At 39.3% G+C, this 57,671-nt stretch carries 54 protein-coding genes and 3 tRNA genes (1 of these 57 running past the window's edge); 32 read left to right on the top strand and 25 right to left on the bottom strand.

Annotation, left to right across the window (positions count from 1 at the left end):
• The 4 genes from cysQ to J8L70_RS14370 all read left to right on the top strand — a co-directional run.
• Positions 1–487, top strand: partial view of a 3'(2'),5'-bisphosphate nucleotidase CysQ gene (gene cysQ, locus J8L70_RS14385; RefSeq protein WP_211056286.1) — the 3' portion only. The gene continues 311 nt to the left of window position 1, outside the view; only the last 487 of its 798 coding nucleotides appear in the window; the start codon falls outside the window, past its left edge; the stop codon is at positions 485–487.
• 141 nt (positions 488–628) lie between these two features.
• Positions 629–705 (top strand) — tRNA-Met (locus J8L70_RS14380).
• Positions 706–786: 81 nt separating this feature from the next.
• A tRNA-Met gene (locus J8L70_RS14375) sits at positions 787–863 on the top strand.
• Between the two features lie 178 nt (positions 864–1,041).
• Positions 1,042–1,118, top strand: a tRNA-Met gene (locus J8L70_RS14370).
• Between the two features lie 670 nt (positions 1,119–1,788).
• On the opposite strand, the gene J8L70_RS14365 is transcribed toward J8L70_RS14370, so the two are convergent.
• The gene (locus J8L70_RS14365; protein ID WP_211056285.1) at positions 1,789–3,672 is read right to left on the bottom strand and encodes a methyl-accepting chemotaxis protein; all 1,884 of its coding nucleotides are present in this window, start codon (positions 3,670–3,672) and stop codon (positions 1,789–1,791) included.
• A 195-nt stretch (positions 3,673–3,867) separates the two neighbouring features.
• Here J8L70_RS14365 and J8L70_RS14360 point away from each other — a divergent pair, with 195 nt between their 5' ends.
• From J8L70_RS14360 to J8L70_RS14350, 3 genes are all read left to right on the top strand, one after another.
• Positions 3,868–5,424 (top strand): cryptochrome/photolyase family protein, encoded by a 1,557-nt coding sequence (locus J8L70_RS14360; RefSeq protein ID WP_211056284.1) that lies wholly within the window; start codon positions 3,868–3,870, stop codon positions 5,422–5,424.
• A gap of 116 nt (positions 5,425–5,540) precedes the next feature.
• On the top strand, positions 5,541–6,155 hold the full coding sequence (locus tag J8L70_RS14355; protein ID WP_211056283.1) for a trimeric intracellular cation channel family protein: 615 nt from the start codon (positions 5,541–5,543) through the stop codon (positions 6,153–6,155).
• Positions 6,156–6,191: 36 nt separating this feature from the next.
• Positions 6,192–7,703 carry a YifB family Mg chelatase-like AAA ATPase gene (locus tag J8L70_RS14350; protein ID WP_211056282.1) on the top strand — a complete coding sequence of 504 codons (1,512 nt, stop codon included), beginning with the start codon at positions 6,192–6,194 and terminating at the stop codon, positions 7,701–7,703.
• A gap of 5 nt (positions 7,704–7,708) precedes the next feature.
• Here the strand turns inward: J8L70_RS14350 and J8L70_RS14345 are convergent, their stop codons facing one another.
• Complete coding sequence (locus J8L70_RS14345; RefSeq protein ID WP_211056281.1) at positions 7,709–8,413, bottom strand: response regulator transcription factor; 705 nt, start codon at positions 8,411–8,413, stop codon at positions 7,709–7,711.
• Positions 8,414–8,571: 158 nt separating this feature from the next.
• A complete protein-coding gene (locus J8L70_RS14340; RefSeq protein WP_211056280.1) occupies positions 8,572–11,055 on the bottom strand; it encodes a S9 family peptidase in 2,484 nt (827 codons plus the stop codon).
• A 157-nt stretch (positions 11,056–11,212) separates the two neighbouring features.
• Here J8L70_RS14340 and J8L70_RS14335 point away from each other — a divergent pair, with 157 nt between their 5' ends.
• The 3 genes from J8L70_RS14335 to J8L70_RS14325 all read left to right on the top strand — a co-directional run bounded on the left by J8L70_RS14335 (position 11,213) and on the right by J8L70_RS14325 (position 13,599).
• Positions 11,213–12,229, top strand: a complete 1,017-nt coding sequence (locus J8L70_RS14335; RefSeq protein WP_211056279.1) for a site-2 protease family protein — start codon at positions 11,213–11,215, stop codon at positions 12,227–12,229.
• A 90-nt stretch (positions 12,230–12,319) separates the two neighbouring features.
• The gene (locus J8L70_RS14330; protein WP_211056278.1) at positions 12,320–13,387 is read left to right on the top strand and encodes a potassium channel family protein; all 1,068 of its coding nucleotides are present in this window, start codon (positions 12,320–12,322) and stop codon (positions 13,385–13,387) included.
• Complete coding sequence (locus tag J8L70_RS14325; RefSeq protein WP_211056277.1) at positions 13,387–13,599, top strand: PLDc N-terminal domain-containing protein; 213 nt, start codon at positions 13,387–13,389, stop codon at positions 13,597–13,599. Before J8L70_RS14330 ends, J8L70_RS14325 begins: the two co-directional genes overlap by 1 nt.
• A 32-nt stretch (positions 13,600–13,631) precedes the next feature.
• On the opposite strand, the gene J8L70_RS14320 is transcribed toward J8L70_RS14325, so the two are convergent.
• Positions 13,632–14,096 (bottom strand): EVE domain-containing protein, encoded by a 465-nt coding sequence (locus tag J8L70_RS14320; protein WP_211056276.1) that lies wholly within the window; start codon positions 14,094–14,096, stop codon positions 13,632–13,634.
• A gap of 78 nt (positions 14,097–14,174) precedes the next feature.
• Between J8L70_RS14320 and tesB the strand changes: the two genes are divergently transcribed.
• A complete protein-coding gene (gene tesB / locus J8L70_RS14315) occupies positions 14,175–15,032 on the top strand; it encodes an acyl-CoA thioesterase II (protein ID WP_211056275.1) in 858 nt (285 codons plus the stop codon).
• A 45-nt stretch (positions 15,033–15,077) separates the two neighbouring features.
• On the opposite strand, the gene plsB is transcribed toward tesB, so the two are convergent.
• Positions 15,078–17,522, bottom strand: a complete 2,445-nt coding sequence (plsB, locus tag J8L70_RS14310) for a glycerol-3-phosphate 1-O-acyltransferase PlsB (protein ID WP_211056274.1) — start codon at positions 17,520–17,522, stop codon at positions 15,078–15,080.
• Positions 17,523–17,901: 379 nt separating this feature from the next.
• Here plsB and rpsJ point away from each other — a divergent pair, with 379 nt between their 5' ends.
• From rpsJ to J8L70_RS14235, 15 genes are all read left to right on the top strand, one after another.
• Positions 17,902–18,213: a 30S ribosomal protein S10 gene (gene rpsJ / locus J8L70_RS14305; protein ID WP_002957900.1), complete on the top strand. Its 312-nt coding sequence runs from the start codon at positions 17,902–17,904 to the stop codon at positions 18,211–18,213.
• A 27-nt stretch (positions 18,214–18,240) separates the two neighbouring features.
• Positions 18,241–18,876: a 50S ribosomal protein L3 gene (gene rplC, locus J8L70_RS14300; protein WP_211056273.1), complete on the top strand. Its 636-nt coding sequence runs from the start codon at positions 18,241–18,243 to the stop codon at positions 18,874–18,876.
• Positions 18,877–18,893: 17 nt separating this feature from the next.
• Positions 18,894–19,499, top strand: a complete 606-nt coding sequence (gene rplD / locus J8L70_RS14295) for a 50S ribosomal protein L4 (protein ID WP_211056272.1) — start codon at positions 18,894–18,896, stop codon at positions 19,497–19,499.
• Positions 19,496–19,798 carry a 50S ribosomal protein L23 gene (gene rplW / locus J8L70_RS14290; protein WP_211056271.1) on the top strand — a complete coding sequence of 101 codons (303 nt, stop codon included), beginning with the start codon at positions 19,496–19,498 and terminating at the stop codon, positions 19,796–19,798. The genes rplD and rplW overlap by 4 nt, the downstream gene beginning before the upstream one ends.
• Before the next feature lie 17 nt (positions 19,799–19,815).
• Complete coding sequence (gene rplB, locus J8L70_RS14285) at positions 19,816–20,640, top strand: 50S ribosomal protein L2 (RefSeq protein ID WP_211056270.1); 825 nt, start codon at positions 19,816–19,818, stop codon at positions 20,638–20,640.
• A gap of 16 nt (positions 20,641–20,656) precedes the next feature.
• Positions 20,657–20,935: a 30S ribosomal protein S19 gene (rpsS, locus tag J8L70_RS14280; protein ID WP_010376377.1), complete on the top strand. Its 279-nt coding sequence runs from the start codon at positions 20,657–20,659 to the stop codon at positions 20,933–20,935.
• Between the two features lie 13 nt (positions 20,936–20,948).
• Positions 20,949–21,281, top strand: a complete 333-nt coding sequence (gene rplV / locus J8L70_RS14275; RefSeq protein ID WP_211056269.1) for a 50S ribosomal protein L22 — start codon at positions 20,949–20,951, stop codon at positions 21,279–21,281.
• An 11-nt stretch (positions 21,282–21,292) separates the two neighbouring features.
• Positions 21,293–21,994, top strand: a complete 702-nt coding sequence (gene rpsC / locus J8L70_RS14270; protein WP_004588691.1) for a 30S ribosomal protein S3 — start codon at positions 21,293–21,295, stop codon at positions 21,992–21,994.
• A gap of 12 nt (positions 21,995–22,006) precedes the next feature.
• Positions 22,007–22,420, top strand: coding sequence for a 50S ribosomal protein L16 (gene rplP / locus J8L70_RS14265; RefSeq protein ID WP_002957890.1), 414 nt, complete (start codon positions 22,007–22,009; stop codon positions 22,418–22,420).
• Entirely contained in the window at positions 22,420–22,611 is a 192-nt protein-coding gene (gene rpmC, locus J8L70_RS14260) for a 50S ribosomal protein L29 (RefSeq protein WP_211056300.1), read from the top strand. Before rplP ends, rpmC begins: the two co-directional genes overlap by 1 nt.
• On the top strand, positions 22,611–22,868 hold the full coding sequence (gene rpsQ / locus J8L70_RS14255) for a 30S ribosomal protein S17 (RefSeq protein WP_211056268.1): 258 nt from the start codon (positions 22,611–22,613) through the stop codon (positions 22,866–22,868). Before rpmC ends, rpsQ begins: the two co-directional genes overlap by 1 nt.
• Positions 22,869–23,382: 514 nt before the next feature.
• Positions 23,383–25,194: an assimilatory sulfite reductase (NADPH) flavoprotein subunit gene (locus tag J8L70_RS14250; protein WP_211056267.1), complete on the top strand. Its 1,812-nt coding sequence runs from the start codon at positions 23,383–23,385 to the stop codon at positions 25,192–25,194.
• Positions 25,195–25,257: 63 nt separating this feature from the next.
• A complete protein-coding gene (gene cysI, locus J8L70_RS14245; RefSeq protein ID WP_211056266.1) occupies positions 25,258–26,955 on the top strand; it encodes an assimilatory sulfite reductase (NADPH) hemoprotein subunit in 1,698 nt (565 codons plus the stop codon).
• 40 nt (positions 26,956–26,995) lie between these two features.
• Entirely contained in the window at positions 26,996–27,736 is a 741-nt protein-coding gene (locus J8L70_RS14240) for a phosphoadenylyl-sulfate reductase (protein ID WP_211056265.1), read from the top strand.
• Positions 27,737–27,835: 99 nt separating this feature from the next.
• Positions 27,836–28,366, top strand: a complete 531-nt coding sequence (locus J8L70_RS14235) for a DUF4124 domain-containing protein (protein WP_211056264.1) — start codon at positions 27,836–27,838, stop codon at positions 28,364–28,366.
• Here the strand turns inward: J8L70_RS14235 and acnA are convergent.
• The 3 genes from acnA to J8L70_RS14220 form a co-directional block, all read right to left on the bottom strand.
• On the bottom strand, positions 28,363–31,107 hold the full coding sequence (acnA, locus tag J8L70_RS14230; protein ID WP_348772162.1) for an aconitate hydratase AcnA: 2,745 nt from the start codon (positions 31,105–31,107) through the stop codon (positions 28,363–28,365). The genes J8L70_RS14235 and acnA overlap by 4 nt on opposite strands.
• A gap of 183 nt (positions 31,108–31,290) precedes the next feature.
• Positions 31,291–31,719 carry a hypothetical protein gene (locus tag J8L70_RS14225; protein ID WP_211056262.1) on the bottom strand — a complete coding sequence of 143 codons (429 nt, stop codon included), beginning with the start codon at positions 31,717–31,719 and terminating at the stop codon, positions 31,291–31,293.
• Positions 31,720–31,803: 84 nt separating this feature from the next.
• Positions 31,804–32,187, bottom strand: a complete 384-nt coding sequence (locus tag J8L70_RS14220; RefSeq protein WP_211056261.1) for an RNA-binding S4 domain-containing protein — start codon at positions 32,185–32,187, stop codon at positions 31,804–31,806.
• Positions 32,188–32,421: 234 nt separating this feature from the next.
• Here J8L70_RS14220 and J8L70_RS14215 point away from each other — a divergent pair, with 234 nt between their 5' ends.
• Positions 32,422–32,715 (top strand): hypothetical protein, encoded by a 294-nt coding sequence (locus J8L70_RS14215; protein ID WP_211056260.1) that lies wholly within the window; start codon positions 32,422–32,424, stop codon positions 32,713–32,715.
• A gap of 84 nt (positions 32,716–32,799) precedes the next feature.
• Positions 32,800–33,465 carry a hypothetical protein gene (locus J8L70_RS14210; RefSeq protein WP_211056259.1) on the top strand — a complete coding sequence of 222 codons (666 nt, stop codon included), beginning with the start codon at positions 32,800–32,802 and terminating at the stop codon, positions 33,463–33,465.
• Position 33,466: 1 nt separating this feature from the next.
• Here J8L70_RS14210 and J8L70_RS14205 read toward each other — a convergent pair whose 3' ends face one another.
• The 5 genes from J8L70_RS14205 to glnA all read right to left on the bottom strand — a co-directional run bounded on the left by J8L70_RS14205 (position 33,467) and on the right by glnA (position 38,529).
• Entirely contained in the window at positions 33,467–33,925 is a 459-nt protein-coding gene (locus tag J8L70_RS14205; RefSeq protein ID WP_211056258.1) for a cyclic nucleotide-binding domain-containing protein, read from the bottom strand.
• Positions 33,926–33,950: 25 nt separating this feature from the next.
• On the bottom strand, positions 33,951–35,336 hold the full coding sequence (ntrC, locus tag J8L70_RS14200; protein WP_211056257.1) for a nitrogen regulation protein NR(I): 1,386 nt from the start codon (positions 35,334–35,336) through the stop codon (positions 33,951–33,953).
• A 15-nt stretch (positions 35,337–35,351) separates the two neighbouring features.
• Complete coding sequence (glnL, locus tag J8L70_RS14195; protein WP_211056256.1) at positions 35,352–36,422, bottom strand: nitrogen regulation protein NR(II); 1,071 nt, start codon at positions 36,420–36,422, stop codon at positions 35,352–35,354.
• An 80-nt stretch (positions 36,423–36,502) separates the two neighbouring features.
• A complete protein-coding gene (locus J8L70_RS14190) occupies positions 36,503–37,018 on the bottom strand; it encodes a DUF4124 domain-containing protein (RefSeq protein ID WP_348772161.1) in 516 nt (171 codons plus the stop codon).
• Between the two features lie 104 nt (positions 37,019–37,122).
• Entirely contained in the window at positions 37,123–38,529 is a 1,407-nt protein-coding gene (glnA, locus tag J8L70_RS14185; RefSeq protein WP_211056255.1) for a glutamate--ammonia ligase, read from the bottom strand.
• A 525-nt stretch (positions 38,530–39,054) separates the two neighbouring features.
• Here glnA and typA point away from each other — a divergent pair.
• Positions 39,055–40,878, top strand: coding sequence for a translational GTPase TypA (gene typA / locus J8L70_RS14180; protein ID WP_211056254.1), 1,824 nt, complete (start codon positions 39,055–39,057; stop codon positions 40,876–40,878).
• 101 nt (positions 40,879–40,979) lie between these two features.
• On the opposite strand, the gene J8L70_RS14175 is transcribed toward typA, so the two are convergent.
• Positions 40,980–42,068 (bottom strand): MBL fold metallo-hydrolase, encoded by a 1,089-nt coding sequence (locus tag J8L70_RS14175; RefSeq protein WP_211056253.1) that lies wholly within the window; start codon positions 42,066–42,068, stop codon positions 40,980–40,982.
• Between the two features lie 113 nt (positions 42,069–42,181).
• Between J8L70_RS14175 and J8L70_RS14170 the strand changes: the two genes are divergently transcribed.
• Complete coding sequence (locus J8L70_RS14170) at positions 42,182–43,807, top strand: methyl-accepting chemotaxis protein (protein WP_211056252.1); 1,626 nt, start codon at positions 42,182–42,184, stop codon at positions 43,805–43,807.
• 33 nt (positions 43,808–43,840) lie between these two features.
• Here the strand turns inward: J8L70_RS14170 and recG are convergent, their stop codons facing one another.
• From recG to J8L70_RS14115, 11 genes are all read right to left on the bottom strand, one after another.
• Positions 43,841–45,922: an ATP-dependent DNA helicase RecG gene (gene recG / locus J8L70_RS14165; protein ID WP_211056251.1), complete on the bottom strand. Its 2,082-nt coding sequence runs from the start codon at positions 45,920–45,922 to the stop codon at positions 43,841–43,843.
• A gap of 58 nt (positions 45,923–45,980) precedes the next feature.
• Positions 45,981–46,667: a tRNA (guanosine(18)-2'-O)-methyltransferase TrmH gene (gene trmH, locus J8L70_RS14160; protein ID WP_211056250.1), complete on the bottom strand. Its 687-nt coding sequence runs from the start codon at positions 46,665–46,667 to the stop codon at positions 45,981–45,983.
• Between the two features lie 41 nt (positions 46,668–46,708).
• Positions 46,709–47,167, bottom strand: coding sequence for a transcriptional regulator AsnC (gene asnC / locus J8L70_RS14155; protein WP_211056249.1), 459 nt, complete (start codon positions 47,165–47,167; stop codon positions 46,709–46,711).
• Between the two features lie 246 nt (positions 47,168–47,413).
• Positions 47,414–49,018: a FapA family protein gene (locus J8L70_RS14150; protein WP_211056248.1), complete on the bottom strand. Its 1,605-nt coding sequence runs from the start codon at positions 49,016–49,018 to the stop codon at positions 47,414–47,416.
• Between the two features lie 149 nt (positions 49,019–49,167).
• Positions 49,168–49,560: a RidA family protein gene (locus tag J8L70_RS14145; RefSeq protein ID WP_211056247.1), complete on the bottom strand. Its 393-nt coding sequence runs from the start codon at positions 49,558–49,560 to the stop codon at positions 49,168–49,170.
• Between the two features lie 12 nt (positions 49,561–49,572).
• Positions 49,573–51,678 carry a bifunctional GTP diphosphokinase/guanosine-3',5'-bis pyrophosphate 3'-pyrophosphohydrolase gene (gene spoT, locus J8L70_RS14140; protein WP_211056246.1) on the bottom strand — a complete coding sequence of 702 codons (2,106 nt, stop codon included), beginning with the start codon at positions 51,676–51,678 and terminating at the stop codon, positions 49,573–49,575.
• A 130-nt stretch (positions 51,679–51,808) separates the two neighbouring features.
• Entirely contained in the window at positions 51,809–52,084 is a 276-nt protein-coding gene (gene rpoZ, locus J8L70_RS14135) for a DNA-directed RNA polymerase subunit omega (RefSeq protein WP_211056245.1), read from the bottom strand.
• Positions 52,085–52,193: 109 nt separating this feature from the next.
• Positions 52,194–52,817 carry a guanylate kinase gene (gene gmk / locus J8L70_RS14130; protein WP_211056244.1) on the bottom strand — a complete coding sequence of 208 codons (624 nt, stop codon included), beginning with the start codon at positions 52,815–52,817 and terminating at the stop codon, positions 52,194–52,196.
• A 107-nt stretch (positions 52,818–52,924) separates the two neighbouring features.
• Positions 52,925–54,244, bottom strand: a complete 1,320-nt coding sequence (locus tag J8L70_RS14125) for a PAS domain-containing methyl-accepting chemotaxis protein (protein WP_211056243.1) — start codon at positions 54,242–54,244, stop codon at positions 52,925–52,927.
• Positions 54,245–54,520: 276 nt separating this feature from the next.
• On the bottom strand, positions 54,521–54,721 hold the full coding sequence (locus tag J8L70_RS14120) for an Arm DNA-binding domain-containing protein (RefSeq protein WP_211056242.1): 201 nt from the start codon (positions 54,719–54,721) through the stop codon (positions 54,521–54,523).
• A gap of 204 nt (positions 54,722–54,925) precedes the next feature.
• Positions 54,926–55,786: a YicC/YloC family endoribonuclease gene (locus J8L70_RS14115; RefSeq protein ID WP_211056241.1), complete on the bottom strand. Its 861-nt coding sequence runs from the start codon at positions 55,784–55,786 to the stop codon at positions 54,926–54,928.
• A gap of 164 nt (positions 55,787–55,950) precedes the next feature.
• Between J8L70_RS14115 and rph the strand changes: the two genes are divergently transcribed.
• Positions 55,951–56,664 carry a ribonuclease PH gene (rph, locus tag J8L70_RS14110; protein ID WP_211056240.1) on the top strand — a complete coding sequence of 238 codons (714 nt, stop codon included), beginning with the start codon at positions 55,951–55,953 and terminating at the stop codon, positions 56,662–56,664.
• A gap of 22 nt (positions 56,665–56,686) precedes the next feature.
• On the top strand, positions 56,687–57,331 hold the full coding sequence (gene pyrE / locus J8L70_RS14105) for an orotate phosphoribosyltransferase (protein ID WP_211056239.1): 645 nt from the start codon (positions 56,687–56,689) through the stop codon (positions 57,329–57,331).
• The last annotated feature ends 340 nt before the right edge of the window (positions 57,332–57,671 follow it).

Below are 57,671 nucleotides of genomic sequence, written 5' to 3'. Positions count from 1 at the left end.
TATAGCGCTTGTTGAAAATAATCATCCAGTACTTGGGATTATTCACTGGCCTGCTAAAGGAATAACTTATTTTGCGAGCTATCAAAATGGTGCGTATAAACGCGCCAATGGCGAAGATGTAAAAATGAATGTGGCGGTCCCTGATAGTTTGACATTAGCAGTGAGTCGTCGACAAAAAATTGAATCGGTGAGTCAGTATTTAAATACTGAGTTTTCTACCATAGCCGTTGGCTCGTGCTCACTTAAAGCTTGTATTGTTGCCGAGGGTAAAGCTGATTGCTTTTTGCGTATAGGCCCTACGGGAGAGTGGGATACGGGTGCTTCGCAAATTATTATTGAAGAAGCCGGCGGGTGTATTACTGATGCTGAGTTTAACCCTTTAACTTATAATCAACGCGAAAGCACAGAAAATCCAGACTTTATTGTTATGGGTCATCCCGATTGGGAGTTCAAAAAAATGATAACGCCGCACCAAAGAACTATTTAATTCAAGGTGTTGTATTCTTTTTGTGCAGTTATAGCGTTTTAGTTAGTTTAATGCTTGCAAAATAGTTTTATTACTATATTATAGCGCTCTCTTCGAAACAGGCTCGAAAGTAATACGAAACTGTTGAAAAGAAATTACAGGCGCGGGATGGAGCAGCCTGGTAGCTCGTCGGGCTCATAACCCGAAGGTCGTCGGTTCAAATCCGGCTCCCGCAACCAATTTCCTTTAAGGTATTTGGTGGCTGTAAAACTCTAACTTAAGAGATTAAATTAAGTAGTCGATAGACTTAAAACCACAGGCGCGGGATGGAGCAGCCTGGTAGCTCGTCGGGCTCATAACCCGAAGGTCGTCGGTTCAAATCCGGCTCCCGCAACCAATTTCCTTTAAGGTATTTGGTGGCTGTAAAACTCTAACTTAAGAGATTAAATTAAGTAGTCGATAGACTTAAAATACAGGCGCGGGATGGAGCAGAATGATAAATCATTCGCCGGACTGCTAAAACCTGAAGTCGAAGGTCGTCGGTTAAAATCTGGCTCTTAGACTCTACATACAGGCGCGGGATGGAGCAGCCTGGTAGCTCGTCGGGCTCATAACCCGAAGGTCGTCGGTTCAAATCCGGCTCCCGCAACCAATTTTTCCTCAAAATTGGTACTGAAAATGGATTTCAAAAATATTTATCTTTTTTAAATAAAACAACACTCTTAATTGAGTGATTTTTTGTGTTTGTAATTCGCATCGTCGGTTCGCTTTTCATATTCACAGCTCCCCGCAGCTAATTTTTCCTCAAAATTGGTACTGAAAATGGATTTCAAACATATTTATCTTTTTTAAATAAAACAACACTCTTAATTGAGTGATTTTTTGTGTTTGTAATTCGCATCGTCGGTTCGCTTTTCATATTCACAGCTCCCGCAACCAAGTTTTCCTCAAAATTGGCAGTGAAAATGGATTTCAAAAATATTTATCTTTTTTAAATAAAACAACACTCTTAATTGAGTGATTTTCTGTGTTTGTAATTCGCATCTTCGGTTCGCTTTTCATATTCACAGCTCCCGCAACCAATTTTTCCTCAAAATTGGTGCTGAAAATGGATTTTAAAAATATTTATCTTTGTTTAAATAAAACAACACTCTTAATTGAGTGATTTTCTGTGTTTGTAATTCGCATCGTCGGTTCGCTTTTCATATTCACAGCTCCCGCAATCAGTTTTTCCTCAAAATTGGCAGTGAAATTAAAGCTTAAAAAGTCATGATGTGGCTATATCTAACAGTTAGCTAACTAACTGTTAGATATTATTCGTGTTACTGTAATTTAAAGCGACTGACTAGGGCTGCCATTTGAGCATTTTCACGTAATAATGTCTCAGTGCTAGCTTGTGTTAAAGCTCCATTTTCAGTTAGGTTTGTTACCATGCTTTGTATTGAGTTCATGTTGCGACTAATTTCTTCGGCTACATCACTTTGTTCAAATGAAGCGGTTGCAATATGAGAACTTAATTCATTGATTTCAATAATAGAGTTAGTCATTGTATCTAAGCTAGTATTAACTTGAATGGTTGAATTAGTTGTGTCTTTACAGCTGTTTTTAGTCGAGTCAATAGCGTCGACAGCAAGAGTTGAGTCACTGGTTAGCTTAGCTAATAAATCATTGATTTCTGCTGTGCTTTCTTGAGTTCGTGCAGCCAAAGAGCGAACTTCATCGGCTACTACCGCAAAACCACGGCCTTGCTCACCCGCTCTGGCAGCTTCAATAGCTGCATTTAATGCGAGTAAGTTTGTTTGATCGGCAATAGCACCAATAATACTCAACACTGACACAATTTCTTGTGTATTTTCATTCATGGTACTGATGCATTGTGATGCAGCGTCTACTTCGCTTACTAACACCTCTACGCCTTGTGTAGAGGTTTGTATAAGTTGTTTAGACAAAATAGCTTCGTTACTGGCCTGCTGCGTATTCTCAGCTGTTTTCTTCGCATTTTCTGCCACACTATTGGCAGATGCACTCATTTGTGTAATTGCTGTAACGGCTTGATCTGTCTCACTTGCATGGCAATCTAGTGCTTGGGTGCTCGAACGGGAAATCTCTTTTAAGTGCTCTATTTCATTTGAAACTTTACTAGATGATAATAGAATTTCTTTCATAATTTGTTGAAGCTGGTCAATAAAGGAATTTACTGCTGTGGCGATTTGCGCTAAATCGTCATCCCCCTCAACATCAAGGCGTTGTGTTAGATCTCCATTACCTTGCGCTAAATCCTCTACTCGTTTTTTTAGTGAAATAATCGGACTATAAACTTTTGCTAATGTATAGACTAATAAAACAATAGTAAGAATAATTAATACGACAGCTGTAATCATTGAAAACATTAATTGTTCAGCTAAAAAATCGTAAGCAATACTTTCGTTTATATCGATAACTAAGTGCCATTTTTTCCCACCAAGTAATACAATATCGCTATATTGTATATAGTGTGCATCGCCATCTAGTGTGTATCTGTACTCACCTTGCCTTGAGTGCAATAACTCCTTTTCAAAGCTAGCTAATGCTTTATCTTGAGACAAACTAGCGCCAAACTTTTGTGTGCCTGAGGTACTAATAAGTGTTGCGTTTGCATCATATAAGCTAATTGTAGCGCCTCTAAAGTTAATGCTATTAATAAACTCGTCGACAGCATCAAGGAAAATATCTCCTCCAATGACTCCGCCATTTTCAACATCTAAAAAGCTAAACATGTATTTATCTGAAATTCCCTCATCAAAATAAATATCAGTCATGATTAATTGACTTGCAGCCTGAGCATCTTGGTACCAAGTTTCCTCTGTGGCGTTATAGCCCTCAATTATACCGGCATTACCGATAGTGAGGCCCTTTTCATCTGCAAAATTAATAGCATCTAATGGGGTAGTAGCAACTAGCATTTTCGCTATTTCTATTTTTTTATCTGCGTTGTTACTGCGTAATAATACTTTGGCTTTTTCAACGACATTACTATTGGCGCTAAGCCAGGAGTTAATGTCGTTTTTAACAACATTAATAGTAGAAACTGCTTGTCCTTCTATTTCTGAACGGCTACCTGTACGAGTCTGGTTATAAGATACCCAGTTAGAAATTAATAAAGCACTTGCTACAAGTAGTGTAGATGCCAGCATTATTCGTTGCTTAAATCCGATAGAAATAGCCATTACTTATCCTTGAGTTTTATCACATTATGTTTTGACTTTAGCATATTTTTACAGATGTAAGTGTCCATATTTAACTCAAAGGTATTGATTTTTTCTCATCTACCTAAGCTATTTGTAGTGTTTGATATTAGAGAGGATCGTAAAAGAGTTTGTTAACGTATTACCATGTTTATATGGCATTTTAAATAGAGTGTAATGGCAACCTATAAAACACTTCGGCTTATATTGGGCGATCAACTAAACCCTTCTCATTCTTGGTTTAAAAATAAAGACTCTAATACGCTTTATTTAATTGCAGAATTGCACCAAGAAACGGCTTATGTGAAGCATCATATTCAAAAGCTATGTGCTTTTTTTTGTGCTATGCATAACTTTGCATCCGCATTACAAGTAGCTAATTTTAATGTATTACATTTAACTCTCGATGATACTCAGCACGATAAAACCCTCAGTGATGTTATTACACGCGTAGCTGCAGAATTTAAATGTGAGTTTATTCAGTATCAATACCCCGATGAATACAGGCTCAAGTTAGAATTGCAACGGTTTGAAAAAAACAGCAATTTGAATGTTAAAGGAGTTGATAGCGAACATTTCATATTGCCTTTTACACAGATAAGTAATCGTTTTAAAAAAGGCCAACATCATACAATGGAGCACTTTTATCGTTTTATGCGTAAACGGTATGATATTTTAATGCAAGCAGAAGGTAAGCCGTTGGGCGGTAAATGGAATTATGATGCACAAAACCGTAATAAGTTTACGCAAGTTGATATTGCCAACATCCCGAAACCAAAACTATTTGAAAATGATATAAGTGGGGTGGTAGAGCGCTTAAATCGTCATAGAGTTAGTTACTTTGGTAATATAAATGAAAGCTTACCGTGGCCAGTTACACGCAAACAAGCGATAGAATGTTTAGATTATTTTTGTGAACATTTACTGCTGCATTTTGGTCGCTTTCAAGATGCTATGACCTATAAAAGCGAACATAATACCAGCTTGTACCATAGCCGTTTATCTTTTGCGCTTAACAGTAAGCTTATTCACCCTTTGTATGTTATTAAGCGGGTGCTACAAGAATATGAGCAGCGCAAAGGTGATATCGAATTAGCCCAAGTAGAAGGTTTTATTAGGCAAATACTCGGGTGGCGAGAGTATGTACGTGGTGTTTATTGGTGCAATATGCCGCAATATGCCAGTAAAAACACTTTGCATGCTATAAATTTATTGCCTAACTACTTTTGGCATGGCAGAACAAAAATGCAATGTTTGAGTCATGCGCTAACACAAAGTTTAGAGACGGCTTATGCACATCATATTCAGCGGTTAATGATCATTGGTAATTTTTGTTTATTAACAGGTATTGATCCGAAGCAGGTCGATCAGTGGTATTTAGGCGTATATATTGATGCTATAGAGTGGGTAGAAATGCCTAATACTCGGGGGATGAGCCAATTTGCCGATGATGCCATAATTGCCACTAAACCCTATGCTGCTAGCGGTAATTATATTAATAAAATGAGTGATTACTGTAAAAATTGCTTTTATAACGTGAAGAAAAAGGTTGGCGATAAAGCATGTCCTTATAACAGTTTGTATTGGAATTTTATGGATAAAAATAGGGCATTATTAGAGAAAAACCCTCGAATTGGAATGGTGTATAAAAATTGGGATAAACAAGCTTCTTCACTGCGAGAACAAACATTACAGCAAGCCCATTATTATTTAGATAATCTAGAAAAATTATAGAAATGCCAAAACAGAGTATTAAACTTTAATAGAACGAGAAGCTAAAAGTGGTTATTACTTATAAATAGTGCTGATTTGTGTTAAAACGGCAGAAATATTTTTAGCTAAGAGATAACATGACAGAACTCTATCATTGGTTTGATTTAATCGGAATAGCCGTGTTTGCGATCACCGGCACTTTAGTTGCCCACGAAAAGAAATTAGACGGTTTTGGGGTCGTGGTTCTTGCAACGGTTACCGCGATCGGTGGAGGGACTGTACGAGATGTAATTCTAGATGTTCCGGTATTTTGGTTACGTGATGTGAGTTATTTCTACGCTATTTTAGCTGCTGTTTTTTTAACGACTATTTTAATCAATAAGCAAAAATCAATCCCGCATTATTTTTTACAAGTGGCTGATGCATTTGGATTAGCTTTTTTTGCAGTTATGGGAACGCAAAAGGCGCTTTTAGCCGGAATGCCTGATATGACAGCGATAATTATGGGGGTGATCACCGGTTGCTTTGGTGGCATGATCCGCGATGTGCTTGCTCGTGAAATTCCCATGTTATTAAAAGGCGAGTTATACGCTATTACCTGTATTGCGGGCGGCATTGTTTATAGCATTAGTATTTACTGCTTAGTGATCACCGAGTTGGCAATGGTATTGGCAATGCTCACAACATTATTACTTCGTTTTGCATCTATTAAGTGGAAAATCACATTACACTTTTTTAAATATCATGACTAAGCTTTAAACACAGGGATTAATTAGCAAGGATGGCATATGTCGTTAGCTCGTATATATTCTCGTGCGCAAGTGGGTATACAAGCTCCTGAAGTCATTGTTGAGGTGCATTTAGGCAATGGTCTTCCTGCGTTTCATATTGTTGGCTTACCTGAAGCATCAGTTAAAGAAGCGAAAGATAGGGTGCGTAGCGCCCTTGAAAACTCCAAGTTTGGTTTCCCCGATCAACGTATTACAGTTAATTTAGCCCCTGCCGATTTGCCAAAAGAGGGCGGCCGTTTTGATTTAGCCATTGCGGTGGGGATTTTAGTAGCATCAGGGCAAGTGGTCTGTAGTGATATTCATAAATATGAATTTTACGGGGAGTTAGCACTTAATGGCGAAATACGCGGTGTTAATGCTATTTTACCTTCGGTATTGGCTGCTAAAGAGCAAGGTCGGTGCTGTTTTTTACCTTTTACTAACGATAATCTTGCAAGCCTAGTTAATGGTGTGCAGCGCAAAGCGGTTCATTCTATCCAGCAAGTGTGGGGCGACTTACTCAATCAACAACCATTACCACTTAATATAACCTACCCAGAGCAAGCATTTGTTGCTAACAACCCCTTAGATTTAAGTGATGTAAAAGGTCAGCCGGGTGCTAAAAGAGTGCTTGAAATAGCGGCTGCTGGTGGCCATAACCTACTTTTTTTAGGTCCGCCGGGCACTGGGAAATCTATGTTAGCTCAGCGTATGGCGACAATTATGCCCACCATGTCAGATGACGAAGCAATATCAACGGCGGCTCTGTACTCTATTATTGGACAATCTATTGATTTGGCCAATTGGCGACAACGACCATTTCGTAATCCTCATCATACTTGCTCAGCGGTGGCGTTGGTGGGGGGCTCTTCTAATCCTAAGCCAGGTGAAATATCACTCGCGCATAACGGAGTACTCTTTTTAGATGAACTACCTGAATTTGAAAGAAAGGTGCTAGATTCATTACGCGAGCCAATGGAAACCGGTACTGTGACTATTTCTCGTGCTGCTAGGCAGATGGAGTTTCCCGCACAGTTTCAATTAATTGCAGCACTCAACCCAAGTCCTACGGGATGTCATAACGATAGGCGAGCGACACCAGAGCAAGTTATGCGTTATTTATCTAAAGTGTCAGGGCCGTTTATTGATCGCATTGATTTGCAAATTGAATTACCACGTTTAAGTAGTAATCAACTGCAAAGTACATTACCAGAGGAGTCAAGTGAGGAAGTAAGAACACGTGTTGAAGCCGCGTATTACCTACAGCTAAAACGTCAGGGTAAAGTAAATGCGCGCTTAAATAATAAAGAGATGTCGCGTTTTTGTGTGTTAGCGCCAGCAGAGTTACAGTTTTTAGCACAAGCTAGCGAAAAGCTTGCATTGTCGCCTCGTTCATATCATCGGATAATTAAGGTGGCTCGTACAATTAGTGATTTAAAAGCACAACCTGACATTAGTTTAAAGGAATTAAAAGAAGCGTTGAGCTATAGGGCATTTGAGCGTTTATTGGCGCAGCTATCTCGGCCTTAGCGCAGTTAAATTGATAGCATGTAGCCTTTACCACGTACGGTAACAATACGTTTTTGATCTTTTTCGTCATTAAGCTTTTTGCGTAATCGTCCAATTAAGACATCGACGGTACGATCATTCGGACTCCAATCGGGTTGTCCTATTTCTTCAGAAATTTTTTCGCGTGAAGTTGCCTTTCCTGCGTTACTGATTAAGCATATTAACACTTTATGTTCGGCTTCAGTTAAACGCGATTCAGCTCCATTGGCAGTGATTAATGCACGATTATCTGGATGTAGTTTAAAGTCGGCGTATTCAATAAACTCTTCACTTTCGTCATTATGGGTATTTACAGTTAGGCGCTTGCTGAGGGCTCGAATACGCAGTTCAAGTTCAAGTAAGTCAACCGGTTTACATATGTAATCGTCGGCGCCTTGGGCAAGGCCAGCAATACGATCTGCTTGAGAATCTCGACTAGATAATACAATGACACCAATTTCAGTAAGTGTATTCAGCTCTTTAGCTAGTTGTAAACCATTACATGCCGGTAGCACTATATCTATTACAGCAAGAGAAATAGCGTCATGATGCTTCGCTCTTTGTTGAACTATATCGAGAGCTTGTGCGCCTGTGGGATCAACAGTAATTGCAAAATCGGTATCAGCAAAGTGATGCAAAATCCGTTTAACTAATAGCGTATCATCTTCAACTAATAGAACTTGTATAGTCATGGTGTATTATTTTTATTGTTGTGGCTTTGCATGTTATCACCAATCAGTATTTATTGAGAAGAACTTTGTAACGTAACAGTAACATAATGTTTCTAAACTATAAAATGTTATAAGTACGGTACATGCTGACAACATATACCGTATTTTTTGAAGGGTTATTATTGGTACATTGAGTCCCACCATTGTGGCTCATTTTTTAATTTTTTATCAAAATAAGCAAGCATGGTATTCCACCAGTTAAAGCGTTTATCGCGGGCAAAAATTTGATGGTTGGCACCTTTATATTCAATCAGCTCAACATCTTTATTTAATAACTTTAAAGCGGTATACATTGTTAGGCTTTCACCTACCGGGACATTTGTGTCGCTATCACCATGTATTAATAGCATGGGGGTCGTTACCTTATCGGCATGAAAAACGGGACTGTTTTGGCTATAAAGTGATGCGTTATTCCACGGGAAACTATTTTTAGAGGCTTCGCCTGAGTATAAATAGCCCCACCATCCTTCACCCCAGTATGAGGTTAAGTTTGAAATACCTGCATGTGAAATTGAGGCGCTAAATATATCCGTTTGTGTTGCTAGCAGCATGGTCATAAAGCCTCCGTACGAGGCTCCTAAATTACCCACTTTTTGACTATCTACGTAATTGTATTTTTGTAAAAATGCTTTTGTACCATCAATAATATCGGTTGCAGTTGTTTTACCCCATGCATTTACATGCTTAGCTGAAAACGCTTGACCAAACCCTGTTGCCCCTGTCGGTTGTAGTACGTAAACAATGTAGCCGTTTTCTGCCCATAAATTAAATGGATATCGGCCAGTAAATCCACGTGTAACCGGTGATGTACCGCCATAGTAATATACTAAGGCTGGGTGTTTTTTGGTTTTGTCTAAATTATGAGGAATATACACGCGCCCTTTAATTTCAACGCCTTGTGTATTGGTGAAATTAAACTCTTCGAGCTTAGGAAGTGCGGTGTTGGCATAAGCAATGGGCTTTGAGTCCCATATAAGCTGTGTTTTATTTTTACTGACATTAAGTTGCTTTAACTGCTGTGGCGATAATGCATTACTGCCAGTGAGTAATATTTGAGTATTACGCCCCGATGAGACGGCAAATTTCTCTACGACATCAAATCCTGTATTAAGCTTTTTGTAGCGCTCTTTACTAAGATCAAAAATATAAAGGGGTTGGGTGTCTTGTTCGGTTACTTTAATAATAACATCAGCGTTTTCAAGTACCTTAATACTGCCTATTGCAGGGTCAAATTCTTTACTTAAAGGGATGACTGTTTTGCCGTTATCACGCAATAGATACAGTTGACCGTCGTAGTTATTAGCAAGCACGCCTTTTGCTAATGCTCTACCTGCGCCGTTGTTAAAGTCGGGGCCTGCAACAACATAGATATCTTTACCAGCATATTTGGCTTGATTAAAGGTTTTATACTTACCTAAAACATTGAGCTTATTTGATGCGATATCAAGCTCAACAAGCTCTGTTTCTGGGTGAGTACTTGCTTGCATTGTCATGGCATCGCGGGTTAGTAATAATTTACCCCGCTTATCATTACTATCGGCTAATGAATGCGAGATAGGCCCTTGAGTTAATGCTTTAACTAAACCACTTTGTATATCAAGCATATATAACTGCGAGTTATTGCGAGCGTACGACCAACGATCTTGCAGCCCTTGAAAGTGTTTGGTTATCTGGTTTTTTGATTCGGGAGTTTTAGACCAGTTAAACAGCAATGTGCTGTCGTTATAAAAAGTAAATCCCGAGGCGCCTTCAAAGGTATTGGCCAAGGTACGCACGGTTAAATTAGCTAAAGAAAGCTGCTTAAGCTTGCCATCAATTAAATAAACGACTGACTGATTATTTGGGCTCCAGATTATGTTAGTCGGTTGCGCTGCTTCAAAGCGGTAAATAGTTTGCTTATCAGCATTTTTTAACTCGGTAACAATGTTAGCTTGGTTGCCCGTTGCATCATCGTATGAGCGTATACTGGTAATAAAGTATTTTGCATTTGGAGCAATTGATAAATTACTCACTGTTGGTGCATCAAATAGCTGCTTTGCCGATAAACGTTGTAGTGTATTATTGCTCACAGTAAACGTATCTGTTTGTGAATCTGCAGTAAGATCAAGACTAACATCGCGCCAGTTGGTTACTTGTTCGGTAATGACTAATACGCGGTGGGTACCATTGGTTAATGCGATAGTGTAACTATTGTTTTTAGCTGTTTGCTCTTCCCCATCAATAAATAGCTTTGCGTGTTCAATACCTTTTAAAGTTAATATTCCTTGGCTAAAGCGAGAGGTTGATAGTGTAAATTTTAACGCCTGCACACCACCGAGTGTTAACGCGTTTACTTTACTTAAAGGCTGCCAAGTATGCTTTTTACCAAATACGCTAAGGGCGTCGTTCGTATTTTTAAGTTGAGCAACTAAATTATTTACTATTGCGTCGCCGTGTGGTGTTTGAAATGGCTTATGTTGCATATCGGCACCTAAAGGGCCAATAAATTGTATGTTGTCTTTATTTATCGGGGTAGCAAGTACAGTAAAGCTAGCTAATGATAATACTAGGGCATTCGCTGCTTGTTTAAACCTCTTTGCTGAAAGTAGTTTATGAGAACTCATTTATTTACTCTTGTTGGTATTTGTATTTTATATTGAATATATACCTAAGCGATTTTAATTGTATGTAATTGCGTTTAAGTGCATTTTAATTATCGAGCTTGGGTAAACTTTGGTTATGTAGGTATACTATCGCCATTATTTTATACCGACAATTATTATGCTAAAAATAGAGCTAACATTAGCCGACCAACCTTTTACTTTAATGCTTGCAGGAACCAATATTGTGCAAGTGTTCCATCATCAACAAGCTATAGCATTCGATAATCCCAAAACTCACTTTTATGAGTTTACTCATAATGATCAGGTTATTGCTATTGATACCTCATTGGCAAATGAGCGGGTTGTTTCTTTATATGTAAATAATGAATTTGCTTCGCAACTTAGCTTACCAGTGCAAGCTCAAGAGCCAGCTAAAAAAGGGTTATTAGGTTTTGCTGCGCTTGGCTTTAAGTTATTTAAAAGCGCTAAGGTGGTTAAAGCGGTATTAGCGGGGGCATCGGTGGCAGGTTATGCGTGGTTGTTTAGTATTGAATTTGCGTTAATGTTAATTGCCTGTTTAGTTGTACACGAATACGGGCACGTTAGAGCTATGAAGTATTTTGGTATTAAAACCAAAGGTATTTACCTTATACCTTTTGTGGGTGGGCTTGCGGTAAGTGATGACAAAATAACAACACGTTGGCAAGATGTGGTTATCTCCCTCATGGGGCCTGCTTTTGGGTTGTTCACTTCCGTGCTAGGGGTGATACTTTACTATGCGACAGAAATGGAAATATTTGCAGGCGTTGCTGTACTCAGTGCTTTATTAAACTTATTTAATTTACTGCCTATTTTACCGTTAGATGGCGGACATGTATTAAAAAGTATAAGTTTTTCTATGCGTTCATGGGTCGGATTGAGTATATGTATAGCTGGTGTACTGTTTGGCTTGTGGGTTAGTTATACCTTTGGTTTAATGTTGTTAGTGTTCTTTTTGTTTATAGGCGCACTAGAAATTGTATTTGAGTGGCGCGGTCGACATTACTCGCATTTATTGCCGCTCGATAAATACGGGCAAGGCTTTTCAGCAGCTATGTATGCAATTGTCGTTGCTGGTCATGTTGCAGTAATGATGCACTTTGCGGATTCAGACAACCCCATACTTAGTTTGCCAATGACGATATTGTCGAGTTAGTTAAGTGTAGGTGATGCAAAATATTGCTTATAACGAGTGCTTACAGTAACGTAGCTTTATTACATACACTTTTACATCAAGAATAGGATTATGCTGACTATTTTTAGAAAGTTAGCGCTACTTTTTCGCGCTCATATTGATCAATTGAGTTGGCAAGCTGTAGTGCTGGCGATATTTTTGCATATGTTTGTTACTTGGGGATTGCTTTATTTAGCCAATGAGCAAGCATTAATCTCATTTACCACCTTTTTTTACTATTATACGGTAACAACATCTACAGTAGGGTATGGTGATTTTAGCCCCGTTAGCGACTTAGGTCGCTGGGTGGTGGCAATCGTTCAAATACCATTTGGTTTAGCTTTATTTGGTGTTCTGTTAGGTAAAACAGGGCAAACAGTGACTTACTTAATTAGGCGCGTTATGACTGGTGATAAAAATTACGCTCACATAAAAAATCATATTATTATTTTTGGTTGGCATGATACCCGCACTAAAAAAATGATAGATTATATTTTAGCGGATACTAAACGCACTAAACGACGCATTTTACTCGCGGTTACACAACAGATAGATCATCCATTTTTAACCAACGAAAATGTAGATTTTGCGCGTTTAACTAGCTTTACTGATTTAGAAGAGCTTGAGCGTGTCGCTATAAGTTATGCAGATAAAGTGATTATAGATGGTCAAGATGACGATCAGACATTTACTACGGCATTACGTATTAGCCGCTTAGTTAAAGAAGAGTGCCATATAAGTGCGCATTTTTTAGATGAAACGAAGGTGGAAATGCTTTTAGAGCATTGTCAAAATGTTGAGTGTAGTAGTGCCAAATCGGCAGAAATTTTAGTCCGCTCTATGCAAGACCCAGGTTCAAGTAGAGTACAAGAAGAATTGTTATCTACATTACATGGCGACACACAGTTCAGTATTGCGATTCCTGAGGCTGCAAATGAAATGGAATTTGGCCGTTTGTTTCACCACTTTAAACAGCAGCATGATGCTATATTATTAGGTGTGGCACATAACTTAAGTGCGCAAAATATGGACTTAAACCCACCGCTTAACTATAAAGTGAACGCGGGTGATATTTTGCATTATATTGCAGTTGAGCGTGTGTTAAGCAACGAAGTAGATTGGCAGAGTTTAGTTAAATAATGGGCGAAATTATTTTTTTAATTGTGGTGTTAAGTGCCTACATATTTCCAATTATGATTGTACTTAACAGTAAGCGTACTCAAGGTCATGAAAAAAATGGCTGGCTAATGGGAATTATTATTTTTTCATGGGTGGGCTTAATTTTGTATTTAAGTATAGTGCCTAAACAGGGTCACAAAAAAAAGAATGCAGATAAAAAAACGAAACGTTGAGCAATAGTGAGAATTTAACATATACACTTGGGTTACTCTCTCATACTCATCTTTATTATTTCGTCCCAATCAGCTTTAGTAACAGGCATCACCGATAATCGGCCACCTTTTTTTAGGGCGATATCTGTGATGGCATTATTTGCTTTTATGTCTTTTAAACTCACCCGCTTTTTTAAGTGATATTGATAAGTAACATCGACAACCACCCAACGAGGCTTGTCGCTGGTGGCTTTGGCATCATAGTAGTCACTGTTTAAATCAAATTGCGTTGGATCGCAATACGCTTGTTGAGTAACCATAGCCACACCTACCACACCGATCTGTTTACAGCTAGAATGGTAAATGAAGACCAAATCACCTTGTTTTATATCATCACGCATAAAGTTACGGGCTTGATAGTTGCGCACCCCTTCCCAAAGCGTCGTTTGTTTAGGAGCGGTTTTTAAGTCATCAATTGAGAATGCGTCGGGTTCGGTTTTAAACAGCCAATAAGCCATAATGTTACTCTTTACAAAGATTTACTTCTTAGCATTGTATAGTATGATTTATGTAATTAGGACAGCGTGGACAAAAAAATGAGCCAAGTATTAGATGATTTATTGTCGTTATTAACACTTGAAGAAATAGAGCAGGGTTTATATCGAGGTCAAAGCCAAGACTTAGGCTTTGGGGCAGTGTTTGGTGGCCAAGTGATGGGACAGGCCTTATCTGCAGCAAAAGAGACATTACCCGAGGGGCGAATTGTTCACTCTTTGCATTCTTACTTTTTACGTCCAGGTGATCCGGCTAAGCCTATTGTTTACGATGTAGAAACGATTCGTGATGGTAAAAGCTTTAGTACTCGTCGTGTAAAAGCAATTCAATACGGAAAGCCTATTTTTTATATGACCGCCTCTTTTCAAGGCGATGAAGAAGGGTTATCGCACCAAGCAATAATGCCAAATGTCCCGCCTCCAGAAGAGCTTCGTTCATCATTGGAGTTTTATCAAGAAAACGCACATCATATTCCAACGATACTTCGTAACAAGTTTATTAGTGAAATGCCTATAGAAATGCGCCCAGTGACATTTCACAACCCCTTTAAACCAGAAGCGATGGATGCAGTTAAACATATTTGGTTTAGGGCTAATGGTAAAATGCCAGATGATCAACGCATTCATAACTATTTACTTGCTTATGCTTCAGATTTTGAATTTTTACCAACTGCGCTACAGCCCCATAGCGTCTCATTTATGCAGCCGAATATGCAGGTTGCCACTATTGATCATGCAATGTGGTTTCATCGACCCTTTAAAATGGATGATTGGATTTTATATACGATTGATAGTCCAAGTGCTAGCGCTGGGCGTGGATTGGTGCGTGGTCAGTTTTTTGACCGCCAAGGTAATTTGGTTGCCTCAACTATTCAAGAAGGTGTGATGCGCCAACGTTAAGTTATTATTTGTTACCCACATCCTTGTGGGTAACGTACGAAAAAGTTAAGAGTTATTACACTGCCCTTGCACAATATCGGTAATCGATTGCCAAATGCGTGCAGGGAGTAGCGTTTTTAAATGCATATAAATTTCGCACAACGCCGTGCTACCCACCAATCCTTTATCGCATTCATTAATTAATCCTTGAGATCGTAAACTTTCAATGAAGTTAACTAACACTTTTTGATCAAAAAACTCAGGGGTTTTAATGCCATGTAAAGTTCCTAAACGTTCAGCAAGAACTTGGCTTTCACGTTCTAATTCGGCTTTATCTATGCCGTCACTGGTTTGAATAAACCCAATAACAATTGCGTATCGTTGCAACGTAAAACTTAATGAACGACCCAGCATCTCTAATTTTGCTAAGCAATCGTTTGTATTGGTAATATGAATTTCATCACCCGCTATTTCAATTAAGTTCTGATCCGTAAAGTTAGCTAAAATTCGCGTGATATAATGTTCATCAAGTTCATGTAAAAACCACTCTTTAGCAAATAAAGGATAAAAAGCACTCACCAGTTGCTGGCATTGCGTTACTGTTGTTTTATGACTTTTAAAAATATGCAGTGCTATTAAGCTAGGTACTGCAAATAAATGCAGGATATTATTTCGATAATAGTTAAATAAAATTTTCTCTTTATCGTTAATCGCAATAATTTCACCAAACTCATCACTGATCACATCAAATTTATTGAGCTTTAATGCATGTTTTAACAGCTGCTCAGGAGTATCTTGCGGTGCAGTGACTTTAGCGCTGTAACTGGCATTTCGTTGTAGTTGTAAATAAAAGTCTAACTGTGCAAGTAGCTTAGGTTTACTTAGAGCTTGTTTATCATTTACCAGCAAAATCATCGCCAATAAATTCACCGCATTGAGTGCCGCTACATTATTAATTTTAACCATCACCTGATCGGCTAAAGCCGCAACTTGTGGGCCTAACCATTGTGGCTTTTGTACATCGGTTGGGTGAATTGAATCACGCCAATCAGCTTGGTTATCATTTAAGTACTGGTTAATTGAAATAGGGTCGCCAAAGTTTAAGTTACCACGACCATAGTTTTTAAGGTTTTTTACCGCTTTAAATATCCCTAAAATTGACTCGCCTTTTTTATCTTTACCGGCAAGCTCTTTAAGGTAGGTGTTTATTTCCATGACATGCTCGTAGCCAATATAAACCGGTACGATTGAAACTGGGCGATCTATACCACGCAACATTGCTTGTAATGTCATTGCTAGCATACCCGTTTTAGGTGGTAGTAAACGTCCAGTACGGCTACGGCCCCCTTCAGTGTAAAACTTAACCGAATACCCTTTGATAAATAATTGACTTAAATACTCTTTAAATACGGCCGAATAAAGCTTGTTACCAGCAAATGAGCGGCGAATGAAAAAGGCCCCAGAGCGACGGAATATTCCACCGGCAGGGAAAAAGTTAAGATTGATACCTGCAGCAATGTGAGGAGGCACTAAACCTTCATGGTAAATAGAGTAAGTGAGTAATAGATAATCCATATGACTACGATGACAAGGCATATAAATAATTTCATGGCCTTTATTAGTGAGCTCATGGATTTGTTCGGTGTATTTTATATCAATACCATTATATAACTTATTCCATAGCCACGTTAATGCTCGTTCGGCCACTCTTATCATCGCTTCAGAATAATTAGCCGCTATTTCATCAAGTAGCTTTAAAGCATTTTGTCGTGCTTCGTCTTGGCTAATGTTTTTAGTTTTAGCCTCATCTTGGATTGCTTTTTTTATTGTTGGAGAGGCAAGTAGCGAGTTAAACAGTTGCTCACGAGATGGCATTTTAGGGCCCGTTGCGGCCAGCTTTTGGCGTTTAAAATGAACACGCGCAACGCGTAAAAGCTTTTGCGGTAATTCATTTACATCTGCTTTTTCATTTACTAATAAAGAGAGATCGAGTGGTTGGCTAAAGCGGATAAAATTATCTCGCCCAGAAAACAATACGACAAAAAACTTTCTGAACCAGCTAGGCGTAAGTGAATGGGTGATTAAAGTACGAAAACCTGGCTTTTCTTTACCTGGATCGCGGCCCCACAATATAGTTACCGGAACCACTTGTACATGTTTGTGTCCGGTTTTAATTAATTGCTCTATTACATGCTTACCTTGCTCTAACGCTTTTGTTGGTTTGGCTTTATCACCAAATAACGGAGCTGGATTTTTGATAGCAATAAAACGCTCTAGCTGTTCATTACCTAACACTTGAGCTTCGATTGGACTTGGCAGGCCTGATTTTTTGCACGCAATAGCTAATGCAGCTAAATCAAAACGGGAATTCAACCTTACTATATATAGAGTAGGGTTATTAGGATTGAGTTCATATTGTTCAGTTGGGTTTTGCGGCAGTATTTTGCTTCGAACCAATAATCGACTCACCCCAAGAGTAAGCATATTTAAACAATAATTAAAAAAACGCATCGTCACACCATGTAGAGAAGTTTACCCACTATGGGCATACAAAATTGGCGAAATTATACCATAGTATCTATTTTTATTGACTTGATAATTGTACTAAAGCTAAACAAAGAAAATTTAAAGCGCGATTATAAGCAAGGCAAAGAATATAAATCATAAATAGTTGTTGCATTTATCACCAATGCGCCTATAATACGCAGGCTTTCAAAATTCCCCCGGGAACTTGAAAGGAAACATTAAGCTTGGATTTCAAGCTAATAAAACAGGAGTTCCGATTTGGAACTCAACGTAGATATAAATTAACAGCCGACATCTTACTATTTAAGATTGTTTCGGTCGTTTTTTTATGCTCTTTAAATGCTCTTTATATTGAGGTTTAAGAATGTCAAATCAACGCATTCGTATTCGCCTAAAAGCTTTTGACCACCGTTTGATTGACCAATCAACGGCGGAAATCGTGGAAACTGCGAAACGCACTGGCGCACAAGTACGTGGTCCAATCCCACTACCTACACGCTTTGAACGTTTTACTGTACTAACTTCACCGCACGTAAACAAAGATGCGCGTGATCAGTACGAGATCCGCACCCATAAACGTCTGATCGACATCGTAGAACCAACTGACAAGACTGTTGACGCACTTATGCGTTTAGATCTTGCTGCTGGTGTTGATGTTCAAATCAGCCTGGGTTAATCGAAAGATTAGAGAGGTTATAGGAAAATGGCATTAGGTCTAGTCGGTCGTAAAGTGGGTATGACACGTATCTTCACTGAAGATGGTGTATCTATCCCTGTGACAGTTATCGAAGCGACTCCTAACCGCATTGCTCAGATCAAATCTGACGCAACTGACGGTTATAACGCGCTTCAAGTAACCGCAGGCACTAAAAAAGCAAGTCGTGTAAACAAAGCAGCAGCGGGTCATTTCGCTAAAGCTGGTGTTGAAGCGGGTCGCGGTCTGTGGGAATTCCGCCTAAATGGTGGTGAAGGCGATTTTGAAGTAGGCGCTGAGCTTACTGTTGAATTATTCAACGAAATCAATAAAGTTGACGTAACCGGTACTTCTAAAGGTAAAGGTTTCCAAGGTGGTGTTAAGCGCTGGAATTTCAGTATGCAAGACGCGACACATGGTAACTCTCTATCTCACCGTGCTCCAGGTTCAATCGGTCAAAACCAATCACCTGGTAAGGTGTTTAAAGGTAAGAAAATGGCCGGTCATATGGGTGCTGAGCGTGTAACGACTCAAAGCTTAGAACTTGTACGCGTTGACGCTGAGCGTAACTTGCTTTTAGTTAAAGGTGCAGTACCTGGCGCTATCGGCGGTGACGTTATCGTTAAACCAGCTGTTAAAGCATAAGTCCTGGAGATTTAGTGATGGAATTAGCAATTAAAGACGCTTCTGGCGCTCTTGAAGTTTCTGAAGCTACTTTTGGACGTGAGTTTAACGAAGCATTAGTACATCAAGTAGTTGTTGCATACGCAGCAGGTGCTCGTCAAGGTACTCGTGCTCAGAAGACACGTTCTGAAGTAAGCGGTGGTGGTAAAAAACCATGGGCTCAAAAAGGTACTGGCCGTGCACGTGCTGGTACAATTCGTAGTCCAATTTGGCGTTCAGGTGGCGTTAGCTTCGCAGCTAAACCACAAGACCACAGCCAAAAAGTAAACCGTAAAATGTACCGCGGTGCGATCAAAAGCATCTTATCTGAATTAGTTCGTCAAGAGCGTTTAATCGTTGTTGAAAGCTTTGGTTTAGAAGCACCAAAGACTAAAGAATTAGTTTCTAAGCTTAAAGATCTTGAGCTTAAAGATGTTCTTATCGTGACTGAAGAAGTAGATGAAAATCTTTTCTTATCGGCACGTAACCTGTACAAGGTTGACACGCGTGATGTAGCTGGTATCGATCCTGTAAGCTTAATTGCTTTCGACAAGGTACTTATTACAGCTGCTGCTGTTAAGCAACTTGAGGAGGCGCTAGCATGATCCGTGAAGAACGTCTTTTAAAAGTGATCCTTGCTCCACACATCTCTGAAAAAAGCACTGTTGCTGCTGAAGAAAACAATACAATTGTTTTCAAAGTAGTAAACGATGCAACTAAAGCTGAAATTAAAGCGGCAGTTGAGAAGCTTTTTGAAGTAGAAGTAACTGGTGTTCGCACACTTAACGTTAAGGGTAAAACAAAACGTACTGGCGCACGTTTCGGTCGTCGTAGCGACTGGAAAAAAGCTTACGTTACTCTTAAAGAAGGTAGCGAGCTGGACTTTGTCGGCGGCGCCGAGTAATAAGGGGAGTTAGAATTATGGCACTTCAAAAGTGTAAACCAACTTCTGCGGGTCGTCGTCACCTAGTTAAAGTGGTTAACCCAGATTTACATAAGGGTAAACCTTACGCTCCACTTTTAGAGAAAAACTCTAAATCTGGTGGTCGTAATAACAATGGTCGTATCACGGTTCGTCACATTGGTGGTGGTCATAAGCATCATTACCGTGTAATCGATTTTAATCGTACTAAAGATGGCATTCCTGCCACTGTTGAACGTTTAGAATATGATCCAAACCGTAGCGCAAACATCGCTCTTGTATTATATGCAGACGGTGAGCGTCGTTACATTATCGCACCAAAAGGCTTAAAAGCTGGCGATGCAATCCAGTCTGGTGTTGATGCACCAATTAAAACTGGTAATGCATTACCAATGCGTAATATGCCTGTAGGTTCGACTGTTCACAACGTAGAATTAAAACCAGGTAAAGGTGCTCAAATCGCACGTTCTGCTGGTGCATACGTTCAAATCCTTGCTCGTGATGGTCAATATGTAACATTACGTCTTCGTTCTGGCGAAGTTCGTAAAGTACAAGCAGACTGTCGTGCAACACTTGGTGAAGTAGGCAATGCTGAGCATATGCTTCGTTCACTTGGTAAAGCAGGTGCAAATCGCTGGCGTGGTATCCGTCCGACAGTTCGTGGTGTTGCCATGAACCCGGTAGATCACCCACACGGTGGTGGTGAAGGTCGTACATCTGGTGGTCGTCATCCTGTGTCTCCATGGGGTAAGCCGACTAAAGGTGCTAAGACACGTAAGAACAAGCGTACAGATAAATTTATCGTACGTCGTCGTACTAAATAATAGTTGAGGAATAGCCATGCCACGTTCTCTCAAGAAGGGTCCTTTTATAGACCTACACTTGCTGAAGAAGGTAGAGAAAGCGTTGGAAAGCGGTGACAAGAAGCCAATTAAAACTTGGAGCCGTCGTTCAATGATCATACCTAACATGATCGGATTGACCATCGCTGTCCATAATGGTCGTCAGCACGTTCCTGTGTTTATCACAGACGAAATGATCGGTCACAAACTAGGTGAATTTGCACCAACTCGCACTTACCGCGGCCATGCTGCGGATAAGAAAGCGAAGAAACGATAAGAGGGGAAGATAAATGCAAGCATTAGCTAAACATAAATTCGCCTCTGGTTCGGCGCAAAAAGCTCGTCTAGTTGCAGATCAGATCCGCGGACTACCGGTTGATAGCGCACTAGAAATCCTGGCGTACAGCCCGAAAAAAGCGGCTGTATTAGTTAAAAAAGTACTTGAGTCTGCTATTGCTAACGCAGAGCATAACGAAGGTGCTGACATTGATGAGCTTCGTGTAACAACGATCTTTGTAGACGATGGTCCTACGATGAAACGTATTATGCCACGTGCTAAAGGACGCGCAGACCGCATCCTTAAGCGTACAAGCCACATCACTGTTGTGGTTTCAGATAGCTAGGAGTATAAGTAATGGGACAAAAAGTTCATCCTACTGGTATTCGCCTAGGTATATCTAAACCTTGGGTTTCTACCTGGTACGCGAGTTCTAAAGATTTCTCTGATCAGCTTTTTGGCGATCACAAAGTACGTACTTTCCTTACTAAGGAATTAAAAGCGGCTTCTGTGTCTAAAATCGTTATTGAGCGTCCAGCAAAATCTATCCGTGTAACAATTCATACGGCTCGTCCGGGTGTTGTTATCGGTAAAAAAGGCGAAGACGTTGAAAAGCTACGTCAAGCGGTAACTAAGATCGCGGGTGTACCTGCTCAGATTAATATTTCTGAAGTACGTAAACCTGAATTAGATGCACAATTAGTTGCAGATGGCATTGCCTCTCAGCTAGAGCGTCGTGTTATGTTCCGTCGCGCTATGAAGCGTTCGGTACAAAATGCAATGCGCATCGGTTCTAAAGGGATCAAAGTTGAAGTTAGCGGTCGTCTTGGCGGCGCAGAAATCGCACGTTCAGAATGGTATCGTGAAGGTCGTGTACCTCTACATACTCTTCGTGCTGATATCGACTACGCAACTTCTGAAGCCTTAACCACTTATGGTATCATTGGTGTTAAAGTTTGGATCTTCAAAGGCGAAGTTATCGGTGGTTTACCACTGGTACAAGAGCAAGAGAAGCCAGCTAAACGCGCACCAAAGAAAGCCAAAAAAAGTGCTAAGTAGAGGTAGCGAGTAATGTTACAGCCAAAACGTACAAAATTCCGTAAAATGCACAAAGGCCGCAACCGCGGTTTAGCGCAAAACGGTAACAAAGTAAGCTTCGGTACTTTCGGTTTGAAAGCTACTGGCCGTGGCCGCATGACTGCTCGTCAAATCGAAGCAGCTCGTCGTGCCATGACGCGTCACGTGAAACGTCAAGGTAAAATCTGGATCCGTGTCTTCCCTGACAAGCCGATCACAGAAAAGCCTCTTGAAGTTCGTATGGGTAAAGGTAAAGGTTCTGTTGAATATTGGGTTGCTGAAATTCAGCCTGGTAAAGTACTTTACGAAATGGAAGGTGTTTCAGAAGAGCTTGCTCGTGAAGCATTTGACCTTGCAGCTCGTAAACTGCCATTCAAAACAACTTTCGTAACTCGGACGGTAATGTGATGAAAGCAAGCGAACTAAAAGATAAAAGCGTAGAAGAGCTTAATGCTGAACTTCTTGAGCTTCTTCGTGAGCAGTTTAACCTGCGCATGCAAGCAAGCACTGGTCAGTTAGCTCAGACACACACGCTAAGAACAGTACGTCGCGATATCGCGCGTGTAAAAACAATTATTAACCAGAAGGCAGGTAAATAATGAGCGATAAAATCCGTACTCTTCAAGGCCGTGTAATCAGCGACAAGATGGAAAAATCTTTCACTATCGCTATCGCACGTTATGTGAAGCACCCAATCTATGGGAAATTCATTAAACGTACGACTAAGTTACACGTACATGACGAAAACAACACAGCAAAAGCGGGTGACGTAGTTACTATCCGTGAATGTGCACCAATTTCTAAGAATAAATCTTGGACATTAGTAGACGTTGTTGAAAGTCCAAAACAAGCTTAATTTTTAATTAAGTCTGTTTTTTAAAAAGCCCTGGCATTAGCCGGGGCTTTTTGTTTTAAAAAACGTGAAGTTTAAAACCAGTATTTAAAAGCCATCTATTTATTTTCATTTTAAACATTATATAAATCGATTTTTTATTTGCTTTGAATCCTAATTTACACGTAAATCATCAATATATTCCCACAATTTTCCTTGTCACTTTAGGCTTTATAACGTTTATATAAGCGCTAAGTGCGTTGCTGCCTATGCAAGTTAACATGCTCAGAGCAACATATTCATTCGATCTATTTTAAAATGACATGATCGTTTAATCGATTTTGTATAGTGTTTTAATAAATTAATAACTAAATGGAATAACAAAGCAGATTCTATTCTTTTTTTATTGGCTCGTACCCCGTTATCCTGCATGCTTAGAAATACCTTTTAGCGTTAACGATGACTAAGGGGTAAATATATTTTTAGGTAAAGCGATTGTATCGTTTTACAAAGCTTTCAGGGTTATGGGGAACGATTCATGTTGTTAGGTCAACTAAGTGCGGTGGCTAGTCCGCTTTCACAAGAGCAAGTACAAAAACTGCAAGGTTTAGTCGCTGAGCTTAATCCAATTCAACAAGCATGGGTGAGTGGTTACTTAGCTGCAAATGCCAATTCAACAATGCTTGGTGGCACTGCTGCAACTGTTTCTGCGGGTGATGCTGCACCGTTAACTATTTTATACGGCTCACAGACAGGTAATGCTAAAGGCGTGGCCACTAAGCTGCAAGAACAAGCGCAGTCACGCGGTTTAACAGTTAAGCTTGTGAGTATGTCTGATTACAAACCAACGGCCCTGAAAAAAGAAAAGTTTTTAGCTGTTGTCGTATCTACTTATGGTGAGGGTGAGCCGCCTGAAGATGCTGAAACACTGCACGAATTTTTAACAACTAAAAAAGCGCCTAAACTCGACGGTGTAAAAATAGCGGTATTAGGTTTAGGTGATTCAAGTTATGAATTTTTCTGTCAAACAGCAAAAGACTTTGAAGAACGTTTAAATAAGCTTGGCGCTGAAACGGTATTTAAACGTGCCGATCTCGATGTTGATTACGATGATGAAGCGACGAGCTGGATCAGCGGTACATTAGATGCATTTGAGCCAGATTTAAAAGCACAGCAAGAAAGTGCTGGCGGACAGGCTATGGCAATGCCATTTGGAGCACCTACAGCTGCTGCGAGCCAGTTCAACAAACAAAATCCATTTGCAGCAGAGTTAGTCACCGTACAAAAAATTACAGGGCGTGATTCAACGAAAGATGTTCGCCATGTAGAGATATCACTCGAAGGCTCTGATATCACCTATACCCCAGGTGATTCATTAGGTGTGTACTTTTTAAATGATGAAGTGTTGGTTGATGAAGTACTTGAGCTCACTCAAATAGATGCAACAAGCAGTGTAAAAGTAGGTGATGAAGAGCTAAGTGTCCGTGATGCTCTTATTGAAAAATTAGAGCTGACTCAGTCTTATCCTGGTTTTGTTGAAAAATACGCGCAAGCAACCGGTACACCTGCATTACTCACTTTGATTGAAGATAAAGCGGCTATGCGTGAATATATTGAACCACGCCAAATATTTGATGTAATACGTCAAAACCCAGCAAAGCTAGAAGCGCAAACTTTAGTTGATTGTCTGCGTAAACTTCAAGCACGTTTATATTCAATCGCATCAAGCCAAAGCGAAGTTGAAGAAGAAGTGCATTTAACTATTGGGCTAGTTGAATTTAATGCATTCGATAGTGAGCATTTAGGTGGTTGTTCAGGCTACTTAGCTAAACGTGCTGAAGAAGGTTGTAAAGTAAAAGTATTTAGCGAACATAACGATAATTTCCGTTTACCCGCAAATGACGACACGCCTGTTATTATGATTGGTCCTGGTACGGGGATTGCGCCATTCCGTGCTTTTTTACAAGAACGTGACGTGCGAGAAGCATCAGGCAAAAACTGGCTGTTTTTTGGTAACCCACATTTCACGCAAGATTTCTTGTATCAAGTAGAAATTCAAGGTTATTTAAAATCAGGCTTATTAAACAAAGTTGATGTGGCATTTAGCCGTGATCAGGCTGAAAAAGTGTATGTGCAAGACAAGCTTCGCAGTAACAGTAAAGACGTATTTGCATGGCTAGAAGCTGGAGCGCATTTATATATTTGTGGCGATGCAAATAGAATGGCAAAAGATGTACACAATGCGCTTATTGATATTATTAAAGAAAATACGAATAAGAGTCATGAAGACGCTGAGCAATATTTAAAAGATTTGCGAAGTGCAAATCGCTATCAGAAAGACGTGTATTAATCACGTTGGTTTATTTTTATTTAACAGCGAACAGCCGTCACTGTAACAAATTTAGGATTTAAAATGAGCGAGCAAGATAAAAACGTAAAACTTTCTGATAACGAGCGTTTGAAAAGAGAAAGTAACTTTTTACGTGGCACCATAGAGCAAGATTTAAAAGATGAAATTACTGGGGGCTTTACTGCCGACAATTTTCAGTTAATTCGTTTTCATGGCATGTACCAGCAAGATGACCGCGATATTCGTGGCGAACGTGCGAAGCAAAAATTAGAACCGTTGCACAACGTAATGTTACGTGCACGTATGCCTGGCGGTATTATTAAGCCAGAGCAGTGGTTAGCGATTGATAAGTTTGCAGATGAAAAAACAAGCTACGGCAGCATTCGTTTAACAACACGTCAAACGTTTCAATTTCATGGAGTATTAAAGCCAAATATTAAAGGCATGCACCAAATGCTTGATAGCGTGGGTATAGACTCTATTGCAACCGCAGGCGATGTTAACCGAAATGTATTGTGTACCACTAACCCTGTTGAGTCGCAATTACATCAAGAAGCTTATGATTGGGCTGCTAAAATTTCAGAACATTTACTGCCAAAAACAAAAGCGTATGCTGAAATTTGGCTCAATGGTGAAAAAGCAGAAACAACAGAAGAGCCGATATTGGGCTCTAACTACTTGCCACGTAAGTTTAAAACGACAGTAACGATCCCACCTAATAACGAAGTGGATGTTCATGCGAATGATTTAAACTTTGTTGCTATCGCAGAAGACGGCAAGCTGATAGGTTTTAATGTACTTGTTGGTGGTGGCCTTGCTATGACGCATGGTGATACGGCAACCTACCCACGTAAAGCGGATGACTTTGGTTTTATTACCCTAGCAGATACGTTAAAAATTGCTGAACATGTTGTATCGGTGCAGCGCGATTGGGGTAACCGTTCAAATCGTAAAAATGCGAAAACTAAATACACACTAGACCGTGTGGGTACTGATGTATTTAAAGCAGAAGTAGAAGCGCGTTCAGGTGTTAAATTTGCACCTAGCCGCCCATTTGAATTCACTCACCGTGGCGACCGAATTGGTTGGGTTGAAGGGATTGATGGCAAACATCACTTAACGCTATTTATTCAAAGTGGCCGTATTTTAGATTTCCCTGATAAGCCACTTAAAACAGGTTGTCGTAAAATTGCAGAAGTTCACCAAGGTGACATGCGTATGACGGCAAATCAAAACTTAATAATTGCGGGTGTACCTGCTGATCAAAAAGCAGTTATTGAAGAAATTGCCCGTAACCACGGTTTAATCGATGATGCTGATTCTGCCCAGCGTAAAAACTCTATGGCGTGTGTTGCACTTCCTACCTGTCCATTAGCGATGGCCGAAGCTGAGCGCTACTTACCAAGTTTAATTGAAAAAACGGAAGCCTTGCTTGCTAAACACGGCATTCCAGATGACAGCATTATAATGCGTGTTGTTGGTTGCCCTAATGGTTGTGGCCGTGCAATGTTGGCTGAAGCGGGATTGGTAGGTAAAGGACCCGGTAAATACAACGTTTACTTAGGGGGTAATTTAGAAGGTACACGTATCCCTAAATTATACCTTGAGAATGTAAGCGAAGATGTTTACTTAGACGCCTTTGATAAGTTAATTGGCCAATGGGCCGTTGAACGCAACGAAGGTGAATGCTTTGGTGATTTCGTTATTCGCAAAGGCATTGTCGCTGAAGTAAAAGTATCAGTAACTGATTTCCACGCATAATTAAATACCAGCGTAATGCGCTGGTGAGGTTTAAAATTCCATGAGTGAATTTAAAAACATTTTACAGCTTGATAAGCAAAGCCAACGTGCTTTGCTTGCAGATGCAAACGAATTGTTAGCGCCTATGAGTGCTGAACAACGTGTTGCATGGGCGCTTGAAAATTTACCTGATACTGCTTTTTTATCATCTAGTTTTGGTATTCAAGCTGCGGTAATGCTGCATTTAATGACCTCGCAGCGCCCAGATATTCCTGTTGTTCTAACTGATACCGGTTACTTATTTCCAGAAACATATCAGTTTATTGAGCAGATGAAAGAGCGCTTATCGTTAAATTTACATGTTTATCAAGCAACATTAAGTCCGGCATGGCAAGAAGCTAAATTTGGTAAATTATGGGAGCAAGGCGAAGACGGTATTAAGCAATATAACCAACTTAATAAAGTCGAGCCTATGACTCGTGCCCTAAAAGAAATTGGGGCAGGAAGTTGGTTTAGCGGCTTAAGACGCGATCAATCATCAAGTCGTGCAGATAAACAGTTTGTAGAAATAAGCCGAGGCACCGTTAAGGTCTATCCAATTATTGAATGGACAAACCGCGACGTTTATCAGTATCTCACGAAACATGATTTACCTTATCACCCATTATGGGAGCAAGGGTATGTATCGATGGGAGATGTTCATACTACGCGTAAATTAGAGCCGGGTATGAGTGAAGAAGAAACGCGTTTCTTTGGTTTAAATCGTGAATGTGGTTTGCATATTGACGGCGATGGAATATAACCAATAATAATATTGAAAAGCAGCGTAATCGCTGCTTTTTTTTTGCTAAAATAAAAGACCTATGCTGATTTTCTGGCTATAACCTAAAGGATGAGATGAATGAAGTATTTTAGTTACATTGTTATTATGGTGCTTATTATTAGTGTAACTGCATTATTTTATTTAAAAAAACCTGATGGCGATACATGGTTAACACCAGCGGGTATTAAACAACATGTTGTGGAACAAAAAAATAATGTAAACGGGCTATTTGATGATGCAATAGAGACTGCAGCCGGTGTAACCGAAAGTACAAAAAAGCAATGGCAGAGCCTAACAGGGAATAGTACAACAGAACAACCTACCCAGATTTACCAGTGGCAAGATGCAACCGGGCAGTGGCATTTTTCTGATTCACCCAATAAACAGGGCGAGAGTGAACAAGTCGCGCTCGACCCTAAAGAAATCACCGTGATTGCTGCAGAAGATACCTCTATTTTGAGTGAAAATCACAAGGCAGTGAAAAAGACTCAGAGCGATAAAACGACACCAAATACGTATTCACCTGATTCAGTGAAACAGCTATTTAGCGATACAGAAAAAGTAAAAGCGCTGCTAGAGCAGCGCAATAAAGAGCTAGAAAACTTTTAGTCGAGTAAATTACGTAAAACATACTGTAAAATTCCGCCGTGCTTATAGTAATCCCATTCTTTAGGGGTATCTATACGCACATCGGCGCTAAAACTCACTTGTTTGTTTTCTGTATTAGTCGCAATAATGCTTACTTCATTGGTTTTATCGTATAAACCTTCAATATCAAATTGCTCTTGTCCGGTTAACCCTAGCGATTCATAACTTTCACCTTCTTTAAATTGCAGTGGTAGCACTCCCATTCCAATTAGGTTAGAACGATGAATACGCTCATAACTTTGTGCAACAACTGCTTTTACGCCGAGTAATAATGACCCTTTTGCAGCCCAATCTCTTGAAGACCCTGTACCATATTCTTTTCCGGCCAAAATAATGAGTGGAATATTATCTTCTTGGTATTGCATTGCAGCATCATAAATACTGGCCAAATCACCTTTGGGTTGTATACGAGTTACGCCACCTTCGGTGCCCGGGGCAAGTAAGTTTTTAAGACGTACATTAGCGAACGTTCCACGCATCATTACTTCATGATTCCCCCTTCGAGAACCATAAGAATTAAATTGTGCTTTTTCTACGTCATGCTCTTGTAAATATAAGCCTGCGGGAGCATCTGCTTTTATATTCCCTGCTGGCGATATGTGGTCGGTGGTTACCGAGTCACCTAACTTAGCTAAGCATCGAGCGCCTGTAATAGTAGGAAGGCCAGGGGGCTCAATTTGCATACCTTCAAAGAATGGGGCTTGTTTAATATAAGTGGATGCTTCATCCCAATCGTAGCGTTTCCCTTCGGGAATTTGTATTTTTTGCCAATGGCTATCACCGTCGTACACATTAGCGTAGCTTTTTTCAAACATCTCTTTTGTCACTGTTTTTTGTACCAACTCATTAACTTCTGACACACTTGGCCAAATGTTTTTTAAGTAAATATCGTTACCATTTTCATCTTGTGCTAGCGGTTCGTTGTAAACATCAATATCGGTTCTGCCAGCAATTGCGTAGGCGACAACCAGTGGTGGAGAGGCCAAAAAATTCATTTTAACATCTTGATGAATTCGTCCTTCGAAATTACGGTTACCCGATAAAATCGAGCTCACTACGAGCTTGTGTTTTTGTATCGCATCTGTAATTTCAGGTGCTAAAGGACCCGAGTTACCAATACAAGTTGTACAACCGTAACCCACTAAATTAAAACCAAGACTTGCTAAATCGTCCATTAAATTAGCTTGTTTTAAGTAATCAGTAACAACTTGTGAGCCAGGGGCTAATGAGGTTTTCACCCAAGGCTTTACACTAAGGCCTAACTGCTTTGCTTTTTTAGCGACTAAGCCTGCTGCTAAAATTACACTTGGGTTTGAAGTATTGGTACAGCTAGTAATAGCGGCAATAACACAAGCACCATCGTTGAGTTCAAACGTTTGGTTTTGCATTTTTACTTTTGCGGCTCCCATGTATTGAGCTTCTTCGATAGGTTCATCTGGGTTAGTTGCAGGGCCTTCGCTTTCTATTTGAGCTTGCTGCTGATCGCTTTTATCACGATATGCTAAACGCTCATCTTGAAAGCCTTTTAAATGTTGGCTAATCGTATCGCCCGCTTTATCAAGTGCAATTCTATCTTGAGGGCGCTTAGGGCCTGCTAGGCTAGGGACTACTTCGTCTAATTTAAGGACTAGGGTGTCGGTATAGCTTGCTTCATCACCTTGGTTACGCCAAAGCCCTTGATGCTTTGCATAATCTTCAATAACTTTTAAATGTTGTTCATCACGATTGGTTAATCGTAAATAATTAATGGTTTCGTCATCGATAGGGAAAATGCCACAGGTAGCACCGTATTCTGGAGCCATATTTGCTATAGTCGCCCTATCAGCAAGCGGAAGGTCGGCTAAACCGTCACCATAAAACTCGACAAACTTTCCGACAACACCGTGGCTGCGTAGTTTTTCGGTTACGCAAAGTACCAAGTCGGTAGCCGTGGTACCTTCAGGCAGGCGTCCTGCGAGCTTCATCCCAACGACCTGAGGAATTAATAAACTAATAGGCTGGCCTAACATCGCTGCTTCGGCCTCAATGCCACCGACACCCCAACCTAATACACCTAAGCCGTTTATCATGGTTGTATGAGAGTCGGTACCGACTAAGGTATCGGGGTAGGCTGTTTTGCGTCCTTGTTGATCTTCATCAAATACAACACGGGCTAAATACTCTAGGTTAACTTGATGTACTATCCCCGTTGCCGGTGGGACAACTTGTAAATTCTCAAAGGCCGTTTGTCCCCAACGTAAAAACTCATAACGCTCTTTATTTCGTTGATATTCTAACTTTGTATTTAAATCAAAAGCATCTTTACTGCCGTAGCTATCTACTTGAACAGAATGATCAATGACTAATTCGGCGGGTGATAATGGATTAATTTTAGCGGGGTCGCCGCCTAGCTTTTGCATCGCATCGCGCATTGCAGCTAAATCGACAATAGCGGGAACGCCGGTAAAATCTTGCATGACGACACGTGCGGGTGTAAATGCGACTTCGTTACTCGGCTTTGCATTGGGATCCCAATCTAACAGTGCTTGAATATCTTGTTTTTTTATATTCACGCCATCTTCATTGCGTAATAGGTTTTCAAGCAAAATCTTTAACGAAAATGGTAATCTCTTTGCTTTATCGCCTAAACCTTTAAGCGAGTAAATATGGTATTGCTCAGAATTAATTGTTAACTGTTGCTGAGTATCAAAACTATTCATAATCTGCCCCTTGGTAATTAAATTAATGCCTTTGGAAGAGTTTTATAGTTTTATTAGCTGCAAACAGTATACCAAAACACAAAAGTGTAAAAATCAGAACTGAGCAGTGCTTTTGAAAGTGTATTTAGTTTTTTTAAATGCTGAAATTTAAGGGTTGTATAACACCATACGCATTTTATATGCGGGTTATTTAAGCCAGCCTAAACGATTGCCTTTAATACTTAGGGCCAGTAAACATATTGCAATAATAATAACCAATAAAGGCATTGTAATTGCGCTAATACCGAGGAGGTTAATACTATCTATCACAATAAAATTATAATATTGCTGTACTAATATGCCGCACAACGACAGTGTACATAACACACTCGCTAATTTATTTTTATATATTAAAAGCAAGCAAGCGAGTGTCCCTGAAAACACGGCAATAGCAAATGCAAGGGTGGCCCAATAAGGGATGTTTGAATAGGAAGCTTGTTGATCTAATGGTAATTTACTTAGAGTTTCGGGTGTCATCATTAGTTGTATTATAAATGCGGTTACACCTAGTAAATTCCAAATTAATGCAGCCCAAGCAAGTGGCTTTAGCCAGTTAGGTGCGATTGCGGTCGTCATAATATAACCTTATTATTTTATCAATAAGGTTATTAAAGAGCAGATTTGTGAGTAATACAAGGTGACCTATGAAGGCGATGTTAATTAGCCAAAAGAAATAGGACGACGACCTGTATTTTCATCTACTTTTGGTTTTTTATTACGCTTTCGCTTATTTTTTACCGGGGCTGTAGTCGTGCTCTGTTGATTCACTTTTTCTGGTGCTGCTGGCGGATTTTGAGGGCGTGTAGCTGCAACTGCATCAGCACTAAGAGTGAGTTGAAAAAACTCGCCATCGAATGCGAGTACATCACCACTGTATAATTTTTTCCGTTTGATTGTACAAATTTCATGGTTCACACCAACATACCCTTCACCTATTAGCGCTTTAGCTTGGCCTCCGGTTTGAACTAAGTCGAGCACTTTTAGCAAGTTACATAACTCTATCGGCTCTTCTTCTAATTCAATTTCAATGTATTGTTCGCTCATTTTACGTCTCTGTAATAGGTGTGAAGCCTTTATTATAAAGGCTTGTGCTGGTGATTGCACCTACGGATGTAGATGTTCAATGCGATGAGGAGGTAAATTTTTTAGAAACTTTTTTGCCACTCCTCGTGTCTTTAACAAGTCTGTAGTAATTAGTTGCTAGAGTTTGAAAATGAAATGGCCTGTTACTTGCTCAAAGGTAAAAAAAATAGGTAAATAATAAAGAAAGGTGTAAAAATGGGTGTTAGGTTAGCATTAAAAAAAGATTTAATGGGTTTGGATAATTCGGGTTTATTAACTGCCGATGATGTACGAAGTCATTTAAAATCTAAAGTTGGTGTTCATACTTGCGAACAAAGTTTTTCTATAATTTCTAAATTTAATGACAGCCATTGTCAAATTGTGTGCGGTGAATTTAATAAAAAGACCCCACTTAAGTACCAACGTCATCGCTTATTTAAAGAAATTTTATATACACGAAGTAGTGTTGATGCCTGGTTTAATAGCCAAACCAGTCATACCAATCAGTAATAATATTTAATTAAGCGAATCGGTATTAAATTGTTATTGATACTACTCTCTAATAGGCTAGCGTTGTGATCACTAGAGGTAGCTATGAAAAATGCAATTTTAATCGGTGTGTGGGTATTGCTATTAGCTGCGTGCCAACAACCTACTGTTTATGTTTTTAGTGAAAACTTACAAGATGAGCAGCGCAATCAACTAGAGGCCGCACTAAACGCACAAAACCTCCCTTATGAATATGTAGAGCTGGCCATTCCATCTGATTTTGGTGAAGCCACCTTGCTTTTATCAAGCGATAAAATTTACCAAAAAGAGACTCAGCAATTAGCTATTATTATGCAAGAGCTAGGTTATCAACCTGAAATTAACTACATCACACGTGCAAATCACTTTTATGGTGATGGTAATATTGGTTTTTATTTAAAGGGTGCTGATGGAGAAGATGCTTTTACTATGCCGTCTCGGTTAAGAACAACCTATTGCAGCGACGATAAATACAATGATTTAGCGGTTAGATTTTCAAATGAATACGTTGAATTTACATTACCAAGTGGTGCAGTAGTGAGGCTGAGGTGGGAGTATTTATATGGTTATGTTGTTATTTATTTTAAAACCTACTCGCAAACATACAGCCACTCACAGCCGCTTGTAGCGACGCCCTTTGGCGCCAAGCCATCAGATACTTACACTATTACGGCACATGTTAATTACCCCGGTTGGCTTGATTGCTCATTGCAAACGGTTTACATGGACTGAACTAACCGTGGGTTTCTATATGCTCACTAAGCTTTGCAATGCGTAAGCTCATTCCTTCGATTATCTGGTCTTTTATTTTTTCGCGGATCACATTGGGAAGCTTTGTTAGGGCTTCTGGGGTAATGGCCAGTACAATAGTGTCGGTTTTAGCACGAGCATTGGTGCTACGCTCTCGGTGACTAATAAAGGCACCTTCACCTATAAAGTCACCTGGCTCAATAGTACCTAGCTCTAATAAATGATTATGCTTAAACACTAATAATGCACCGCTGAGTACAATATATAAATGTTTGTCGTTATCGAACCGTTTAAACAAAAACTGATTTTGATTAACTAAATATAAAAGGCCGAACGATTCTAAAAGCACTTGGCGTTCACCCAGCGTGAAATCTTTAAAAAAGTGCAGCCTATTTATAATCTCCATTTGTTTAAACAAAGGAATATGTTCAATTAACTTCATTAATAACCAAAATTAATAAGGAGTGTTAGTTAATATTGCGCTCTTTTAACTTTCGGGTCAATGTGTTGCGACCCCAACCTATTTTTATTGCCGCTTCTTGTTTATGCCCAGAACAATTAGCTAATGCAGCTTGAATTAAACGCGTTTCTAATTGGGCTTGTACATCTGGCCAAATATTTTCTTTACCCTGTTTTAGCTCTTGATTTAGCCATTGCTGGAATGCATCTAGCCAATCACCTTCTTGCTGTGATGGTGCTACGCAGAGGATTTCAGGAGGTAAATCTTGTTCACTCACCAGTTCACCAGGAGCCATAACTGTCAACCAGCGACACGTGTTTTCTAATTGACGAACATTTCCAGGCCAATTAAATAACCTTAATTGTTCGGTGGCTTTTGGGCTGAGTATTTTGCTTTCGACCTGTAAGTCTTTAGCGCTTTTATGCAAAAAGTGCTGCGAGAGTCGCTCTATATCTTCAGTGCGCTCCCTTAAGGCTGGTAAACGCAGGCGAACAACGTTCAAACGATGAAATAAATCATCCCTAAATTTACCTTGTTTCACTAAATCTTCTAAATTTTGATGGGTGGCAGCAATGATGCGTACATCAACTTTTATACTTTGATGCCCTCCCACACGGTAGAATTCACCATCGGCGAGCACGCGTAATAAACGTGTTTGCACATCCAATGGCATATCGCCAATCTCATCTAAAAATAGGGTGCCACTATTGGCTTGCTCAAAGCGACCTTTACGCACACTATCCGCACCGGTAAAAGCACCTTTTTCATGACCAAATAACTCAGATTCTACAAGTTCTTTGGGGATTGCCGCCATATTTAAGGCGATAAATTGATTTTCTTTACGTGGACTATGATTATGTAATGCGCTAGCGACTAACTCTTTACCAGTACCTGACTCACCATTGATTAAAACACTCATGCTTGAGGCTGATAGTTTACCTATTGCTCTAAACACTTCCTGCATAGCAGGGGCTTCACCAATGATGTGTGCGCTTTTAGGAGGTTCTTGCTTGCGCTTAGTTTTTTTGGATGAATTAGCTCTACATGCACTTTCTACTAACGCAACGGCTTCGTTTAAATCAAACGGCTTGGCAAGGTATTCAAATGCCCCTTTTTGAAAAGCGTTTACCGCAGAGTCTAAATCAGAGTGTGCGGTCATTATAATCACTGGTAAACCCGGATTTTGCTCTGCAATAAGCTCTAGTAACGCCATGCCATCCATACCAGGCATGCGTACATCAGATACCAACACAGTTGGTTGACTAAACTTAAGTGCACTTAATACATCTTGTGCATTAGCAAAGCTTTCAGCTTCAAAACCAGCACGAGTGAGTGCTTTTTCAAGAACAAAACGAATCGAAGCATCGTCATCAACAAGCCAAACTGTTTTCATGTAAACTCCCAACCATTAATCTGTAAACGGCAGATAAATATTAAATTCAGTATGGCCAGGCCAGCTATCACAATCTATATAACCGTCATGTTGATCAATGAGCGTTTGTGCTATAGAGAGCCCTAATCCTGATCCCCCCTCTTTATTGGTGGTCATAGGATAAAATAAGGTTTCTTTTATACTGTGATGTATGCCTGGTCCATTATCAGATATTTGGATCAACAGTGCCTTTTTAGGGGCCTTTCCTGGGCGACGGTGCTGGTGGTTTATACGCGTTTTTATTGTTATTTCACCACCATCAACAAGTGCTTGTTGTGCATTTCGCACTATATTCAATACCACTTGTTGAACTTTACCCTGATCAATATACACATCGGGAATACTCGGATCATAATCTTTCTTTAAGCGTATATTGGTACAGTTATCTAACGTACTTAGCTTAATTACCGACTCTAACGTTTGGTGGATATTACCATACGTTTTTTGTGGTAGTTGATTAGGTCCTAATAGTCGGTCAACTAACTCTCTTAAGCGATCAGCTTGTTCGATAATTAGTTCGGCACATTGATCTCGTTCTTGTTGATCAACTTCATATTGCAATAACTGCGCCGCTCCGCGAATTCCGCCTAACGGATTTTTAATTTCGTGCGCTAAACCACGAATTAAATTGCGGGCTGCTTGGTATTGGTGCATTTGATTTGAGGCTTGATTGTGCTTAATTTCGTCGTCTGTTTGGCGACATTCAAGTAGCATATAAATATGGTTTTTGAACTTAATTTGCCTTGAGCTTATCGTTAATTTAGCATGCCTAGCATCGATAAAAACCACGTCAGCCCTGTGCTGGTAGCAGTCTATGCCATCTACATAGGAGTATTGAGTTATACTTTTTAAATCAATCGAATGGTAGTTAAATAAGCTATCGAAATGTTGTCCTAATATACGTTTTGGCCCTAAGCCTAATAGCTCGCTAGTACTATTATTCGTATAAATTAATTTGTAATTTTCATCGAGTAACATGACTGCTGTCGATTGGTTTTGCCAAATTATATCAAAGAGCTCTTGGCTCACATTATTATTTATTGTCATTCCTGCACCACTTTAGTGCGTTAATATTTAAAAAGTAATTTGTATATTAAATTACTAAATGATCAGTGAGTTTATTTATTTCACTTTATGCTTTTTTTATGTAGGTAAAAAATGTGGATGTCACTTAATGCGACCACTTGTTTTCCTCGAAAAACCTTTACTTGTAATGTGTGTTCCCCGCGGTCAATATTATTGAGTACAAATATTGCTGTATTGCCTGGTGTCCCTTGTGGTTTATCATCTAAGAATAACTGTGCTTTAAAGCTTTTATCGAAAATAGGTTCAATTCTACTGGTTACATAAATTGTACCTGTATTTTCTCTAATTGTTTTTTTATGCTCAGGTGATGTTATCAGTACTCTATATTTTATATTAGTAGGTTGTTGTGGTTCATGAAAAGAATGAGAGTCTGTACTGGGCATTACTAAATTTTTACTAAGTAATTTAACTTCTTTTGCACCGACTCGTGGTGTATCTGAAAATACTAATATGCCATTTTTATCCTGCCATGCATAAATTTTCTTTTCATTACTTAAGCTGTCGTTACTCAATAATAATAGAGTGAACAAAAAAAATAATTTTTTGACTACTTCCACTTCGCTTCCTTGCAGTTAATACATGTATTAACTTTAGTGGAGTCTTTCGTAATTTACCATAAAAAAAGCCCGCATAGCGGGCTTATTATTTATACAATATTAAATTATACGCTGTAGTACATTTCAAACTCAACTGGGTGAGTTGTCATGTTTAGTTTTTCAACTTCTTGAGATTTAAGCGCAATATATGCATCGATTAAATCATCAGTAAATACACTACCTTGAGTTAAGAATTCACGGTCTGTATCAAGTGCTGATAATGCTTCTTCTAGTGATGATGCAACTTGCGGGATCTCAGCAGCTTCTTCAGCTGGTAAGTCATATAAATCTTTATCCATTGCATCGCCAGGATGGATTTTATTTTTAATCCCGTCAAGGCCAGCCATAAGCATTGCTGAGAAAGCAAGGTATGGGTTAGCTGTTGGATCAGGGAAGCGTACTTCAATACGACGTCCTTTAGCTGAAGGCACAACAGGGATACGAATTGATGCAGAGCGGTTACGTGCAGAGTAAGCAAGCATTACTGGAGCTTCAAAGCCAGGTACTAAACGTTTATATGAGTTAGTAGATGCATTTGCGAAAGCATTAATTGCTTTTGCATGTTTAATGATACCACCAATGTAATAAAGTGCTTCTTCAGATAAACCGCCGTATTTGTCACCTGCAAATAAGTTTACGCCGTCTTTACCAAGAGATTGGTGACAGTGCATACCTGAACCGTTATCGCCAACGATTGGTTTTGGCATAAATGTCGCTGTCTTTCCATATAAATGAGCCATGTTATGAATAACATATTTCATCTCTTGGATTTCATCTGCTTTTAAAACCATTGTATTGAAGCGAGTCGCGATTTCGTTTTGACCTGCTGTTGCAACTTCATGGTGATGTGCTTCTACTACTTGGCCTAGCTCTTCAAGAACTAAACAAGTAGCTGAACGCCAATCTTGTGATGAATCAACTGGTGAACACGGGAAGTAACCGCCTTTAACACCTGGGCGATGTCCTGTATTACCGCCTTCGTAATCTTTATCAGAATTCCATGATGCTTCTTCTGCATCAATTTTATACATAGAACCTGACATATCTGATTTGTATTTTACGTCATCAAAAATGAAAAACTCTGGCTCTGGACCAAATAATACTGTGTCGGCAATACCGGTAGACTTCATGTATTCTTCAGCGCGTTTCGCAACTGAACGAGGGTCACGCTCGTAACCTTGGAACGTAGATGGTTCAACTACGTCACAACGTAAAATTAATGTAGCTTCTTCTGTAAAAGGGTCTAGCTTAGCTGACTCAGGTACTGGCATGAGTACCATGTCTGATTCGTTAATGCCTTTCCAGCCTGCGATTGAAGAACCGTCGAACATTTTACCGTCTTCGAAAAAATCTTCATCTACTTGATGATGAGGGATCGATACATGCTGCTCTTTACCTTTAGTATCTGTAAAGCGTAAATCAACGAATTTAACGTCATTTTCTTTAATAAAATCTAAAACCGATTGTGACATGCGTCCTCCAACTGTTGGGTTTTATTATTGCTGCGTAAATATACTACATAGTTGCATAAGTGCTTTAGTATGAGACTAAGCTGATTTTATGCCATTATTACAACTTGTTGTTTATACTGTCAAAAAATAAATTAGAATGATTTTACATTGCACTGTCGCTCCAATGTGGTGCGTTAATAATCCAAATTGGTGCGTTGGTGTTGATTTAAAAATTGTTTGTAAAATAATCTGTCTTTGCAGCATATCTTAATTTATAAATTAAGCCAAAATTATCTCAAAACCGGCTAAATTGGTGTTTTTTAGAAAATTAGAAAATAAATTTAATATAATTTTAATATATAAAACAGTTGCTTAGGTAAGTCATGAAGAAAGTTTCGAAATTTGTTTTGGATAAACTTTCATCCATGGCCTTAATAAGGGATAATATGCACCCTTTTAAATCCTATGCTTGGACATCTGGTGAAAATGCAGATGAGTGCGTAGATCTTGCAGGATCAATGAGAATAAAATTCTCTGAGTAAAAATATGAGCATCGAACAGTTAAGAAATATAGCGATTATCGCGCACGTTGACCACGGTAAAACAACATTGGTTGACAAACTACTTGAGCAATCAGGTACATTAGAAACACGCGGCGGTAACGAAGAGCGTGTGATGGACTCAAACGACATTGAGAAAGAACGTGGTATTACCATTTTAGCTAAAAACACAGCTATTTCATGGAATGATTACCATATCAATATCGTAGATACCCCGGGACACGCCGATTTCGGTGGTGAAGTTGAACGCGTACTTTCGATGGCTGACTCAGTATTATTACTTGTTGATGCTCAAGAAGGTCCAATGCCACAAACGCGTTTCGTAACGCAAAAGGCATTCGCGCAAGGCTTAAAGCCAATCGTCGTTATCAATAAAATTGATAAGCCAGGTGCACGTCCTGATTGGGTTATGGATCAAATCTTTGATTTATTTGACAATCTTGGTGCAACTGACGAACAGTTAGATTTTAAAGTGATTTATGCATCAGCTATCAATGGCTGGGCAACACTCGATTTAGACGAGCCATCAGATAACATGGAACCTATGTTTAAGATGATCGTTGACGAAGTATCACCACCGGATGCAGATCCTGAAGGTGACTTCCAAATGCAAATCTCTCAGCTTGATTACAACTCTTACAAAGGTGTAATTGGTATTGGCCGTATTAAACGCGGTTCTGTTGCGACTAACCAACAAGTTACGGTTATTGGTGCTGACGGCACAACTCGTAACGGTAAGATCGGTTCAGTACAAAGCTACTTAGGCCTTGAGCGTATCGACACTGATAAAGCTTATGCTGGTAACATCGTTACTGTAACTGGTTTAGGCGAGCTTAAGATTTCAGATACGCTTTGTTGTCCTAATAACGTTGAAGCATTACCACCACTAAGTGTTGATGAGCCTACAGTAACAATGACGTTCTCTGTAAATAACTCACCGTTTTGTGGTAAAGAAGGTAAGTTTGTAACATCACGTAATATCCGTGAGCGTTTAGACAAAGAATTAGTACACAACGTAGCACTTCGTGTTGTAGATACAGATAACCCAGATAGCTTCCGCGTATCGGGTCGTGGTGAATTACACCTAGGTATCTTAATCGAGAACATGCGTCGTGAAGGTTACGAGCTAGCTGTATCACGTCCAGAAGTAATCTTACGTACTGTTGATGGTGTGTTAGAAGAACCGTATGAAACACTAACGATTGACTGTGAAGAAGAGCACCAAGGTTCTATCATGGAGCAAATTGGTCTTCGTAAGGGTGAGCTTACTGACATGGCACCAGATGGTAAAGGTCGTATGCGTATGGACTTTATGATCCCAAGCCGTGGCTTAATCGGTTTCCAAACTGAATTCATGACATTAACGTCAGGTTCTGGCTTACTTTATCATACGTTTGATCACTATGGTCCGCACAAAGGTGGCGAGCTAGGTGTTCGTAAGAACGGCGTAATGATTGCTAACGCAACAGGTAAAGCACTAACTAACGCATTATTTAACTTACAAGAACGTGGCCGTTTATTCATCGGTCATGGTGTTGAAGTTTATGAAGGTATGGTTATCGGTATTCATAGCCGTGATAACGACCTTACCGTTAATGCCCTTAAAGGTAAGCAACTTACTAACGTTCGTGCATCGGGTACCGATGAAGCACAAACACTTACACCAGCACTTAACTATTCACTTGAGCAAGCGCTTGAGTTTATTGCTGATGATGAGCTAGTCGAGGTTACACCTGAGAACATTCGTATTCGTAAACGTCATTTAACTGAAAATGAGCGTAAACGTGCGGGTCGTGCTCCTAAATCATAATCTATTCATTTAGAGCTCTGATTTTAAAAGCCGCTGTATTGTAAAATACAGCGGCTTTTTTGTTGATTAAATTGGAGTTTAAAATTTTTATATTTATTGCGTTATATAGAAATAGCTTCGCCTTCGTTAAGAATATAAAGTGGCGTTTGAATATTCATTTCATCGTACATGTGTAATAAACGTAGTAGTGCAGAGTGGCTACTAATATCGCCCATTTGCCAACTTGAGTTGCCATATCCCCATGGGATCATTACTTTGCAGTTGAGCTCTTTCGCGCCATTGAGTGCATCTTCTGGTGTGGTATGCACATAACGATACCATTTAGCATTTTGTTCATGGTGATAAGATGCAATAGGCATTAAGCAAATATCAATTGCACCGTATTTTTTATTAATATCTTTAAAGTGTTGTGAATAGCCTGTGTCGCCTGCAAAAAATAATGTTTTCCCATTTTGCTCTAATAGCCACGCATTCCACGCGTCTTTTTCATTATCTTCGTAGATAAAAGGCACTACAACTCGGCTACTAAAATGATGGGCCGGGAGGGCATGTACTGTTAAGCTATTTATTTGGGTTTTTGCATACCATGCCATTTCGCTAATATTAAACCCGCCATTGGGAAAGTTGTCAGCCATCCCTTGAGGTACTAGGTAGCGAGGAGCATTACCAATATTTTTTATATCGTTTTTATTAAAATGGTCGTAATGAATATGCGAATACATAATGCCATTGAGCGAATCAAGTTGCAGTTTACTTGGCCACGCGCCGGGTTTTCTATACATACCACCGGTTAACTTAAAGGCTAAGTCGACCGGAGAATCAAATTGCTCTTTTACGGGATCAAATAAAATACTTTCACCATTAGGTGCTGTTATATAAAAGCTGGCGTGGCCTAACCAGCGTATTGTGAATCCCGTATCGAGGTTGAGGCTTTCATTTATGCCTTGGTAAATACAGTTTTCTGCTGGACTTTGACAAAGCACATCAGGGTGGCTTGGATAACAATCGTGCTCGCATGTAGTGGGGTACTGTGCAATTTTAGGGTATATATTTTTAAAACGGCCTTCTCGAACTCCCGCTTTATGTTTAATTGTTAAGGTATCTTTGCCGGCGATTAACTCTACATGGTTAGAGGAACTGCATGCGGATAATAAAATAACTAAAATACACATTATGTATTGAGGCGTCATACTAGCTCCTATTTAACCTTACTGAAATTGTTATAAGTTTGTTTTGCTGATAACTGGATTATTTCCTAATTTAGGTAATACTTCTTTTATCTTCAAAAGGAACGGAATGAATTATGTTAGCGAATATAAGTGTGAAGGCAAGGCTTTTAAGTTTAGTGTCTTTTCCTGTCATATTTTTTATTGCAGCAGCAATCTTTACAATTACAGAAGTAAGAGTATTGAAGCATGATATTGATTCGCTATTTGAAGAGCGGGTATTACCTGCGCAAGAAATAAAAATTATTGCAGATAACTACGCTGTAGTGATTGTCGATTACTTTCATAAAATTAAAGCGAGTACTATTACTTCGAAACAAGGGGTTAAAAATATACATAGTGCACGTGATGAAGCGAGATTAAAGTGGAAAAGCTTTTTATCTTTACCTCACTCTGATGCTGAAAAAAGGGTGATAAAAAATATAGATGTGCAGTTACACGCTGTTGATACCTTCATTGATAACTACATACGACAGATTAACAATAACTCATTTAAATCCTTAGCTAACAATCAGTTTATAAGCGATTTATACGCTGTATTCGATCCTCTCAGTGACATGTATAACGCATTGATGAGCATTCAACTGAAACAAGCAAAAGAAGTTAAAGAAAGTGGCGATAAGGAAGCTGAATTTGTTATTGCGGTTTTAGAGACCGCGTCAGTGATTATTGTGCTTGTACTTATTGTTAGTGGTTTAATTGTTTACCGTTCAATTAATGCGCCTTTATCACGATTACGTTTAGTTTTATCTGATATTGCAGTTCACCCCGATTTGACAAAAAGAGCTGAAGTCATTGGTAATGACGAAATTGCAGTCATTGCGCAAGCATTTAATAGTATGATGGACCGATTACAAACGTTAGTGAATAACATTCAAGGGATCACGTACACACTGACCTCGGCGTCAGAAGAAATGAGTGCAATCAGTGCTCAAATGGCTTCAACTGCGCAGCAACAAGAGCAACAAACTAATTTAATTGCCACATCGGTTACGCAAATGAGTGCGTCTATAGATGAGGTATCTGCGAATGCATCTAATACTGTAAATAGAGCTGAAGCTGCTGATGAAATGTCTCAAGATGGTTTATCAACCATTAATAAAAATATCGGAGCCATTCAAAATTTATCGAAATTAGTCATAGATAATTCCAAGCTTATTAATGAAGTAAACTTACAATCAAATGAAATTAATCAAGTGGTGCTAATGATTCAAGGCGTCGCAGAGCAAACTAATCTGTTGGCCTTAAATGCTGCAATTGAAGCTGCTCGTGCTGGTGACTCTGGACGTGGATTTGCTGTTGTGGCAGATGAGGTGAGGCAATTAGCGCACAATACTCAGAAAGCGACCGAAAATATCAGTGAAATGATATCAAAACTGCAACTAACAACACAAAATGCGGTTGATGAAATGAGTCATGCCGAAGAAAGTGCGCAAATTGGCTCTGAGCATGCACAGCATTCATTTGAAATCATTCAACAAATTAGTGAGAGTGTGTCAGAAATAGTGCAAATGAATGTACATGTATCGACAGCGACAGATGAGCAAACTACCGTAGCCGCAGAGATCAGTTTAAGTATTAATGAATTTAATGAAAGCATTGGCTTTGTAAGCGAAAATGCACAGCAAAATGCTGATGCGAGTCAAGAGTTGGCACAGTTGTCTGCGCAGTTACAAAAGCTTACTTCTGAGTTTAATACTTAGTTGAGTTAGCGCTTTTTGCCCAGTACAAGTAAATTATGCTTGAGCATACTGGGCTTTATTTCCAAGCCAACGAATGATGAGTTTATCAACATTTTCAGGAGCGTGTTGCAATAGCTTAAGTGCGATAGGTTTTACGTGTTCAAGTGTTCGCTTATCACGAGTTAAATCGGCTATTTTAAAATCGGCTAATCCAGTTTGTTTGGTGCCAAGTACTTCGCCGGGGCCTCTTATTTCTAAGTCACGCTCGGCAATAATAAAGCCATCATTACTGTCTCTTAATACACCTAAGCGCTTTTGTGCTGTATGCGATAGTGGCGCATGGTATAACAGTACACAATGAGATGCGAGGGCGCCACGCCCTACACGACCACGTAATTGGTGTAATTGAGCCAAGCCTAAACGTTCGGGATTTTCGATAATGATAAGGCTTGCATTGGGAACATCAACACCTACCTCAATAACGGTCGTCGCTACTAATACATCAATATTACCAGCTTTAAAATCAGCCATTATTTGCTGTTTTTCGGTGGCTTTCATGCGCCCGTGAACTAAACCGACTTTTAGATCTGGTAATGCTTCAGTTAATTGCAGCGCGCTATCTTGAGCTGCTTGGCATTGTAATACTTCAGATTCATCGATTAGGGTGCATACCCAGTAAACTTGTTTGTTTTGTTCTTGGCATGCACTTTTTACTCGCTGAATGATTGCATCACGACGAGTGTCAGGTATAGCAACGGTGGTGATAGGGGTACGCCCTGGTGGTAATTCATCTATCACTGAGGTCTCTAAATCGGCATAGGCAGTCATCGCTAAAGTGCGAGGAATAGGCGTTGCCGTCATCACTAATTGGTGTGCAAAACAGTCGTTAAAGCGGCTTTTCTCGCGCAGCGATAAACGCTGATGAACACCAAATCGATGTTGTTCGTCAATAATGATTAGCACTAAATTGTTAAAGTTAACATCGTCTTGAAAAAGTGCATGAGTGCCAATAATCATCTGCGCTTTACCAGAGGCTATTTTTTCAAGCGTAGTAATGCGTTCTTTACCTTTAGTTTTTCCGCCTAACCAAGCGACGCTTATATTTAAAGGTTCAAACCAAGCTTGGAAGTTAATACCATGCTGTTCTGCCAAGATTTCGGTAGGTGCCATTAACGCAACTTGGTAGCCCTGTGCAATAGCCGTTAAAGCACTTAATGCAGCAACCAACGTTTTACCTGAGCCAACATCACCTTGCACTAAGCGCATCATTGGGTAGGGGTGCTGTAAATCGCCTTTTATTTCACTCACGACCCGGCTTTGCGCCTGGGTGGGTGAAAAGGGTAATTGTGATAAAAACTGAGGCTCTAATTTATTACAAGGAGATAAATCAACGGCTTTAACTTGCTGCCCTTGTTGACGAAGTTTTAATAAACTAAGGTTTTGAGCTAAAAGCTCTTCAAACACTAACCGTTGCTGAGCAGGATGAAAGCCTTGCTCTAACGCTAATACATCAACGTCTTTTGGTGGCCTATGGAGCACTTTTACCGCATCGGTTAACGACATATGCGCAGGTTGCCATTTCGCTGGAATGAGCTCTTCAAGGTGATACTTATCTAATAATGCTAACGCCTGCTCGCTTAGTGCTCTGATAGATAGTTGTTTGAGCCCGTCAGTGGTTGAATAAACCGCTGTCAGTGTGGTTGCTGTGGGTTGTTCGCTCGTATTATCGCTGATGCTGTATTCAGGGTGGCTCATTTCAAGTCCTACACGGCCTCGTCGTACTTCGCCAAAGCAACGAATAACTTTACCGGTTGCTAATGCATTTTTTTGAGCGGCTGTAAAATTAAAAAAACGAAGTGTAAGCCGCCCTGTGCCATCATTCACCTGTACTACGAGCATTCGTCGCTTCCCAAAAGTTATTTGGCTCGTTTCAATCGTTGCTTCTATGCTTACGTGGCTGTGAAGTGATAGTTCTGCAATTGAGTAGATACGGGTACGATCTTCGTATCTTAAAGGAAGATGAAACAACATATCTTGTACTGTTTGAATACCTAACTTAAGCAGGCGTTCGGCCATTTTGGGGCCTACACCTTTAAGCTCGGTGATAGGGTATTGACTTAAGTTAAGTGTCGACAAAATAGGTTCAAACCTTTAGCTATTGATAACTTGAGTGTACTGGCAGTGTTTCGGGGTATCAAGCATGTTTTAGCGCTTGCCAAAATGCCTCGTCAGCAATAATTTCGCCTTGTTCATCTAATTTCGGATAAGGTAGGTTTTTTAACTTACATTGTCTGGCGATAATAGGGTGGCAACCATCAAAATATATTGGGTGCTTAATATCTTCACTTAGCATATTGCGGTTATAAAGCCCGGCCAGCTCTCGTTGTCGTTGGGCTTCAAATAGTATTAAAGCGGCAGCAACAGAAACATTTAATGATTGCACCATTCCTTGCATAGGAATGATTATATTTTGTGTGGCTTGTGATAATGCATGTTGAGAAATTCCGGTTTTTTCTTGGCCAACAATAATGGCAGTAGGCTTCGTGTAGTCAATTTCTCTAAAATCGACGGCATCTTCACTTAAGTGGGTTGCTAAAATTTGTACATCAGGGTTATGGCTACGCATTGACTCAAAGGCATCATCAATACTTTTATGTAAGTGTATGTCTAACCAGTTTTTACTACCGCCAGACGTGTTATTAGTAAGCCACTTTTGTTTTTCAGGCCATACAGCATGCACATGATGACAACCGACTGCATCAGCTGTTCTAGTAATAGCTGACAGGTTATGGTGTTTATGCACATCTTCTAAACATACAGTTAAATCTGTTTGGCGACGATCAAGTACCTGCTTTATTCGCTGATAACGGGTGTTTTCCATGGTGTTCTCTAACTACTTTTATTAATAGTGATAAGTATACCTTATGGCATCACAGCTCGGCTAATAGGGTTTTGTAGTGAAATTAAGGTTTCGGTTGACTGAATGGCATCGATTGCTTGAATTTTATTAATCAGTACATCTTGTAAATGATCTATCGAGCGTGCCATTACTTTAATGAAGATACTATAATTGCCAGTGGTGTAATAAGCTTCAACAACCTCTTCGAGTTCTTTTAATTGTACTAAGGTTTGAGGATACTCTCTTGCATTTGTTAAGTTAATACCAATAAAACAGCAAACGTCGTACCCTAATCGCTTTGAATTGATTGTTAACTGAGTCCCTTCGATAATTCCTGCTAGCTTCATTTTTTCGATTCGAACATGAATGGTACCTGCGCTTACACTAAAGCGTTTTGCTAACTCAGCGTATGGAGTGCGTGCATCAGCCATTAACGCGTGCAATATCTGTTTATCAAGATTATCGATCTGATAATTTTCCATGCTAATTCTTATTAATAATTAATGATTGTTGTATTTATAGCGTAAAAAATTATTGATTTCTATTGCTTGATGGTCTTTTTGTTGCGGGTTATTGATATTTAGCTTTGAAAAGATATGATACTCATAAATAACGTGTTTTAACACGCTTTTAAACTTAGCATAACTGGGAATGAGGCCTATTATAATGAGTTCAGATCGTAAGCAGATACAAAGAGAATAAAAAAAGCGCCAAATTTGGCGCTTTTTTTATGACGTTTTAAAATCTATTTCGATTTTATTTTCGATTAAACTTACGGTGCTTGGTGGATAATTTCGTGTTGTTTTAAATACTTTATTAAAAATATGTATTTCTACACCAGCATGTAAAATACTATTCACAACTAAACGTGTTTGTTTTAGTAAGTCCAGTAAACCACCTTCTAAGGCCGTTAACCTTTGCTCAAGTTGCTCAGCTTGCTGACAATAATGTAATTGTGTCGCCCCAATTTTTTCAATTAATAGACGCTTTTGCTCGAGATCTTTTAATAAATCGGCTTTTTCAAGTGCTTTTTGTAAGGTATCAAGTTGCTCATCAGTTTTAGCAAGATCTTTAAAGCAGTCGTCGGTATCTTTAGTTATATCAGCACCGGAAGCTGCTAAGTTTATGATCATTTTTGCACCTGATTCATTGCCAATTTCACCAGCAATCAACTGTGTTGCATCAATAACTTTACCGCCAAATAATTTACCTTTAGGCAAATCGGGGTGACCTATTTGCAGTAATCCAGAGGACTTCATTTCACAATGACTGGCTTGGCGTTCAATTAAAATATTGTTGGCTTCGATATAACAATACTGAGTATGAGATAAATAAATATTACTATTACTGATAAGAATGCAACTAAGCGATTTATCGTTTTTTTGGTGGCCAATACAGCCTTGCTTAACGGTTATATCCCCTTTAGCAATAAGCTCGCCTGACTCAACAGTACCAAAAACAGTAATATCGCCTTTTGCTTTTATTTTCATACCTGGGTCGACATTGCCAGTAACAATCACACTGCCTTCAAAATCTATATGCCCGCTTTTTACATTCACATTATTGATAGTGAAAATATCATCAACACGCATGCCATTATTAATATCAACCGGCACACCAGCAATAGTAGATACGAGCTCCAATGGGTTTGTTTTTGATATTTCAGTTCCCTCACCAGGTACCAAGGGTAAGCTTTCACCTGCTTTGGTTGGTAATACATCACCGAGTACAGTGAAACCTGCTTTACCTGGTGTAGCCGGTTGTTGATTAATCAGTACTGTGCCGGGCTCTACACTGGCTAACTTACCAAAGTCGCGCATATCTACCGAGCCATCTTCTCGAAGAGTAGGGGTCGTTAGTCTATCTTTTAAGGTGCTCACCATTGAAACAAAGCGAGTGGGCTTGCCATCACTAGGTAGTCGGCCTTGGGCAACAATCCCCTGACATTGACTACCTGCTGGCAGTTCAAATTGTTTTTGTAGTAGCTGCTCTAAAAATACTTGTTTATAACCACGTGCGATCCCTACTTTAACAAGCGCTTTCTTTGCATCATCAATACTTAATAGTTTTCCGCCTTGGGGGGTTGTCAGCTCACCAATTGCCTGCATTTTATCATCACTAATTGTGATGCTAATTGTGGCATCTAGCTTTTGTGCAACGACTAAAATACGCTCACTGCTGTTGCTTTTAAAAAAAGCATTAATAGCATCACGATCTATTTTACATTCTGCAAATGCTGAACGCTCAAGTGCTTCAAGCACAAATGCGGCACTAGGAGGGGCAAATTCACTTATATCAAGTAAAACGTTGCCATTATGAGCAAGCTTAAACACTAGAGATTCCTTTTCTACTACTAAAGTCATATTTCACGTAATGGTACACATTATAGATTGCTAGAAAGTAAGAGGGGAGTCAAGGGGTTGTGCTATTGCTTAGTGAGAAAATAATACTATGGTAGACCCATAGTATTATTACTAAGTTATTAATTTGTTGAAGGTAGTTCCATTATGCCGTCGATTTCGATTTGAACTCCTTTAGGAAGTGCACTGACTTCTACGGCAGCACGAGCGGGGTATGGCTGCTTAAGGTATTGACTCATAATTTCATTTACAATAGCAAAGTTCGATAAATCAGTAAGGAAAATATTGAGCTTCACCATATCTTGAATACTGCCGCCAGCTTCTTCGCATACAGCACAAATATTTTTAAATACTTGATGCGCTTGTTCGCTAAAACCTTCAGAAACCACTTCCATAGTTGCAGGTACTAAGCCTATTTGTCCAGATAAGTAAACGGCAGTACCAACTTTTACGGCTTGGCTATAAGTACCAATCGCTGCAGGAGCTTGATCGGTAGAGATAAATGCTTTATTCATAGTGTTCCTATTTTATTTTTTACGCGTTACTCTTTGTACATCGGGTATGACACGAATTCGTCGCATAATATTTGCTAAGTGGACTCGGTTTTTTACCGTGACACCTAAATTAATGATATACAAATTACTTTCTTTTTCATCGGTAGATATTTCAACAATATTTGCATGTGCAGTGGCAACAATATTAGTGAGTTTTGCCATCGCCCCTTGATGATTAATTATTTCTACTCGTAATGCAGCAATATATTCTTTTTCAGGGTTGTCGTCCCATTTTACAATTAAATATTTTGAGCGTTCATTTTCCCAACCACGAATATTTTTACATTCTTGTCGGTGAACTGTTAGCCCTTTACCTTGACTAATATGTGCTGCGATGGCATCTCCCGGGATAGGGCGGCAACATTTAGAATAATTCACCAACATGCCTTCTGTGCCTATAATAGTGGCTTTGGCATTGTGAGGGATATCAATAATATCATCAGCTTCGTTTTGTAATAGGCGTTTGGCAATTAGCATACTCATTAAATTACCAATTCCAATTTCAACTAATAGTTCAGATAAGGTCGTTAATTGATGCTCTTCTAGTACTCTTGTTATATTTTCTGAGACGATTTCATCAAGTTTGTTCTCGCCTAAAGCCGAATCTAATAAGCGGCGCCCTAACAATAACGCCTCTTCTTGTTGCTGGCTTTTAAGGTAGTTACGAATCCCTAAACGGGCTTTACCTGTTACCACAAAATTAAGCCACGTAGCATTTGGGTGAGCGCCAGAGCTTGTAATTATTTCTACAGTTTGGCCTGTATCAAGAGGTTTACTTAATGGGTGTGGTTTTCTATTTACACGGGCACCCACACAAGTATTTCCAACGTGGGTATGCACTGCATAAGCAAAATCAACCGCGGTTGCTCCCATAGGTAGCTCAACAATTCTTCCATCAGGAGTAAATACGTAAATCTCTTCAGGGAACAGTTCTGTTTTTACATTTTCAACAAACTCAAATGATGAACCTGCACTTTGCTGTAGCTCTAATAAACTCTGCATCCATTGACGCGCACGCTGTTGTGACGTATTACCAGCACTATCACTGGCTTTTTTATACATCCAATGCGCAGCGACGCCTTTGTCTGCCATGTGATCCATATCGTGTGTACGAATTTGAATTTCAACTGGAATACCATGTGGGCCAACTAAAGAAGTGTGCAGTGATTGGTATCCATTTGTTTTTGGTACAGCGATGTAATCTTTAAAACGTGTTTCAATGGGCTTGTAGAGGTTGTGAGCAATACCTAGAGCACGATAACAAGTATCTAATGAATCTACGTTAATACGAAATGCGTAAATATCCATCACTTCATTAAACAAAAGCTCTTTGTTGAGCATTTTTTTATAAATACTATATAAATGTTTTTCACGCCCTGATACGGTCGCAGTAATGCCCGATTCTTCTAAACGCGAAATCACTTCAGTTTGAATATTTGAAATAACTTCTTTGCGGTTGCCGCGAGCTTTTGCTACTTCTGATTTTAATGCACGATGACGCATAGGGTAAAGAGCTTGAAATCCTAGATCCTCAAGCTCATTCTTAATATCATGAATACCTAATCTATTCGCTATTGGCGCATAGATTTCAAGCGTTTCACGAGCAATACGTCTGCGTTTATCAGGCCTTAAAGCACCTAAAGTGCGCATATTGTGTGTTCTATCTGCCAGCTTAATTAAAATAACCCTAATATCTTGGGTCATAGCCATAATCATTTTACGGTAGTTTTCAGCTTGAAATTCTTTTTTATCTTTAAAGCTTAATTTATCTAGTTTACTTACACCTTCAACAAGTTCAGCAACTGTTTCGCCAAATATTTCAGCTAAGTCTTGTTGGCTAAAGTCAGTATCCTCAATAACATCATGCATTAAGGCTGCCATGAGCGTTTCATGATCTAAATGCATACTTGCTAATATTTGGCTGACTTCAACGGGATGAGTAATATAAGGCTCACCACTTGAGCGAGTTTGTCCCTCATGCGCCTCACGAGCTACAACATACGATTTTTGCACTAACTCTACTTCGCTGGCAGGTAAGTACTCTGAAATTTTCTTTTTTAGGCCTTCGAACAGATACATTCACACTCCAGTGTTGTCTTGAAGCTAATTAGATAAGGGTAAGATAAGAATATACGATGAAAAGAGGGGATTGCCAACGGCTAGTGAAGAAATACTGCACCGTTGGCTACATCAAAGCAAGTGTGCTTGATTATTGGTTGCCACCTACAATGGCAGCCACTGCAGCTAGTTCTGCAGCTTCTTGATGTTGTTGTTCTTCACGGTCAATGACATCCATAGAAGAAGTATCAACTAAACCAAGTTCAATTTCACGAAGTGCAACGACTGTTGGTTTATCATTTTCAGGATCTACAAGTGGATCTTTACCACCTACAGCAATTTGGCGGGCACGACGGGCCGCAACTAAAATTAAGTCAAAACGATTACCAACTGCATCTACTGCATCTTCAACTGTTACGCGAGCCATCTCAGCACTCCAAAATTATATAAAAGCAAAGGCGTAGTTTACTCCAAGCAAGGAGATTCGCCAAGGGTTAGTGGTTATTTTTTACCTTACCCTTCGTTAAAAAGGTATTTTAATTACTCAATAAGTTATTTATTAACGCTTCATGGCGAGTTGCTTGCGATTTTTGCGTTAATCGCTGTGCAAGTACAATTGTTTCAAGTTCAACTAAAGCACTATTAAAATCATCATTTACGACAATATAATCATATTCGTTATAATGTGATGATTCTGATTGGGCTTGAGCCATTCTTCCTGCAATAACCTCAGCAGAGTCTTGACCGCGGTTGTTTAAGCGTTGCTCTAATTCATTTTTAGAAGGAGGAAGTATAAAAATGGTCTTCACCTGTGGCAATAGTTCGCGAACTTGGCGAGCTCCTTGCCAGTCAATATCTAAAAATACATCAAAACCGGCTGCCAGTTGTGATTCTATCGCTTGCTTAGATGTACCATAATAGTTATCAAAAACTTGAGCCCACTCAAAAAAGTCATTGTTATTGATAAGTGCTTTAAATGCTTCAACCGACACAAAATGATAGTGTTTAGCGTTTTCTTCACCCGGACGAGGTGAGCGAGTGGTATGTGATACCGATAATGCCATATCATCATGTTTTGATAATAAAGCGTTTAATAGACTTGATTTACCAGCTCCCGATGGTGCCGATAAAATAAATAAATGTCCGCGAGTTTGTGCCATGAGTTTCTCTACCTAAAAATAAATAGGCTTGAGTTAACGATTAAACTCAAGCCTTAATTAAGCTAGTGTACTTTATTTCAGTAAATAGACTCAATACCAGAATAGTTTTACTTATTTAATTGGTTTGCAAACTGACTAACGGCATCAACTACTTTTTGTGCACCGTCTTGAATATCAACAATGACCCTGCCAGATTCATTTGATAAATCGAGTCCTTGTTTCGCTTTATCTTTTCCTTGCTCAATTACTGATACTGTTCTTTGAGTCAGATTTTGATTTTTTTGTACTACGTCTACAATTTCTTCTGTTGCTTTACTGGTGCGAGAAGCAAGTTGCCTTACTTCATCTGCTACCACTGCAAAGCCTCGACCTTGCTCGCCCGCTCTTGCTGCTTCTATTGCGGCATTAAGCGCTAGTAAATTTGTTTGATCTGCAATACTACTAATGCTTTGTACAATGCTAGCTATTAATTGTGATTGTTTATCTAACGCGAAAATATCTTGTACAGCTTGTTCCATTTGTGTCGCTAATTCATCCATCACAACTACAGTGTTTTGAATGACCTCAGCGCCTTGGGCTGCAATGGCATCTGTTTCTTTCGATGTGCCATAGGCAATTTCGGCCGCTTCTGCAATAGCCATTTCTTGTTGTACTTGCCCTGTGATCACCGTCGCAAATTTAACAACTTTATACAGCTCACCTTGAGTATTTAAAATAGGGTTGTATGACGCTTCAAGCCACACGTCATTGCCATTTTTATCTATGCGTTTAAATCGATCTGCTACATATTCACCGCGATGCAGTCTTTGCCAAAACACTTCATAGTCTTTTGAAGTTACTTCATCGGGAGAACAAAAAATTCGATGATGCTGTCCTTTTATTTCAGCAAGCTTATAGCCCATACCAGTTAAGAAGTGATGGTTAGCATCAAGTACAATCCCTTCTAAATTGAACTCAATCACTGCCATGGAACGATGAATACCTTTAATAATATCTTGTTGTTCTTGCGAAGTTTCGATTGTTCTGGTGAGGACGCTGCCATGTAACGTAGCATATTTAAAATCCCCTTGATTATTAATCACGGGTTGATAAATTACACGAAGCCAAGCTTGCTCATTTTTTGCATCAACAGCCTGCAATGCGCCTACCCAGTGTGAATGGGAGTCTACTGCACGTTTGAATGCTTTAAAGTGAGGTGTGTTTTTAAGGTTCGAAGGTACAAAATTAACGATAGGCTTTGAAATTAACTGCTCATCAGTATAGCCAAGCTCTGCTTTAAAGTTTGTATTGGCTCTTACTATAACGCCCTTACTATCAAGTTCTAATACTAACATTTCACTATCTAGGCTATCACTAACCTGATGTAAAATAGATAACTCTTCTTCTAGTTCGGCGATTTTATTCTTCAATGAATTGTTAAACAGCATTCTAGGTCCCGCTAGTTGTAAATACACACTAGGTATAGTGTTTCATTAATTACACAAATTTGTATGTTGCATTATTAAACACGTATCCCACTTTTTATAATCAAAATTAATGAGTACTTATTTTTTCAATAGAAAAAATCATTAATTACATAAAAGTGTATCTTAAAAGGGGAATAATTCTAATTGTTTTTATAAAAAACTTTAACCTATTGATATTTAATAGAATTAATATTTCATTATAATAGCCGAATCCAAAGTTATGTATGAATACAAAGATCAGATAAAGTGTAAGCTGATCGTTCTATAAAATAATACCTTATATAGCATTACAATAAATAATCGCTTTTTATTAATGGTGTACCTAACAACCCAGTAACCAATGTTTTGATTGGTAATGCGAAGATATAAACCTCTACCAATTGCATGGCGTGCATATTCACCTTGTTTAATGAGGGCTTTTACTTGCTTATCGTTCATTCTATTGATTACTCAGTTAGTGAAATATTTAAGTGGTGACATGATTTATAAAAATCACATCTAAAAGAGAGCTTTTTAAGTGTGTGTCACTAATAATGTCACCAATAGTTTGAAACAAAGTGAGGAAGGAGTAAGAAAATAGAAAAAACCGCTAAGGTAGCGGTTTTTAAAGGAGTTTAAATTATTCTGAAACAGAGAGAAACATCACTCAATATTTTGTATTTGCTCACGCATTTGTTCAATAAGTACTTTTAGCTCTACTGCGGCATTAGTTATATCGCTGTTAATTGATTTAGAGGCTAGGGTGTTTGCTTCGCGGTTAAATTCTTGCATCATAAAGTCTAAACGACGACCACAAGCGCCGCCTTTTTTAAGGATTTTTTTAGTCTCTTTAACATGAGACTTTAAGCGATCGAGTTCTTCGGCTACATCTTGTTTTTGGGCTAGGTATATCAGCTCTTGTTCAAGGCGAGATTGGTCAACATCGGTTTGTAAATCTTCAAGTTTTTGATTTAATTTTTCACGTTGCCATTTTGCTATTTCTGGCATGTGCGTATCTACTACGCTTACTTGCTCTAAAATTGCCTCTAGTCGAGTGGTTATCATTTCTTCTAGGTTGGCACCTTCGTCAGCTCGTGCTGATTTAAAATCTTCTATTACTTGGTCAAAACCTGTAATAAGCGCTGTATTGACGCTATCCATATCTAATTCTTGCGTTTCCATTACACCAGGCCAACGTAAAATATCAACCGGGTTAATATCACCATTGCTTTGTTGTTGAACCCATTTTGCACTTTTTATAAGTTGTGCAGCGAGTGATTCGTTTATTGATAACTCACCTACATGTGAAGGGTTGGCAACAAATTTTAAGAAAACTTCTACTTTACCGCGTTGGAGGTTTTTACGTAGGCGCTCGCGGATAATAGGCTCCATCCCACGAAATTGCTCGGGCGCACGAATAAAAGTTTCAAGATAACGTTGGTTTACCGAGCGAATTTCCCACGTGCCGGTACCCCATTCGCCTTTAATTTCTCGACGCGCATAAGCTGTCATACTGTGGATCATGGATATTTTCCTAAAATTTTTAAATTCAATATTAAAGTGATTATACCGTAACAGTGCATAAGCTCTAGGGAAAATTTTTCATCCTATTATTTGTGCAAATCAACATAGCATATACGGCTATATATCCATATAATATGTCAAATTCTGAATTAAGGGGATCGTCCATGCGTCCAAGCGAAAGAACACCTAACCAAATTAGACCTGTTACATTTACACGTAATTATACATTGCATGCTGAAGGCTCTGTACTTGTTGAATTTGGCAACACTAAAGTACTTTGTACAGCAACGGTTGAATCGGGTGTACCTCGTTTTATGAAAGGCCAAGGTAAAGGTTGGATAAATGCTGAATACGGCATGTTACCTCGTTCAACACATACGCGTAATGCACGAGAAGCTGCTCGTGGAAAACAAAGTGGTCGTACGATGGAAATTCAACGTTTAATTGCTCGTGCGTTACGTGCAGCCGTTGACTTAAAAGCGCTTGGCGAAAACACCATTACTATTGACTGTGATGTTATTCAAGCTGATGGCGGTACTCGTACTGCTTCTATTAGTGGAGCATGTGTTGCATTAGTTGATGCGCTTACTTATATGCGTGCTAAAGGTATGATTAATTCAAACCCGCTTAAACATATGATCGCAGCTATTTCAGTAGGCATATATAAAGGGCAACCAATAAGCGACTTAGAATATCTTGAAGACTCTGATGCCGAAACAGATATGAATGTTATTTTAACCGAAACCGGCAAGATCATAGAAGTACAAGGTACAGCTGAAGGCGAACCTTTCTCGTTTGATGAACTTGATGAGCTATTAACATTAGCCAAACATTCAATTCGTGAAATAATTGACGTTCAAAAACAAGCTTTAGCTTAATAATGACATTAGGTAAATATCCATGAAAGATTATCAAATAGAGTTTATTGAGCTCGCATTAGAGAAACAAGTTTTAAAGTTTGGGGAATTCACATTAAAATCAGGGCGTACTAGCCCCTACTTTTTTAATGCCGGATTATTTAATACAGGACGTGATTTAGCGCGCTTAGGCCGTTTTTATGCTGCTGCATTAGAAGATGCAGGTATAGAGTTTGATGTATTATTTGGTCCAGCTTATAAAGGTATTCCAATTGCAACGACAACCGCAGTCGCTTTAGCTGATCATTACAATAAAGACGTACCTTATTGTTTTAATCGTAAAGAAAAAAAAGCACACGGTGAAGGTGGTACCTTAGTTGGCTCAGAGCTAAAAGGTAAAATCATGCTGGTGGATGATGTCATTACTGCGGGTACCGCTATTCGCGAATCTATGGAGATCATCGCTGATAATGGTGCAGACTTAAGCGGAGTACTCATTGCCCTTGATAGACAAGAAAAAGGCAAAGCCGAATTATCTGCAATTCAAGAAGTAGAGCGAGACTTTGGTACTCAAGTGGTATCAATCGTTAAATTGGCAGACTTAATTACTTATTTAGAAACGAAAGGAAGTATGGATGATCATCTAGCTTCCGTTAAAGCTTATCGCGATCAATACGGTATCGCTTAAATATGAGCCTCGCCTAGCGGGGCTTTATTTTACCTCTAATAATATACTTCTTATCCGTTCGATATAAAAACCACATAATAAGATCGTTTAAACACATATGATCAAATAGATCTTTCCTTTAGAAATAAATAAGCATAGGTATTACTCAGTAGCAATTGAGTATATAAATACGAAGTAATTGTTAATAAATTGAAAGTTTTGTTGTGTTTTTACAGTGTTTAGCTCAAATATTCTGCGAACAGTCATTTATTTCACGTTTTCTGTAAAAAAGGGTTGATCTGTTTTCGGATCTCCCTATAATGCGACCCCACTGAGACGGCAGAGCGCAACGCATAGCGGT

This window comes from Pseudoalteromonas sp. MMG010 (genome assembly GCF_018100905.1).
Classification (GTDB): Bacteria; Pseudomonadota; Gammaproteobacteria; order Enterobacterales; family Alteromonadaceae; genus Pseudoalteromonas.
Note: the sequence above shows the minus strand (reverse complement) of the source record. Positions and strands in the feature narration are given on the sequence as shown.

Excerpts from the sequence above, each read along its gene's own strand:
- J8L70_RS14365 (WP_211056285.1), bottom strand. The coding sequence starts at position 3,672 with ATGGCTATTTCTATCGGATTTAAGCAACGAATAATGCTGGCATCTACA.
- J8L70_RS14360 (WP_211056284.1), top strand. The coding sequence starts at position 3,868 with ATGGCAACCTATAAAACACTTCGGCTTATATTGGGCGATCAACTAAAC.
- J8L70_RS14355 (WP_211056283.1), top strand. The coding sequence starts at position 5,541 with ATGACAGAACTCTATCATTGGTTTGATTTAATCGGAATAGCCGTGTTT.
- J8L70_RS14350 (WP_211056282.1), top strand. The coding sequence starts at position 6,192 with ATGTCGTTAGCTCGTATATATTCTCGTGCGCAAGTGGGTATACAAGCT.
- J8L70_RS14345 (WP_211056281.1), bottom strand. The coding sequence starts at position 8,413 with ATGACTATACAAGTTCTATTAGTTGAAGATGATACGCTATTAGTTAAA.
- J8L70_RS14340 (WP_211056280.1), bottom strand. The coding sequence starts at position 11,055 with ATGAGTTCTCATAAACTACTTTCAGCAAAGAGGTTTAAACAAGCAGCG.
- J8L70_RS14335 (WP_211056279.1), top strand. The coding sequence starts at position 11,213 with ATGCTAAAAATAGAGCTAACATTAGCCGACCAACCTTTTACTTTAATG.
- J8L70_RS14330 (WP_211056278.1), top strand. The coding sequence starts at position 12,320 with ATGCTGACTATTTTTAGAAAGTTAGCGCTACTTTTTCGCGCTCATATT.
- J8L70_RS14325 (WP_211056277.1), top strand. The coding sequence starts at position 13,387 with ATGGGCGAAATTATTTTTTTAATTGTGGTGTTAAGTGCCTACATATTT.
- J8L70_RS14320 (WP_211056276.1), bottom strand. The coding sequence starts at position 14,096 with ATGGCTTATTGGCTGTTTAAAACCGAACCCGACGCATTCTCAATTGAT.
- tesB (WP_211056275.1), top strand. The coding sequence starts at position 14,175 with ATGAGCCAAGTATTAGATGATTTATTGTCGTTATTAACACTTGAAGAA.
- plsB (WP_211056274.1), bottom strand. The coding sequence starts at position 17,522 with ATGCGTTTTTTTAATTATTGTTTAAATATGCTTACTCTTGGGGTGAGT.
- rpsJ (WP_002957900.1), top strand. The coding sequence starts at position 17,902 with ATGTCAAATCAACGCATTCGTATTCGCCTAAAAGCTTTTGACCACCGT.
- rplC (WP_211056273.1), top strand. The coding sequence starts at position 18,241 with ATGGCATTAGGTCTAGTCGGTCGTAAAGTGGGTATGACACGTATCTTC.
- rplD (WP_211056272.1), top strand. The coding sequence starts at position 18,894 with ATGGAATTAGCAATTAAAGACGCTTCTGGCGCTCTTGAAGTTTCTGAA.
- rplW (WP_211056271.1), top strand. The coding sequence starts at position 19,496 with ATGATCCGTGAAGAACGTCTTTTAAAAGTGATCCTTGCTCCACACATC.
- rplB (WP_211056270.1), top strand. The coding sequence starts at position 19,816 with ATGGCACTTCAAAAGTGTAAACCAACTTCTGCGGGTCGTCGTCACCTA.
- rpsS (WP_010376377.1), top strand. The coding sequence starts at position 20,657 with ATGCCACGTTCTCTCAAGAAGGGTCCTTTTATAGACCTACACTTGCTG.
- rplV (WP_211056269.1), top strand. The coding sequence starts at position 20,949 with ATGCAAGCATTAGCTAAACATAAATTCGCCTCTGGTTCGGCGCAAAAA.
- rpsC (WP_004588691.1), top strand. The coding sequence starts at position 21,293 with ATGGGACAAAAAGTTCATCCTACTGGTATTCGCCTAGGTATATCTAAA.
- rplP (WP_002957890.1), top strand. The coding sequence starts at position 22,007 with ATGTTACAGCCAAAACGTACAAAATTCCGTAAAATGCACAAAGGCCGC.
- rpmC (WP_211056300.1), top strand. The coding sequence starts at position 22,420 with ATGAAAGCAAGCGAACTAAAAGATAAAAGCGTAGAAGAGCTTAATGCT.
- rpsQ (WP_211056268.1), top strand. The coding sequence starts at position 22,611 with ATGAGCGATAAAATCCGTACTCTTCAAGGCCGTGTAATCAGCGACAAG.
- J8L70_RS14250 (WP_211056267.1), top strand. The coding sequence starts at position 23,383 with ATGTTGTTAGGTCAACTAAGTGCGGTGGCTAGTCCGCTTTCACAAGAG.
- cysI (WP_211056266.1), top strand. The coding sequence starts at position 25,258 with ATGAGCGAGCAAGATAAAAACGTAAAACTTTCTGATAACGAGCGTTTG.
- J8L70_RS14240 (WP_211056265.1), top strand. The coding sequence starts at position 26,996 with ATGAGTGAATTTAAAAACATTTTACAGCTTGATAAGCAAAGCCAACGT.
- J8L70_RS14235 (WP_211056264.1), top strand. The coding sequence starts at position 27,836 with ATGAAGTATTTTAGTTACATTGTTATTATGGTGCTTATTATTAGTGTA.
- J8L70_RS14225 (WP_211056262.1), bottom strand. The coding sequence starts at position 31,719 with ATGACGACCGCAATCGCACCTAACTGGCTAAAGCCACTTGCTTGGGCT.
- J8L70_RS14220 (WP_211056261.1), bottom strand. The coding sequence starts at position 32,187 with ATGAGCGAACAATACATTGAAATTGAATTAGAAGAAGAGCCGATAGAG.
- J8L70_RS14215 (WP_211056260.1), top strand. The coding sequence starts at position 32,422 with ATGGGTGTTAGGTTAGCATTAAAAAAAGATTTAATGGGTTTGGATAAT.
- J8L70_RS14210 (WP_211056259.1), top strand. The coding sequence starts at position 32,800 with ATGAAAAATGCAATTTTAATCGGTGTGTGGGTATTGCTATTAGCTGCG.
- J8L70_RS14205 (WP_211056258.1), bottom strand. The coding sequence starts at position 33,925 with ATGAAGTTAATTGAACATATTCCTTTGTTTAAACAAATGGAGATTATA.
- ntrC (WP_211056257.1), bottom strand. The coding sequence starts at position 35,336 with ATGAAAACAGTTTGGCTTGTTGATGACGATGCTTCGATTCGTTTTGTT.
- glnL (WP_211056256.1), bottom strand. The coding sequence starts at position 36,422 with ATGACAATAAATAATAATGTGAGCCAAGAGCTCTTTGATATAATTTGG.
- glnA (WP_211056255.1), bottom strand. The coding sequence starts at position 38,529 with ATGTCACAATCGGTTTTAGATTTTATTAAAGAAAATGACGTTAAATTC.
- typA (WP_211056254.1), top strand. The coding sequence starts at position 39,055 with ATGAGCATCGAACAGTTAAGAAATATAGCGATTATCGCGCACGTTGAC.
- J8L70_RS14175 (WP_211056253.1), bottom strand. The coding sequence starts at position 42,068 with ATGACGCCTCAATACATAATGTGTATTTTAGTTATTTTATTATCCGCA.
- J8L70_RS14170 (WP_211056252.1), top strand. The coding sequence starts at position 42,182 with ATGTTAGCGAATATAAGTGTGAAGGCAAGGCTTTTAAGTTTAGTGTCT.
- trmH (WP_211056250.1), bottom strand. The coding sequence starts at position 46,667 with ATGGAAAACACCCGTTATCAGCGAATAAAGCAGGTACTTGATCGTCGC.
- asnC (WP_211056249.1), bottom strand. The coding sequence starts at position 47,167 with ATGGAAAATTATCAGATCGATAATCTTGATAAACAGATATTGCACGCG.
- J8L70_RS14145 (WP_211056247.1), bottom strand. The coding sequence starts at position 49,560 with ATGAATAAAGCATTTATCTCTACCGATCAAGCTCCTGCAGCGATTGGT.
- spoT (WP_211056246.1), bottom strand. The coding sequence starts at position 51,678 with ATGTATCTGTTCGAAGGCCTAAAAAAGAAAATTTCAGAGTACTTACCT.
- rpoZ (WP_211056245.1), bottom strand. The coding sequence starts at position 52,084 with ATGGCTCGCGTAACAGTTGAAGATGCAGTAGATGCAGTTGGTAATCGT.
- gmk (WP_211056244.1), bottom strand. The coding sequence starts at position 52,817 with ATGGCACAAACTCGCGGACATTTATTTATTTTATCGGCACCATCGGGA.
- J8L70_RS14125 (WP_211056243.1), bottom strand. The coding sequence starts at position 54,244 with ATGCTGTTTAACAATTCATTGAAGAATAAAATCGCCGAACTAGAAGAA.
- J8L70_RS14120 (WP_211056242.1), bottom strand. The coding sequence starts at position 54,721 with ATGAACGATAAGCAAGTAAAAGCCCTCATTAAACAAGGTGAATATGCA.
- J8L70_RS14115 (WP_211056241.1), bottom strand. The coding sequence starts at position 55,786 with ATGATCCACAGTATGACAGCTTATGCGCGTCGAGAAATTAAAGGCGAA.
- rph (WP_211056240.1), top strand. The coding sequence starts at position 55,951 with ATGCGTCCAAGCGAAAGAACACCTAACCAAATTAGACCTGTTACATTT.
- pyrE (WP_211056239.1), top strand. The coding sequence starts at position 56,687 with ATGAAAGATTATCAAATAGAGTTTATTGAGCTCGCATTAGAGAAACAA.